The organism is Paenibacillus sp. Root52 (genome assembly GCF_001426865.1).
Classification (GTDB): Bacteria; Bacillota; Bacilli; order Paenibacillales; family Paenibacillaceae; genus Paenibacillus.
This window is the reverse complement of the sequence record NZ_LMFO01000012.1, coordinates 57672-114265: the sequence shown is the minus strand read 5'-3', so window position 1 is coordinate 114265 and position 56594 is coordinate 57672. Positions and strand designations below refer to the sequence as shown.

Sequence of the window (56594 nt, the reverse complement as noted above, 5' to 3'; positions counted from 1 at the left end):
TCCTGCTCCAGCAAATAGTTAATACAGTCACAGAATGAAATAACCGAGTCTACAGGCTCAGGTACTCTCCATTCGCACATATCTTGCTGTACCCACCGTACACTGCCTTCACGGTACAAACGATGCCCTTGGGGAGTAGCTTCCATCTTACTGCGAGCCACAGATAGCATATCCGCCGACAGGTCGATCCCCGTCACCTCGAATCCTGAGTTAACCAAAGGGATCGTAATCGAACCTGTTCCACAACCAAGTTCTGCTATACTTTTGGGCATCCCGTGACGCTCCCAGGCTGTTCTAGCGAACCTTATCCAGTCCGGATAAGGCATATCTTCCATTAATTCATCGTAAACATAGGCAAATTTACGGTAAGACATGTCAGGCACCGCACTTTCAATTCATTTTATTATATAGTTCAACAAAAATTATAATTTATAAAACAAACGAAAAAGCAGGGGCATCCGGAGTTCACCCAGCCTTGCCCTGCTTTTTTACATCAGACTCACAAGAGTCTTCATTTAGCTTAAGTTCAACGTTAATAGCGTTACTAGTTCTTGTCCGAATCTGGAGCAGTAGCTTGCGAAGCAGCGTCCGTCAAGTATGTCCAGTTTTCTTTCTGAGTGACTAGTCCATCCTTCATTAGCTTACCTAAAGCACGCTTGAAGGCGGATTTGCTGATGCCAAAACGCTGTTTAATAATATCCGGTGGCGTCGCATCCGAATAAGGCATACCACCTGTTGGACGCTCTTTCATAAACGCGAGCAGCTTGTCCGCATCCTCGTTACGACCTACCTCTTTGCGAAGAGACGTTGCTAGGTTCACACGTCCATCCTCACGAACCAGCGTTACCCGGCATTTCACTTTCTCGCCGAGACGCAACAAGTGGGTACGCTCGGAGGAATGGATCATGCCAATGGCACCAAAACCAAGCACACCACCTTCCACAAGCACAAAAGTACCCATTTGCAATGGCTTGTACACCGTCGCTTCGACCCATTCATTGAGCCATGATGTCGGTGCATGGAAAGCTAACGGTGCAAGTTCACGTTCTCCAGCCAATTTCGCACGAAGACGACCTTGCTTATCATGCTCCATGATAACAAAAACCTCGTCCCCAACCTGTGGACGCAGTTCTTCTAATTCAGGCAATTCACGGATAGGAAGCAGTAGTTGCCGACCCAGACCCATTTCTAGAAAACAACCGAGCCGTGGATGTATGTCAGCCACAACAAGTCGTGCCATTTCCCCAAGAGTAAGATAAGGCTTCTTCATCGTCGCAGCAAGGCGATCTTCCGTATCGAAGAAGATAAAGACTTCCAGCTTCTCATCGATTTTGATATCACGTGTCAGCTCTGTATAGTGAAGCAGTACATCTTCCGATCCAGTCGTCAAAAAGTAGCCAAACGGAGATACTTCACGTTCAACCCGCAAAGAGACAACAGTTCCTGCAATCAAACTCATACTGTTTCCACCACTTTAGCATCCGACCATAAACGTTCGATGTTGTAGTATTCACGCTCATCGCGGTGGAAGATATGAACAACCACGTCCCCTAGATCCATCAGAACCCAGCGTGCCGAATCCATACCCTCAATACCTTTAATCGTTACACCTGCGGCGTGAGCCTGTTTACGAATCTCTGTTGCAATAGATTGTACCTGTGTATCCGAGTTACCGTGGCAGATCACAAAATAGTCTGCTACCAGTGAAATTCCCACCAGATCCAGCGCTACAATGTTGGATGCCTTTTTATCGTCTGCGGCTGTAACCGCCATATTCATTAGTTCTTTCGATGATAATGTCATGAACCAACCTCCATAGTTTATAATTGTGTAATCAGATCATTACGTGCAAACATGGTTAAAGGGTAAATCACTCTCCGCTGTGATAACAGCAAGCTAATCGTTGAGTCAAAACCAGCAATTAACCCTTCCTCCAGACTGTGTTCAGCCTGTTCACGAATGCGATCCACACCCGGAAAATCTCTTCCCGGCTCAATATAATCCGCAAGACATACCACTTTATCTAGTAGACTCATGCCCACTCTCCCAGAGGTATGCCAACGAATAGCATTAATGATCTCCAGATCATCAATTCCGTAATCCCGCTGTGCTACAAAAGCACCAACCTCTGAGTGCCAGAGCTGCTTGTCATGCTGCAACAGGTCTTCGTTTAATCCATTGTCACGGATGACTGCTTCCAACTCTGATACAGGCCAGTACTTGGCAACATCGTGCAATATGGCGGCCAGATCCGCCTTTACGGGATCTGCACCATATTTTCCAGCCAAATATACGGCAGATTGCATCACGCCAAGTGTATGCTTCCAGCGTTTCTCCGGCATTTGACCCGAAACAGCTTGGATGAGTTCCTCACGGCTTAGTGCCATATAAACCGCTCCTTACAATATATTCATGAACTGCAACAGGAATCATGAAACGTACCGATTGTCCCTTCGCAAGACGTTTACGTATGGCAGTGGATGATATGTCGACGAGCGGCATCTCTGCCAGCAATACTTTGTCTTGCAGCTCATCGGGTAAGTCATCCAGATGAAGCTGAAAGCCAGGTCTTCCTACTCCGATAAAGGTCAAGCGTGCTGCAAGCTCCTCAATCTGTTCCCATTTGGGTAGATAGTTGACCATATCTGCACCAATGATAAAGTAAAAATCATGCTCTGGATAACGATTCCATAGCTCCTTCATCGTGTCGATCGTATAAGATACGCCACCAAGCTCCATTTCAATATCCAGCATCTCATATTGCTGTACATCTTGGATCGCCGCTTCCGTCATATCCAGACGTTGCTGCCCCGAAGCCCCGGCTCCACGCTTGTGTGGTGGAACATGGGAGGGCATGAACCAGATTTCATCCAGTGCATGGGAATCCCTCGCAGCTTCAGCGGCCAACAGATGTCCCATATGGATTGGATCGAATGTCCCACCCATGATACCAATCTTCATGATGTCACCGTCCTAAGGAAGTTCGATTTGTTTGTTGTCGCGTGATTCCTTATACAGGACAATCGTGCTACCAATCACTTGTACTAGCTCACTGCCAGTCTCACGAACAAGTTCTGCCGCGATTTCGTTTTTATCGTCTAGATTGTTGTTCAAAATTTGAACTTTCATCAACTCGCGTTTTTCGATCGCATCTTCAATGTGACGGAACAGATGATCGTTTGTGCCACCTTTACCGATCTGAAACACCGGGGTTAGATGATGTGCTTGTGAACGCAAAAAGCGTTTTTGTTTACCTGTTAACATGAATACTCCATACTCCTTATGCTCAGCGCAGACCTGTGACAGAAGATCTCTGTCAGGCTTGGCTGTTCAATTATATTTTAATGTCATTATTTATTATTCACTTAAATTTGCTTGTTACTTATCGAAGCTGTCTAGTACCGCTTGTCTCATTGTCTCCACAGGAGCCTGGATACCGAACCAATGTTCAAAAGCCACTGCGCCCTGATATACAAACATCCCCAGACCACCATGCACTGTACATCCACGTAGGCGTGATTCACGCAGCAGACGTGTCTCCAGTGGATTATAGATGAGATCACTTACGGCTGCGTCTACACGAATCAGTGTAGGATCCACCGGAACATCCTCCACATGGGGATGCATACCAGCAGCCGTTGTATTAATGACAATATCAGCGGAAGCAAGCACAACCGCCGCTTCCTCCATTCCACTGCCTGTAATCTCACCTAAACCATGTGCCCGCAGATCCGAAGCGAGTTCGACGGCTCGCTCAGCTGTACGATTCAATATGTGAATGCGTTCAGGCTTCTCTAGAGCCAGCGCATATATGACTCCTCTAGCAGCTCCTCCTGCACCTAGCACAGCGATCCGTTTGCCTGCAAGGTCAGGCACAGCTTCTTCCTTAAGTGACCGTACATAACCAATGCCATCCGTATTATAGCCTATCAGCTTTCCGTCCTTATTGACAATGGTATTCACTGCACCAATCAACCGTGCACTCTCATCGATCTCATCCAGATAAGACATAACATGCTCCTTGTGAGGAATGGTGACATTCACACCGCGATACCCCAGAGCAACAATGCCTCTAACCGCTGCCTGCAATTGTTCGGGATGAACATGGAGTGGCATATAGATTCCATTCACTTCTGCAGCCTTTAAAGCTGCATTATGCATAGCTGGAGACTTGGAATGAGCAATAGGATCACCCATAACGCCTAGCAACACTGGAAGTGAAGTCGTGGTTTTCTTTTGTTCAGACAATGCGTCCACCTCCGATCTGATGAAAATGTTACTGACCTGGTTAGATCAGAGAAGGACGAACGAGTACCCGGATACCTTTAGGTACATGAACAGCTACGAGAGCCCCATTGTCTCCGTTCACTTTAACCCAGCCTAGACCGGAGATAAAGATATCGGATTGACTTCCACGTTTGATACGGAATTCATGACGAGTCCATTCTGGCATCTCCGAAGCACCTTCGCGTGTTGGCGGGGTAAGCAATTCTCCTAGATGATCACGGTACAATTCATCCGCGCGTTCTAGCTTCGTCCGGTGAATATTCAACGCTGTGCTGATAAAACATGTGAAGGACTGGCGTTCACCCTCTACAAAGTCGAAACGAGCCATACCGCCAAAGAACAGCGCTTGACCTGCATTTAATTGATACACGGCAGGCTTAAGCGGCTTGTCCGGCATAATTGCAGCTAAGTCTTTGCGAGATACGATCTCACTGAAACGCCATGGATACACGATCCCTGGTGTATCAATAATGAACTTTCCATCTTCTAATGGAATGTTCACCATATCCAGTGTTGTTCCTGGATAACGGGATGTTGTCAGTTCTTGTTCCAGATCACTATAGTCACGAATCAGTCGGTTAATCAATGTAGATTTACCCACATTAGTACCCCCGACCACGTAAACGTCACGATCTTCACGATAAGTGCTTACCAATTCAAGGAGACGTTCGAAACCTTGATTTTGCTTAGCGCTAACGAGCAACACATCTACAGTGCGCAGTCCCTGCTCCTTAGCTTGTTTTTGCACCCAGTTGCGAACCTTATTCCAGTTTGTTACTTTAGGTAGCAAGTCCGTTTTGTTTACTACAAGTAATACCGGATTGTTACCGACAAAACGTTGTAGGCCAGAGATCACGCTACCGTCAAAGTCAAACAAATCAACGATATGGATGACAAGTGCATCCTTATCCCCGATCTGGCTCAGCAAAGCTAGGAACTCGTCTTGGTCAACGGTTACAGATGATGATTCATTATAATTTTTGATACGGAAACAACGCTGGCATATTACCGGTTCGCGATCCAGCGCCTTCTCAGGAATAAATCCGGGTTTATCCTGATCTTCTGTTTGCAGATGCACCCCGCATCCGCTGCATCTTACGGCAAGATTGCCGTTATGCGTGTCTGTCATTTCTTATTTTCCTCCTCAAGCCATAAGCCTTTCTTGCGTAAACTCGTTAGAGCAATCCGTTCCACGCGTCGATTGAATCGGGTCATGAATCCTTCATCACCGATGGAGATGGGTAGCACCAGCACGGTATGAAGCCCTAGCCGGTTACCTCCATATACATCGGTTAACATCTGATCACCTACCACAATCGTTTTATCTGGAGTTAACTCCATCATTTTCATTGCTCTACGAAACGGTGCATTCGATGGTTTGCGTGCACTGTGCACAAACTGGATATCCAGTGGCGTAGCAAACAAGGATACACGATTCAAATTGTTATTGGACACAATCATCAGTTTGAAGCCTGCCTTTTTCACACGTGCAAACCATTCAATCAGTTCTGGCGTTGCATCAGGGGCTTTAGCTCCAACAAGCGTATTGTCCAGATCAGTTATTATTCCACGATAGCCTTGAGCGTACAGCTCTTCCAGATTAATGTCAAAAACTGTGTCTACTCGCAGCTTGGGCATTAACATTTTAAACAAAGAAGTCACCTCAGTTTCATACGACACACTATATCACAAATCCGTCTTTCCTGAAAATGCATACAATGCTTGAAGCGCTGGAAAAAAGGAAAAACGGGACAGGCGATAATTACGCCCGTTCCGCTTTGAGTTCCTTCCGTAGCTTCAAGGCTGTCTCATACACTGCCTTCCAATCATCTGAAGTTACAGATGCTGGACTATAACGCGTACGCTCAAACCATGCTAACAGTTCATGCAGCGTGGCTGCAGATGCTGGTACAGACTGGCTCCAGCGGTTAACTGATTCACGCAGCGTTTCGTCCCCACTGCGGGTTAAGCCTTTACGTTTCACATAACGAATCCAGCGTTCCGTTTCAGCTACAACCTTCTGCTCTGGTGTAAGCGGCTCGCCTGTTCGTAGACGAAGCAACAAGAAACGAAGAGAGAAGCGGTTCCGCCAGAACATGTAGGCAACCCATGCGATCAGGATGGCTACAGCCATCCAAATGACGAATGTTGGTACACCAGATGTCGCTTGCTCAGATACAGGTGTCTGTTCTTCTTCTTGCACCGGCTCTTCTTCTGGCTGCTCTTCAGGCTCGTCAACCGGCTGCACATCAGGTGCCTCTGTTAACAAAGGCATATCAAAGCCAGGTGTCGCTTCAACTGGAATCCATCCATACTCACCAAAGTAAACTTCAGCCCAAGAGTGCGCATCCGCATTGGTTACTGTATAGGTGGTCTCAATCTCAGAGCCAGGTTGACGAGGTGCCTGCATGTCTGAGTTGAGAGACAATTGTCCTGGTGCATAACCTTTAACCCAGCGAGCCGGAATCCCTTCAGAACGCGCCATCATAACTAGAGCTGTGGAGAAGTAATCACAGTAACCTTCCATTACATCGAATAGGAATCCTTCGACAAAGTCACTGCTCACTTTCCGGGATAAATCCGGATTATTGGTGTATTCAAAATTGGTTTGTAAATAGTTTTGCAGTAATGCTACTTTTTCATACGGAGTATTTGCAGAAGCCGTAATTTCGTTTGCTAAGTCCGTGACTCGATCCGGGAAACGGGACGGTAACTGTAAATACATATCGTCGGCTGGATTACTTCCGTACAGATCGTCAAAAGATTTTGTACGAAGCTCATCCTCTATAACCACTGGCGCTTCAGATACGATTGTATACGTTTTGGGATACTGAGGTTGTTGTCGATTTGTCATCAGCAGCAACTCAGCCTGCTCTGGATTCCAGAGCATTCGATTAGACTCCGTCTGTCCATCAATGGAAGTGACCTCTGCAATGGAGTACGCTCCAAACATAATCGGATAAACCGTATCATTCAGCATCGTTACTTTTTGCGTCACTTGTTTCGTATTCCCACTACCTGCATCATCATTCTGCAACGTTTCGCCAGGCTGCACCTCTTCAGTTGAAGCCCGTCTACGGTCATCCCAGCCTGTTCCGGTGTACTCTTCACGAGTCTCACCACGCCAGTAACTACGCTCATTGGTCTGTACAGACATCACAGGTGTGTAGTCAAAGTTAAAACCGCCACCAAGTTGATTATCTTCACGACTATATCCAGACTCTGTTGAATTTGGAATATCGAGTGTTCCATTGCCGGCCTGACTGGTCGAAGTTCCGGTATAGTTACGCCATGCTGTATATGGATCTGTCAGAGTAGGCGGTACTTCCGGCATGTTCACACTTGCTACAATAACAAGAGAAAAAATGATGGCGATATTGGCAATGATTTTGTATGGATACCGAATGAGTCGCTTCCAGCCTTGTGGATAATAAACTTGAAAGTTGCGGAAGTGCTGACATACTAACCAACCCATACCTGCAAACATCACCCAAGCAACCTCAATCCATAGGGAAATCTGAGTGAAGGAATCCAGAATACCCATGGATACAATATTAATACCCAAGAATACTAGAATGCGCCGAGTTGTGTTTACTAAGCGTAACGCAGCTTCAAGCATGACCCAGGCACATAGGGAAAACCAGATATATGGATTAGAGTTATAGATAAATTGCTCCACCCGTTCCGTAAACGGACCATAAGGAATATACACAGAGTAATCAATTAAGGTTTTATGCAAAATATAAATAAGAACAATCGCTTTAATGATCGTGCGATAGATAAGCTTAAATGGCAAAATCACTTCAAGCACACTCATAGCTGCCAGCGTCCACAATACCAAAGAGGTCGTCTCGTTATACCACGATTCCTTAGTAAACGACAGCCACTGCATCGCAATCAGAAAGATCCATAGTAGCGATGCGGCTTGATACCACGATCTTTTGCCAGATGCTAGTTGTTTGCCTGTTGTATTCATGCGGAACCTCCCCCCATAACCGTTGGGAGCTCCTGAAGATGGGCAACCGTGAAGGATCTTGTACCTCTACCACGCAGCATAGCAGACCACTCTGCGCTCTGACGAGAGCCTTGGGGATCGATCACGACATGACAAGGTGTCATCCCCCGGGTATCCGCCCATCTTAACAATTCTAATGCCTTCTCATCCTTCTGAGGTGAAATCAAAACGAAATAAGCTCCTTGCGGCAACTGACGCCCAAGCTTCTCTACACCCGGAAGCAAGCGACGATCCTGCCCGTTGTATTGAATGTCCACCAGATGATGCATCATCTTCTGACGGTCAATGAGACTTTCGCTAGGTGCGAGGAATGTGTTCTTATCAGACAAGGTCATCAATCCCATTCCCATCCGCTCTCTTGAACCGTATTCCAATAAAGATGCTGCAGTGGACACCGCTAATTCAAATGTTTCACTCTGTTCATAGCTGGCTGCCAGTGCATCGATAACCAGAACGGTTTTGGGCACAGATTCGTGCTCGAACTCTTTCGATTTCCATGAACCGGTCTTCGCTGTGGCATTCCAATGAATGCGAGAGAGACGATCCCCGTATACATAGTCGCGAACACCATTAATCTGGGTTGTTTCTCGGCGTGAGCGTGTCTGTGCTGTCTGTGGTCCAGATAATCGTGATTTGCGATCATATAACTGCCAGTAGGGGATAAACACAGTTCGTGGTAACACTCGAAATTCGCCCTTGGCCTTAAACGTCCCGCGATGCTCAATCAATCCAAAAATATCTTCACTTGAACATTCCGTTTTGGAAAATACATATTTTCCACGTTCGAGCGGCGGTGTCTGAAACGACAGCTCACCAACGCCCCTCATATTGGGAATTAGGCTCTCACGGAACGACCATGATTCACCGTTGTGGCGATGTAGCATCTCGCGTACGACCACATAAGGAAGCGGCAGAAATCCGGGAATGTTCACTCGAAGCTGAACTTGAACCTGATCACCTGCATGCAGCAATTCTTCATGATCCTGACCTGATGACAATGCCCTAGCTCCCTTAGCGCGTCTTACACCACTAAAACCAGCAATGGCAAGGTACAGACAGAGCAGGGTAACCATCGATAATAACATGATGGATGTCTTACCACCTTGAAATAGAACATACGCAAGGCAGCACATCCACACCGCCGCGATGCTCCAAACGCGGGGGTGCCTTATCCCTCTTTTGACGGTACTCAAAAGCGGCTTCATAAACTATTGCCCCATAGAAACGGGCACACGTATCTGCTGAAGTACAGAGTTCAGAACGGCTTCAGAACTCATGCTATCCAGTCTCGCCTCAGGACGTAGCACAATCCGATGAGAGATGACATATGGCGCCATTGTCTTCACATCATCGGGAAGCACATAGTCCCGTTCCTGTAGGAAGGCGAAGGCTTTTACCGCTGACATAAAGGAAATGGCCGCCCGCGGGCTGGCACCGAGCAATACGGATGGATGGGAGCGTGTGGTACGAACAACATCCAGCAAATAATCCATCACTGGATCACCAATGAATACTTCCTTGATCTCCTGCTGGATAGCAGAGATCTGATCCATATGAGTCACCGACTCGAGTCGGTCAACCGGTTGACCCGACTGATGCTGCTTCAGCAGTGTTTTCTCGATATCCTTATCTGGATAACCAAGGCTTATTTTCAACATAAACCGGTCTAGTTGTGCCTCCGGCAATGTATATGTTCCTTCAAAATCAATCGGGTTCTGCGTAGCACAGAGCATAAACGGATGTGGCAAATCGTACGTATCTCCGTCTACGGTTACACTGCGTTCTTCCATAACCTCAAGCAACGCCGATTGAGTCTTCGTTGTAGCTCGGTTAATCTCGTCTGCCAGCAATATGTTCGTCATGACTGGACCTGGACGGAAGTAAAAGCGCTCATCACGTGGGTGGAACACGGATACACCCGTAATGTCACTCGGTAAAATATCTGGATTACATTGAATACGTCGGTATTCGCCGCGCATCGATTTTGATAAGGCTTTGATCAGTTGTGTCTTGCCTGTTCCCGGTACGTCTTCAATTAAAACGTGGCCGCCTGCAAGCAAAGCTGTGAGCAAAAGTTGAATTTCAAAGGATTTCCCCATTATGCAAGATTCTAGATTAGAACGGACTGCTGAAATGATTTGGATCGACTCTTTGCGCACAGGCATATGTCTAACCTCCTAAAAAAGCATACAGATTTCCTTTTATTGTACATGATCCATGGGCGCGAGTACACTCGAAGAGAATCACAATTTGTTTCCAGCCGTCCGATTCACCGCTATTCACGCATGAATACGACAAAAAGAGACCCGGATAAGAGTTATCCGAAGCCTCTTTGGAAATTCTTTTCATCTATCTGCCCACACTGCCCCTGTACCACTACAACGATCAGCCTTTTGGACGAACAACAAGTGCCGCAAGAAATGAGAAGATAATCGCTGCGGAAATCCCCGCTGCAGTTAGATCGAAGATACCAGTAATTACACCAAGCCAGCCTTCTTTCTCCAGTTCGGTTAATGCTCCATGGACTAAGGAATTACCAAAACTCGTAATGGGAATGGAAGCACCAGCACCTGCAAATTTCACCAGTGGATCATAGAGACCAAAGGCATCAGCCACAGCGCCTGCAACTACCAACGTACTCATCGTATGTGCTGGTGTCAGTTTGACCCCATCCATAAGAAGCTGTCCAATGACACAGATTAAGCCTCCAACGATAAATGCCCACAGAAATTGCATTTTTATCCCTCCTTCTCGATGGAAACGGCATGTGCAATACAAGGAATACTCTCGCCCTGCTGGTAAGACAGCGGTGACAATAAAGCTCCCGTTGCTACCACCAGAACACGTTTTAAATCGCCCTTTTGCATTCGGTTTAGAATATGCCCATAGGTTACAGATGCGGAGCAGCCACAGCCACTTCCCCCTGCCACAACCTGAGGCTGCTTCTTACGGTCGTAGATCATCAATCCACAGTCGTTAAACACCGTTTGTTCCATTGGAATGCCTTCTTTATGCAAAAGTTCTTTGGTGATCGGTAATCCGACCGAAGCAAGATCTCCCGTAACAATAAGATCGTAATAACCCGGCTCAAGCCCTGTGTCACGGAAATGGGAAACCAACGTATCCGCAGCCGCAGGTGCCATAGCTGCTCCCATGTTAAATGGATCTTTAATGCCCAAATCCATAACACGACCGATCGTTGCATGTGTAATGACAGGCCCTTCGCCTGTTCGCGATACAACTCCGCAGCCTGCTCCTGTGACGGTATACTGTGCATAAGGCGGCTTCTGTGACCCATACTCGGTCGGATAACGAAACTGCTTCTCTACGGTACAGTTGTGACTGACCGTTCCTGCAAGAACGTAGTCACCGCCCCCAGAATCCACAATGAGAGAAGCCAATGCCAGACTTTCCATCGAGGTGGAGCATGCACCAAACACACCGAGGAAGGGTGCTCCTAGCTTACGAGCCGAGAACGAACTACTGATGATCTGGTTCATGAGATCTCCACCAATGAAAAACTGAAGCTCTTCTTTGGTAATATTCGCATTGATCAACGCTAGTTGAGTCGCCTGCTCTAATAGCTTGCGCTCCCCCTTCTCCCATGTTTTCTCGCCAATCTCCAGATTGTCGTATACGTAGTCAAAATCAGAGGCGAGCGGTCCTTGTCCCTCGTCAGGCCCCACAACAGCAGCCCTGCCGACAATACGTGGACGATTTTCAAATTTCCAGGTTTGACGTCCTAATCGCTTCATAGATGTCCTCCCCCATATCCGAGAAAGGCGTACACGATCCCGATAATAAATGCTGCGACTACACCAAACACGATAACGGAGCCAGCCAGTTTAAACATATTTGCACCTACACCAAGCACCAACCCTTCCGCCCTATGCTCCAGTGCCGCAGAACACATGGAGTTGGCAAAACCTGTAACCGGAACTGCTGTACCTGCCCCTGCCCATTGTGCGATTTTATCGTATACGCCAAGACAAGTGAGCACGACCGAAATAAAGATCATCACCGCTACGGTGGGACTTGCTGCTTCCTTTGACGTCATATCAAATCCCGCCATGAAAGCTTCTTGAATAGCCTGTCCAATCAGGCAGATAAATCCACCAACAAAAAACGCTTTGATACAGTTGGCCACAAGAGGACGTGCGGGTTCATGCTTTTTGGCTACCTTTTTATATTCCTGTTCACTTATGGACAGTGATGGTGATTTTTTGCTGCCGGTTCCTTTCGTCTGAGCTGGCAATGTACAGAACCTCCTTCGAAATGGAATGAGAACGCGAATTCATTCCTGTATGCAATGGTTGGACGTGTGTAATCCTAGATACATTGTTTGTCAATGTTCAGAAGGTTATGTATCCGGCGAAATGCAGCATATGTTTCCAGTGTGTTAACGATTTGAATTTGCTGATATAAGCGCCGGATCATTTCTATTCATAGGGCTACAAACTATACTGCATTCTAATAAAGCTTTCCCTCTATGCCTTCCTTGAATGTATACAATCATGCTCTTACAAATAAAGCAGGATGATAACGAGTAAAATAAATAAGACGATGAAAAGAACTGCTTCATTACCTTCATCAGGTGGCTTCATCTAGTTGTATGCAACTCCTTCCTATTGCTCAAACGTATAGAACAAAAGATGTGGTTTCCCTGAGAGGTAAACCATTCCTATCTATGTATTCCTATTCAAACAGCTATTCGGTGGATCAGGGCTTGTGCGGATTTCATACAAATATGCAGTGAAAATCAGAACTCAATATGCCTGATATACGTGACGTAAACATGGACAATTACGTGCGCAAGGTTCATACTGGTTATGACCGGTGGTTAATAATTGATCCTGAAATGACAGGATTCCATGTCCAGCAGCCGTTCTGCTGAGACTTGAACTACATAAGAACAGAGGAGTTGTCCACATATGAATGAAAAAACAATGGATATGTTTCGCACACTGACTGAATTCCCTTCTGCTTCGGGCTTTGAACGTGAGCTTCGTGGTTGGATGAAAGAGCAGCTATCCGCTTACACGGATGAATTTGTTCAGGATCGCTTAGGTAGTCTGTTTGGTGTATTACGCGGGGATGAATCAGGCCCTAAAGTAATGGTTGCTGGGCATTTTGATGAAGTAGGCTTCATGACGACTGGCATTACAGAAACCGGTATGATTAAATTCCGTCCACTGGGTGGATGGTGGAGCCAGGCTGTGTTGTCACAACGACTTCAGATCATCACACCTAAGCGCCGAATTACTGGGGTTGTGGGCTCTACACCTACACATCTTTTGGATGAGTCCCAGCGCAGCAAGCCGGTGGATCTGAACACCATGTACCTGGATATTGGTGCAGATAACCGCGCTGAAGCGGAGTCATGGGGCATCCATCCGGGCATGCAAATTGTACCTATTTGTGAATTTACACCAATGGCGAATCCGAAGAAAATCATGGCTAAGGCGTGGGATAACCGTTATGGTGTTGGTCTCGCACTGGAACTCGTTGAGGCACTTCACAAAGAAAAATTGCCTAATATCCTATATTCCGGAGCAACCGTTCAAGAGGAATTGGGTCTTCGCGGCGCACGTACCGCTGCAAATCTCATTGAGCCTGATATCTTCTTCGCACTCGACTGTAGTGCAGCCAATGATATGACAGGAGACAAGCAATCCTTTGGACATATTGGACAAGGCGCATTGCTGCGTATTTTTGATCCAGGCATGTTCACCCACCGTGGTATGGTTGAGTATGTGCAGGATACAGCATCCTCCAACCAGATTAAGATGCAATACTTCATCTCACCAGGAGGAACAGATGCAGGACAGGTTCATCTGAGCGGTATTGGTGTCCCTTCCACCGTTATTGGAATCTGTGCTCGTTACATTCACACTTCCTCCTCCATCATCCATACAGATGACTATGATGCAGCGAAAGAATTGATTGTGAAGCTCGTCAAAGGTCTGGATCGCTCCACGATGAATACCATTATCAATAATGCTTAACATCTGAACGTACGCTTTATTTCAAGAGATGTCCTGACTATGTCGGGATGTCTCTTTTTTCGTTTTCACCAATAGTACGTGTTCAAAAAGGATAGATTAATAGGTCGAACATTATAGGAAATTACACATAAGATACAAGAACGGAAGAAGAATCAAACACCAAGCGGCGGGGGAGCTTCTATGGCAGTAAGAAAGAATGGAAAGTCGAATAAGAGCTCCAAAAAAGAGAATGCTGCCAACTCCCTTCTTGGCGGTAATCTTAAAGGAAGAAATCTGGAGCTTATTGTGGCAGCATTACTAGTGAGCGGGAAGCTCAGAGTGGATGCGGTTACGTTGTTTCGCGAAGCTACACTTGTCGTTGAATTGGTCGGGCAATATAAAACGCTACAACAGATCACACCATCGAATCAAGACAAACTTGTGCAGTTTCTGGATGAGATCGGTGGCGATATGACGTTAAATGATGTTATTCGGGCATTTCAACAAAGAATCAATTCCTAACACCAAGAAATGAGGTTGAGATCATGTCTGACTTCGATGGAAATGGATTCGCCGAGCTAATTATCATTGTCATTCTTGTTGTTTTATTCGTATATGGTTCCTCAGATATTGATAGCCTAACCGATGCCCCTTCCCAAGCCTGAATCGGCAGCAGCTCCACCCTAGCATGCAAGACAAAAATTATCTGTATCCCTACAAACGCCAGTCTGAGCTTCAATCTACAGACTGGCGTTATTGGGATCGTTAGAGAAACAGTGGTGAAAATGCAATCCAGGCAAGTATGAGAGTAAGTACAATGCACACATTCTCAACGACGGCTCCATGCTTGGTTCCGGTACTCATTAAATTCGCACGTATACGCGACTTAAGTGGCGGTAGTGGACGAATACCCCGATTCGTTAATGAATCAGCAAGTAGATGCATAGCATAGGCTGTACCCCCAGCGATCCAGATCTCCGGTTGCAGTTGCGCAGTCGTAGTATACAGCAGTCCTGCCCACACCGCAGTTCCATACACTGTATGCGTTAGTCCCCTGTGTGTCAGCGTTGTACATAACATCAGCAAACTCCCTGCAATCCAGTTCCAAGGTGCAAATACATGGCCGTAGAAAACCAGCCCCAAGCCAATCGCAAACATTAGCACTTTACGGAGTGATCTTGAAGGTAAAAATGACACCATACCAATCAAGATCGCAAGTAACAGATTCCAAGGTTGACTCTGAACATAGAAGTACACAAACACCGCCGTTGGTAACAAAATCGTCTGTAGCAGCCTAATGAGACTGTTTGGCAGAGCCTTCGAAACCAATAGCGAGTTGGGTTCATCGATGTCAGGCAACAGTGAACCGATCAGCGCCACCGTTACTGCAGGAGCTGTTACAGGCAGACCTGTGAATTGAAGAACAGAAAGCGATACCCCTGTTCCAATAATAAGGTGGGATCTTCCCATCATGATGCAAAAACTTCCTTTCGACGAAATAGGGAACATAACTGACCCACTTCTGATATTACACTGATTTCAAAATGAGAACAATAGTTCGTATATCCTTATTTATTTTCAAAATAAATTTTGAGTTCTGTGACCGGGACCACAGTTTTTATTTTGTGAGGAGTTTATCGTTATTTGTGAAATTTATCACATTAGATGATGCCAATCATCTGTATGATTAAAATATAAACCACTAAAAATGTTAGTAAATGCGTGTTCAAAAGCGCGAGCTTCTGAACAACCACTAATAATGTACAGTCTATCCAAGGAGGCTTATACACATGAACGGAAAAAAAGAAAAACTGGTCGTCATCGGTAACGGCATGGCAGGAATTAGTACGGTTGAGCAAATTTTAAAATTAAGCTCCCGCTTCGATATCACAGTTATTGGTACAGAACCCTACCCTAACTATAATCGCATTATGTTGTCCTATGTGCTGGAGGGCAGCAAAACGTTGGATGATATTGTACTCAATGACCTGCATTGGTATGAAGAATATGGTATTACGTTGCATATGGGCACAACAGTATCCAAAATCGATTCCGATACACGCGAAGTGGTGACTACAGACGGTTCGCGCGTCCCTTATGACAAAGTCATCATTGCTACAGGCTCCAATTCCTTTATTCTTCCTGTACCTGGACACGATAAACAGGGCGTTGTTGGATTCCGGGATATCGCTGACTGTAATACGATGCTAGATGCAGCGAAGAATTACAAAAAAGCAGCTGTCATTGGTGGCGGATTGCTAGGTCTAGAAGCAGCTAAAGGACTGGTTCAGCTCGGCATGGAGGTTACCGTTGTCCACTTAATGCAGGATCTCATGGAACGTCAACTAGATTCCACAGCTTCTGCCATGTTAAAGGCTGAACTTGAACGCCAAGGCATCCAATTCAAAATGGGTGCACAGACATCCGAATTGCTTGGCGGCGAACGTGTTGAAGGTATTCGTTTTGCAGATGAATCGGTACTGGATGTTGATTTTGTTGTTATGGCTGTCGGCATCAAACCGAATATCACTGTTGCTCGCGAGAGTGGAATGGAAGTCAATCGAGGCATCATTGTTGACGACTACATGCAAACTTCTCTTGAAAATGTGTATTCCGTCGGAGAATGTACAGAGCATCGCGGTGTGTGTTACGGCCTCGTCGCTCCATTATTCGAACAAGGCATGATTCTGGCTAAACATATATGCGGTGTTGAAACTGCACCTTATGAAGGTTCTGTAGTATCCACGAAATTGAAAATTTCGGGCGTAGATGTATTTTCGACAGGTGAGTTTATTGATGGACCTGAGCACACCGTTATCTCTCACAAAGACGAATGGAAACGCACGTACAAAAAAATTCTCCTTCGCGATAATGTAATGGTCGGCGCTGTATTGTTTGGTGACATCACGGATTCAGCGGAGCTGCAAAAACTGATTAAGCAACAAACGGAGATGACCGATGATCTGTATGCTTCTCTGATGGGCACAGGCTGCGGTGGACACAAGAAGGCAACATCGGTAGAAACGATGGCTGAGGACGAAATCGTATGTGGCTGTAATGGTGTTACCAAAGGTCATATTATGGACGCGATTACGAATCAAGGATTAACCAGCATCGATGAGATCAAAGCGAGCACGGGTGCAACACGTTCTTGCGGTGGCTGTAAACCAGTCGTAGAACAGATCTTGCAATATGTACTTGGTGATAATTTTACAACGGGTGCCAAACAGGGCATTTGCGGATGTACTTCCCTAAGCCGGGATGAGATCGTAGCGGAGATCAGACAAAAAGGTCTGCAAACGACGAAAGAAGTTATGAACGTATTGGGATGGACTCAGCCTGAGGGCTGCTCGAAATGCCGTCCTGCAATCAACTATTACCTGGGTATGATTGCACCGGATACACATGAGGATGAGAAGGAATCCCGCTTCGTCAACGAACGTATGAACGCCAATATTCAGAAAGACGGAACCTATACTGTTGTGCCACGGATGTATGGCGGGGTTACAACACCAGAAGACTTGAAACGTATCGCTGATGTATCGGTCAAATACGATGTAAAAGCCGTTAAAGTGACTGGAGGACAGCGTCTAGACTTAATTGGTGTCAAAAAAGAAGATTTACCTAAAGTATGGGCTGAGCTCGATATGCCTTCAGGTTATGCTTATGCCAAATCACTTCGTACCGTCAAAACTTGTGTAGGTTCACAGTTCTGCCGCTTCGGTACACAGGATTCGATGGCTATGGGTGCCCTAATAGAACGCAAATTCGAACGCTTAGACTTACCTGCTAAATTCAAATACGCCGTGAACGGCTGCCCACGTAACTGTGCAGAAGCATGTACGAAAGATATCGGTATTGTCGGTAACGACGGCGGTTGGGAAATATTCATCGGCGGTAACGGCGGGATCAAAGCTAGACTTGCGGACTCCCTCTGCAAAGTGAAAACGGACGAAGAATTGATCGAGCTGTGCGGCGCCATCATGCAACATTATCGTGAGACTGCCAACTACCTCGAACGGACTTCGGAATGGGTAGAACGTATGGGTCTGGAATCGATACGTGCAGTTGTGGTTGACGATATCCAAGAGCGCAAAGCGCTAATGGAACGAATTGAATTCGCACTTGGACATGTGGAAGAACCTTGGCAAAAAGCAATTCGAAATGAACAAGGTGAGAACAAACTATTTCACGGAATTGAAGTAACTGCCCGTCCGTAAAATCGGATGTAAGCTTTACTCTATATAAGTTCTACTAAACTTTTTACACGAGAACGGAGAGGACAGAAATAACGTGTAGAAGCGAAGCGTTCGCCTCAAAGCTTTCTGAAAGAAAGCTACTTCGGAAGCATACGCCATCTCCGGATTTCCCCTTTGAAGAAAGGAATCGAAAAAATCTGGGGATAACAGCGATCGGAAGGTTATTCTGTTATCGAAGTGGCAAGTGTAAACCAGCTTTAGTTGAACCTATATAATACAGATAAGGAGAGTTCAATATGACAACTAAACCAGCCGGCACCTATTACCCTGCCGGAACGATTGATGAATTTCTACCTCGCATTGGTAGAGTCGTTGAGATTCAAGGCAAACAGCTCGCTGTATTTCTTGCCTCGGATGGCACCATCTTCGCAGCAGATAATCGAAACCCGCATCCGAAAGGCGGACCACTTGCCGAAGGCATTGTGTCAGGTCATTACCTCTATGACCCACTGTACGATTGGAAAATCGATCTTAGCACAGGTCTAGTGCAAGCTCCCGACCAAGGACAGGTTCAGATGTACTCGGTCAAAGTGGAAAATGGAACGGTCTGGATTGCAGTATAGCTGCAGTCCAGGTAACACATGGGATTGATGCTTAAGTATGGGGGAAACCGACATGTACACACCTAATGTTGAAGGAATTATTGAAGCCGCGGTCAAAAAAAGAGATCAAATGAATTCAGGTCTAGCACGTTATATGGTATCAGCCTTGATGGCTGGTGCATATGTAGGCCTTGGCATTATTCTAATCTTCAGTATCGGCGCTCCGCTTCTGGCGGCGCAATCACCTTTTCAAATGATCCTGATGGGCATGTCCTTCGGGCTCGCGCTCACCCTTGTCATTTTTGCAGGATCGGAGCTGTTTACGGGTAACAATATGTTTTTTACCATGAGTACGTTAGCAGGTCGCACTACCGTGAAAGACACGATGAAGAACTGGGGACTTGTCTTTCTCGGCAATCTGATCGGCGCGGTCATTCTGAGTCTGCTCATTGTAGGCAGTGGTTTGTTCAAGACAGCTACACCAGAGCATCTGCTCTTTGCCGTTTCTGCTAAGAAGATGGCAGCCCCCGTTACTGAGCTATTCTTCCGCGGCATTCTCTGTAACTGGCTCGTCTGTCTAGCCATCTGGATGTCTTCACGCACAAAAGAGGACATTGCCAAGCTTGTATTGATCTGGTGGTGTCTGTACGCATTTATCGCCAGTGGATATGAGCATAGCGTTGCCAATATGACATTGCTCTCCTTATCTTGGTTACTGCCAAACCATCCGGATACCATCACGCTGGCAGGCTGGTTCGATAATATGATTCCAGTCACACTCGGTAACATTGTCGGAGGGGCTTTGTTTGTTGGGATGGCCTATTGGTTCGTATCACCTGTGAGAAAGAAAACCCGTCAATGACTCATGCTCTCATGCTATACACCATGCATTCTCTGGACTCTCAGAGGGCATGGTTTTTTACGTTCTATTTTTCTACGTTAAGTTTTTTATGTCATGACTTTATTTCCCTTGTGACCTTTTACCTTTCACAACCTCAGCGTTAATCCGCCGTTTACATATTAGTCGTATAGTCGAACCATGCCTTAACATATCTAACGACCAAAGGATGATCGCTTATATGGGAATACACACGTACTTCAGATCTCTGAATGATCTAGAACGCATTATCCGAACGCCAGGCAAATTCAAGTTTGAGGAACACAGCGTGTCCGCACATTCATGGAAAGTCGTGCAATACGCCAAAACGCTCGCCGATATTGAAGAACAGAACGGCGTAGCGATTGATTGGAAAAAGCTTTACGAGATCACCAGTAGCCATGATTACGGCGAGATTTTCATTGGAGATATCAAAACTCCAGTTAAGCATTATTCACTTGAGCTTCGTGCGATGTTGCAGCAAGTCGAGGAAGGTATGGTTGAGCATTTTATCAACGAGAACATTCCCGAAGAGTTCCAAGCCATATTCCGCCGTCAACTGCGTGAAGGTAAAGATCAATCTGTGGAAGGGCTTATTCTTGAAGTTGCCGACAAGATGGATCAGGTATATGAAGCCTTTGCAGAATTACAACGGGGAAATACGGAGAAAGAATTCATTGTAATGTATCGTTATGCCCTGATCAAAATCAAGAACATTGACCTTCATTGTGTTCACTACTTCCTCCATCACATCCTCCCCGATATTATTCAGGAAGGCATCCGTTCCCCGATTGATATTCGCAAAATAACTGAAGAAGCACTCGCCGAATAATCAGCTCAAGTCGCCATGGCTCTCATGATCCAGGGACAGAGCTTTTTTTCGTTCTGTACACTGTTGACGATATTCACTTGGATATACCCCTGTTTTATTTTTGAAAATACGGCTGAAATAATGAGAGTCCGCGTAGCCAACGGCTTTGCCTATTGATTGAATGTCCAGCTTCTGATGCGCAACCAGCATACGCTTCGCTTCGTTAATTCTCAGCCCTGTCATATATTTGAGCGGAGTTTCGCCCGTCACTTTTTTGAAACACTTACCTAAATAATCCACGCTAAAGTGCATCTGTCCCGCCATATCCTGAAGGCTGATCTCGTGCATGTAATGCTGCTTCACGTACAGTTTGACCGCCTCTGCGATATCCTCCGGCTTCCTCTGTTCGTCCACAGCCGCACTAACATGCGTGAGAGAATCAACTACATTCCCAAGCTTCAGTTCCATCGCGTCCAGCAGTCCACGAATCTGGTCTTCCGAGATCGGCTTGAGCAAATAATCCTCCACCTTATAGCTGATCGCCTGACGAGCATACTCAAATTCATGATGGCCGCTCAGGATTACAATTTTCACTTGTGGATAGGCAAAATACAGATGCTTCGCCAGCTCTAATCCATTCATCACGGGCATCTGAATATCGGTGACGACAAGATCAGGAACCGTCTGTTCGATCAGTTGCAGTGCCTCCTGCCCGTTCCTCGCCTCGCCAATCACCTCGAATCGTGTACCCAGCTCACTGAACTTCCGCGACACGTTACGGCGGATCAGTGCCTCATCCTCCACAATAATGGTTCTGTAGTTAACCGTCATTTCAGCCACGCTCCTTTCGAATAGAACCACCCACGGTAATTCTGACCCCGCCGTTAAGTCTATTCTCGATGTGCATCTGTGCCTTAGAGCCGTACCACAATTTCAGTCGTATCCAAATATTCCTCAGCCCCATGCCGTTAATCGCAAGATCAGGAATACGCTCCCATTCCTCTGAAGATGCAATATACGCTTGTATGGATGTCAATACCTCTGGCTCCATGCCCGGTCCGTTGTCTTCAACGATAATCTGCCAGGTTTCTTCCGCTTCGTTCAGCTCTCCTCCAACATACAGCTTCCATGGAGGCGAATCGCCTAGTCCATATTTGATGGTGTTCTCCAATAAGGGCTGGATCAGCAGCATAGGAATACGTAAATGGTGCATGGCCTCTGGAATATGAAACGTATAATGCAGATCCTCTTCGAACCGAATTTTCATACACTCTAAATACCGCTCGCAATAATTCATTTCCTCTGATAAGGTCACCCCTTCAGGGTTAGGTGCTGAGATGTAACGAAGCATCGCTGTAATATGTCCACAAAAAGCAACGATCTGGTCATTCATGCCCTCTTCGGCCATGATGCTGATATTCGTGATGTTATTGTATAAGAAGTGAGGATTCATCTGGGATTGCAATGCGAATAGACGTGTATCCGTTTCCTGCGATTTAAGAGCAAGCATGTCCTGAAAGGACTGCATAAGCTGTTGATTCAATCGAACAAATGTATCATTCAATTCATCCATCTCGCGTATAGAGCTTGGATGATCCAGCTTGAACAAATGACCCGAATCCTGGCCTGTGGCGAGGTCTTGTACACCGATCTTCTGAATGATCCGCTGTAGTCGATGCAGGGGTAACGTGACTCTTTTGGAGATCAGATACGATAACACTAAAATGAGCAATAACATGCCTAACGTAGCGCCTATAAATAGCGTAGCCATCCGGTTCAGGCTCACGAACAACGATTGCTTCGATTGTGTTACGATCACTGTCCAGCCCGTTTCGGCTGAGGTCATGTATGTCATCATCTGAGGAGAGTTGCTGTCCGTGTGGACGACCTCTTGCATTTCCCCCGATGGGTACTGCCCTGTGCGAATCATAGCCAGATCCTGTGAACTAATCATCATTGTTGCCTCAACATCCTCCGAGGAAGAGCGGGAGAAGGGGTATAGTAACGATCCTCGCTCATCGATTACATCAATATGCAGCTCTTCATTCCCAGCCTGTATTTCATGTAAATAGTTGAACATCGTCTGAGCATCCTGCAAAATTTCGACGACGCCTTGGCTAACGTAATTCCCGTTCTTGTACACACGTGTAAGTGAGACATATCGGCTATCCGACTCTCCTTCACCTGTAGGCATGGGCAGACTACCTCCATCTAACATCGTAATAACTCGCCAGCCATTGCGATTCCAGGTTTCGTTGTACCAAGGTCTCTGCGTTAAGTCGACATTCATCTGTCCGTTAAAAGCCCCCGCCCCTAGCATTTTGCCATTCACATCATAGATGTTAGCCTGCTTGGCTGTATTTGAGCTGCTAATGATGGCTAATATGACGTCGATCAGCGTGGTTGTATCTTTGTAGAATGCTGGATCTTCCGCAAGCCCCTGCTCGCTCCCTTCTGCAGGAGACAAGTAGTGACTAAAGTGCTCCTTAACCAGATTGGAATAAACGATATTCATTGAGAAATTGTTCATCTTGACTACTTCCTGATCCAGATTACTCACAAGAGATGCACCAAGCTGTTTCTGCTGTTCTTCGCTACGACTGCGAATATCATTGGCCAGAAAAACGTACAACAGCCCTGCCACAATGAGCGCAAACACAATAAAAACTGCCGAGTAATACATAAACAAGCTTTGCTGCAGCGTTCGAAAACGGTATCGAATCATCTTACACCTCAATCTACGGGTTCGAAAATGTCCACCCAACAGACCGCTTTTGTCTATTGAGCCCATTCCTCAATCAGCGTAATGTTGAACACATAAGAATACGCTTACATTACGTTGTACTGCAAGACATCATATCTTATTCTTCCAGGAGGTTCAATGATGAAAAAAAGATTTTTGGTATCACTAGCTAGCTTGTTACTCGTATCCGGATTGCTGCTAGCTGGCTGTAACTCAGCTAAAACATCGGAAGGTTCAGCTAAGGTAACCCTTACGTTTGGAACCAGCCAAAGTGGCATTCCACGTACGGGAATTATGCAAACGATGGCGAAGGAATATGAACAAGAAACGGGTGTAAAAATTGACTTTCAGGTGGTGCCTGACGCCCAGTGGCGAGATCTGATCAAAGTAAAACTCGCTTCTGGTGAAGCACCGGATATCTTCAATGTCGATGTAGACCCACTTAGCATGCCAGCTAATGTGCGACCAGAAGAGAATGCGATTGACCTGACCAATGAGGAATTTGCCGGACGAATGTCCGAAGAAATTCTGCCAACCGTAAGCCATAACGATAAAGTTTACGGCGTTTCCTTTGCTCCATCGAAAATCTGGTATGTGTACTATAACAAACGGATATTTAATGAGCTGGGCATCGAGCCCCCAACCACATACGCCGAGTTTAAAGCCATTAGCGAGAAAATTAAGGCTCAAGATATCATCCCATTTTACCAAGCACCAGCAAGCGGATGGTATCAGGTACTCCCCCTGTTCGAGACAGGGCCTAACTATGAACATACGACACCGGGAACTTATGAGAAGCTGAACAACAATGAGATGAAGGTCGCAGATCTGACGCAGTTAAAGACCGTTATTGAGCAATTAAAAGAATTCGCGGATCTCGGCTATTTCGGTAAGGACTTCTTGTCCAACACGGTCGAAGCTGGCATCGAAGCCTTCGGTCAAGAAAAAGCAGCAATGCTGCTGCGTGTGCCTGGTACTGAAAAAGAAGTCTCCGAAGCTTACCCTGAGATGGAAGACAATATGGGATTCTTCGTCATGCCTTGGGGTGATAACCAAACAATTGGTGTCAATCCAGGTGGTTCCGCAGCGATGTTTGGCAACAAAAACAGCAAGCATCCTGAAGAAGTGCTGAAATTCTTCCGCTGGATTACGGAGCATGACAACCTACAACGTGTATTTGACGGAGGCGAGGGTAATCTGACCATCTGCTGGCCGGAGATTGAACCTAAGCTGACACAAGATTATATCGATTATGAGAAAAGTCATGAAAAAGGAACGGTTATGCAAGCAGCCGTGAAGTATATCGATCCTCAATGGATGGATATCGGCAAAGATATCTCGGGTATGTTTGCCGGCGCTATGACTCCTGATCAAATTTTGCAAAATATTGATAAACGTCGGGCGGAACAAGCCAAAGTGTTAAAAGATGAGGCATGGCAGTAGTTGTGTCGTGTCACTACAGTGAAGCACGCGGCAGGAAGGACAGGTGTTACATGTTATGAATGCGAACAAAATTTATCCTTGGTACTTCTCATCCGGAGCGATTGTGCTTTACCTCCTATTCATCGTCGCTCCCGCCATGCTGGGTATATATTATTCCTTCACCGACTGGAACAGCTATAGCTCGGAGAAGAACTTTGTTGGACTGGAGCATTTTCGCACGATTCTGGCGGGTGATCCAACCTATCTGCTTTTTATCAAAAACACAGTGTTATTTACGTTAGTTACATCGATTGCGAAAACGGTATTAGGGCTATTTCTCGCCTTGCTACTCGTTAGTGGTGTAAAGGCAGCCAATCTTCATCGGATGATTATTTTCTCACCGCAGGTGCTGTCCTTCCTCATCATTGGTCTAGTATTCAAAAGCCTACTTGATCCAAACAATGGCTTTGTTAACGTTACGCTGCGGTCGCTCGGACTTGATTTTCTGGCGCAGAACTGGCTCGGCTCACTGACGTGGGCGATGCCGTCCATTATGGCTGTGGATACGTGGAAAGGCATGGGCTATATTATGGTGCTGTTTATTGCGGGATTGCTCGCCATTCCCCGTGATTATTACGAAGCGGCATCCATTGACGGCGCAGGTTTCTGGCAGAAGCTGTTCAAGATCACCCTACCGATGCTGATGCCTACCATCACCATTGCAACAGTATTAAATATTACGTATGGCTTACGGGTATTTGATGCTGTTTACGTACTCACCAACGGCGGCCCGGGTAATGCAACAGATGTCATTAATACAGCAGTGTATTCGTCTTTTGCCAAAGGGTATTGGGGACTCGGTAGTGCACTATCCACCATCTTGTTTGTCATTATGGCGATCATCTCCTTCTTCATTATTCGCTTGATGAACCGAAAGGTGGAATTCTAGATGCGCTTGAAGAAACGACTTGTTTCCCTATGTCTGAACGTGCTGGCATGGATCCTTAGCCTTATTGTATTGATTCCTTTTGCCGTCATCGTCCTGAACTCGTTCAAGTCTGATGCGGAAGCTAAGGTGTTGAAACTAACACTTCCAGAGACGTTTATTTTCGAAAATTATAAAATTGTATATGAGCAAGGGCATCTGGGTAGCTCCTTCTTCAACAGTCTGTTACATGCAGGAGCATCCTCCCTTTTACTCGTATTTGTCGTGGCCTTCTCAGCCTTCACACTATCTCGGAATCACTCCCGGTGGAGTAAGTTCCTATACTTCTTCCTCATTCTAGGCATTACATTGCCTCTGAACTATATTCCATTGATGGAAGTGATGAAGACACTAGGCATGATTAATTCACATGTGGGCATGATTCTACTCTACACTGCGATGGGCATTCCCATCTCCCTGTTCATTACGTTTGCGTTTGTATCGAATATTCCAAGAGAGTTAGACGAGGCTGCCATCATGGATGGATGCAACGGGATCAAGCTTTTCTTAAAAGTTATTGTCCCTCTGCTCACCTCCGTGCTGGTTACGGTATTTGTCTTGAATTTCCTCAGTGTATGGAATGAATTCACCGCTCCGCTCTACATGCTCAATACGGTCGAGATGTGGCCTATGACGCTGGCTGTATATAATTTCTTCGGACAGTTCAGTGCACAGTGGAATCTAGTTAGTGCGGATATTGTACTTACGTCACTGCCCGTGTTAATTGTGTTCCTCATTGGGCAAAAGTATATTGTAGGCGGGCTCACTTCCGGGGCTGTCAAAGGTTGATATGGCAGGATTTCATGAGAATACGCAAGATGCAAAATAGAGTTCAGCTAACATGAATGGAGCCCATGCTGCGGAGGACAACGAAAAATTCATTTGACTTCGGCGTACTTTGTAACTATTATGGTTACAACGGTGGTGATTAACAATGAAACAAATCAGCAGTCGTTTCTCCATTGCAGTTCATACATTATCTCTGATTGCCGTTGTACCTACAGAGTGCACCGGAGATTTTATAGCTAGAAGTGTCAATACCAATCCCGTCATCATTCGCCGGATCATGTCCACGCTGAAGAAAGCAGGCTTGATTGATGTTAGACCTGGCGTTGGTGGTGCGTATCTGCTCAAGCCGCCTGCGGAGATCACGTTGTTGGATATCTATCATGCGCTTGATGTCGTGGAGGATGGTCAGCTGTTTAACTTTCACAAACATCCGAATCCAGCCTGTTCGGTAGGCAGCATGATTGAGCATACATTGCGTCCCGAACTGGTAGAGGCTCAACTTGCCATGGAGGAACGGTTGAAGCGTGTAACGATTCAGCAGTTGATGGATCAAGTTCAACCAGATGAATAGCCCAGTACACTATGCTTCCCTTTCGATTTTTCGATTGGTTCGTTGAAGAGAACTGGCTATTCTGGTGAAAATTAAAAAAAGCTCAAGGTTGAGCTTTTTTTATCCCTTCGTTGTAATCACACCTGTTATAACGTATGTGGTTACATCAATACTTTTACATCAGGAAAGCTATATCAACACATTTACTTAGGCATTTCCCTATGATTTTAAAACATACCCATTGGAGGAATTAACAATGACAATTTTAGTTACTGGCGCAACAGGCCATCTCGGTTCACTCGTCGTAGAAGCTTTGCTACAATCCGTTCCGGCTTCGAATCTGGCAGTAAGTGTTCGTAATCCAGAAAAAGCAGAACATCTGCGCTCCCAAGGTGTAGACGTGCGTCATGGTGATTTTGATCAGCCGGAAACATTGGCACAAGCCTTTGCCGGTGTAGATCGTCTACTCTTGATCTCTGCTGATGCAGATAACGAAACGCGTATTCGTCAGCATAAGGCTGCCGTAAGTGCAGCGAAGCAAGCTGGGGTTGGCTTTATCGCCTACACGAGTGTTGTCAATGCAGGACAGAGTTCCCTTTCTCTCGCAGAAGTACACCGTGCAACAGAGAGTGCGATTCTAGAGACAGGCATCCCTTATTCCTTCCTACGCAATAACTGGTACTTGGAAAATGAAGCAGGCAGTATTCAAGCTGCGATTCAAGGCGCACCTTGGGTTCATGCTACGGATTCCAGCCAGGTAGGCTGGGCTACTCGTCGTGATTACGCACATGCTGCAGCTGCTGTGCTAACAGGTGAAGGTCATGAGAACACAGTCTATGAACTATCTGGTAAACTTCTAACTCAAGCTGAACTTGCTGCCATCGCTGGTGACGTACTGGGCAAGGACATTCCCGTTCAGAACGTAGACGGCGCTGCTTATGCTGAAATCATGAAGGGCGCAGGTCTACCAGACTTTATCGTATCCATGCTAGTGGATATGCAAGCTGCAATTAAAGATGGCGCACTTGCAGTAGAGAGCAACACACTCGAACAATTGCTTGGACGTCCAGCTCAGCCACTTCGCGAGGGCATTCAAGCGATTGTTGGTCAATAAGATCCGATGAGCCGTTGAGCTGATTAGTTTCAAAGACTTCGCTTCTGTTAAGGATATGTCATGATCGTACGAGAAAGGGACACGCCAACTGATTGTTGGACGTGTCCCTTTTCTGTACTAACGATTGATTTTAATGAGTATACACCGTAAGAGCAATCCCGATCATAGACCGGTGTTGTCTCTTTTGGTAGCTCTGTTTGCATCTCGTTTGTATCTTCTCTCATGCTCTTTCTTATGATCCACTCATGGCTGTTGAATGTACTGTACAGGAATGTAATCAGCCAGCCAAATATTTTCATTTCCATGGTAGAACTGTACCCCATCTTGGGCAGCTTTAGCAGCGTCGATTGTCAAAATAATAGGCTGGTCATCCCGCCTGCGTCCGACCTGAGTGGCAGTTTCCATATCTGCGGATAGATGCACGTATTGCCGTTGTCTCGGCTGTAAACCCTGCTCCATAATGGACTCTACTGCACGTAAGGGCGTACCATGATAGAGCGTCTCTGGGGGAGTTGCAGGTAATTTCGCAATCTTGTGCGGAGTCGAATGTCCATATAAGGCGCGAATCCGACCAGCTTGAATCTCATGTCGCTTTTTCTCCGAGACTGCGATCATCTTCTCTAGATCCGCTTCCGTCACATGCTTCCACTGCGGGCTCTCATGCAGCGCCACAAGCAATTGTGAGATCTCCACCCAGCCCTCTTCGTCTAACTCCAGCTCATATTCCCACGGAGCATGACGCAGCGCATAAGAGAGCTCTTTACTCAACTTCATCAGATCCATCGCAATCAACTCCTTAGTAGGTTAATAGGTTCAACAAAAGAGATTTACTCTTGTTCACTCCGATGAGAGAATAACCTTAATGGTCGCTGTTAACCTCCGTTTTTTTGCACTCCTTCTGCAAAGGAGAAAACGGGGCTAGCTTAGGCTTCCGATGTAAAATACCACCGTTAGGAGCGTACAGCCGTTAAAATCTCTTGTATATTCCGTGCAAGTCCCTCATTATCATCCTGTGTAAATTGGTAGTGTCCATCAATGCCACGATGAATAATCGTATTCATGACTGGATGAGCCTCACGATCTGAAGCCACTCGAATGAGGTCATCGGCAAAGTCTACTGCTTGTTGTTCACTATAAAGAAACGGCTTAATCAGCATTCGAATACTTAGGGCATGCGCCTGCGGCTCTCGAAGCTGATCCCGATGAGTGATGCCATATACAGCGCCGAATCCAAAAGCAGCAATAACTTGTCGTTCGAGTTCTGTCGTCTGCTCCAACGGCGTGCCAATCAGTTCGCAGATTCGATTCACCATCTCCTCTAGCTCATTTGCCGCAGCAGCCAAAATTACATCATTAATATCATCAGCGTTAATAAAATCAGTCATAGGGTAATTCTCCATTTCTGAACCAGTTTGGATCCATTCTATGAATCACTTGCCCCTATTGTAACGAGATAGGGCGCTCAGTTCAAATCTATCAATATGCTCAATAGATGCTATGAACTGGAATAAAAGGCCAAGGGCGAACAAGGTTCATTTCATATCTCGAGCAATTAACTATTTTTTATGAATGGTAGGGCTAGGAAGATTTTCGTAAGCATGAATGTTAATACCCGCCTGGTTCATGATCTCACGCAGCTTCGTCGCAAACTCTGAATAATAATAGTCTGTGTTCAGACTTCCCGCATAATCTCGCAGATCATACTCGGATAACTCTACTCTTAGATCAACTAGATCATCCACCAACACCTTCTTGATCGCTGCATCTGTTATGGATGGATCGATATGACATTCGTTGACTAGTGCCTGTAACGTTTGTTGCAGTGTCTGCTTGTCATACGTGGGATGCGTTAACAGGAAGCTCAGATCGTATAAGTCTTTGAACCGGGGTCTAACAATCGTCTGATGCAGCTTCCACGCAACTTGAACCGATAATGGAACAGTGTACGGAACGACAAAAGGCTCTCCCATAAGCGGTTGGTACGTGAGTGGGATCGGCGCAACCTCCATATCCAGATTAAATGAAATATCGAGAAATAACTCCTCTTCATAGGTATCTTCCTGTCTAGGTTCACTTGTGAAATAATAAGCTAGATCGGTATTAATCGTTGGAAAGTCATCCGCCATCGCGTAATCAATTCTGCGCCAAAAGGCGTTCTCGCGAAAACTTCTAAACATGACACCATCGTTCAGATCAAGCTCCGTGACCTGGATCATCCAGTCGGTAAAAAGTTTCTTGGCCTGCTGATCATCTTCGACTTTACCCATATACAAAAAGTCGATATCCTCCGCATCCCGAATATCTCGGTTGCTTAAATATTGTCTCGTTAACAAACTGCCTTTCAATACAAATGGCATACCTACATGAGATGCTCTTCGTAGCAGTGCCTCTAACGCAATAATTAATTTCTCTCCCCAGTTGAACTGGTGTAAATGCTTCACTTCAGGCATCTTAATTCCTTCTTTCCCTATATGTATGTGTGATTAAATCCAGCCACGATCCAGTTCTTCTCTGCTGTCATAGACACATAATTCGTACTGTTCCTTGATGAGCTCGATTCCGTTGTGTTGCAAGATATGATGTATCTGCTTCACTGTGTTGCAGAACTGTTCAGAGCTGTTATATTCTCGGACCGTTACAAATCGTATTTTGCCATTTGCATTAAGCGAGTTTCTTGAAATATGTCCACCGTTACCTTCGCATAGTTCTTTTAATTGATTCACATCATCTACGTTCACTTTACCGTGCCATTCGAAATAGGGGGTGGAGTTAGCTACCATCCGCTCATGAAAGTACGTCTCTTCCTTCGCTGGAACCTCTATCTTGGTTCGCACGACCGTAAAGCCGCTATGTTGGAAGCGTGCAGCCATCTGTTTAATGGTACCGTGTACTTCATCAAAATTCGTACTATGTATTACGCCTGTAATCATCGGTTGATGAATATAATCGCCATGATCTAACACAATCATCACTGGTTTAACCTGCTCTATCTGGCAACGTTCAATAAAACTCGCCTTTTCTTCAAGACTTAGATCATTCACTGTAATATGAAACTCAAATTCCATGTGCTCACTCCCTGTCGTTTCTTATGATGTTAGGATCGTTGCGAAGATGTTAGGTGTACTAATTCGCTCACAATTCTCTGGGAAACTTCCTAAATTATACATCGGTATTTCGCTAGATTTATTTCAGTTTTTTTCATTTCCTGACTAAAAAACATATTGAAGTCTCTTCAGAAGTAGCCACCAATCATCCACACCCGTAGCAATACTATTGTACTTGTCTCCAAACACATAGTTAAATAGGAAGCCATTCCAATCCCCTATGTTTTCTTCTCCTTTTATGTGCTCTTCTTCTTTCAGAACGTAAAGCAAACCCGATTTTCGGTTGATCACTAACGGCTCATACAATATTTGCCCAACCTCAAGCCACTCACGCACATCATTCACCCAATTGGTCAGACGATATTGCTTCTTGTCCAGTTCTTCATATGACCATAGATCAATCACACCACAGCGGGCACCATTACTCATTCCAAGAAAATCATAATATGGTCTCATGTGAGGACAATCTGAAGGTAGGGTGTATGCTAGACCTGAATGTAGTTGACCATACACTACACTATCATGATCCTGCATCAACACTGCTTTAACTTGATCTATAGTCCTTTTAAGTTGCGAATTCATAACCCAATCTCCTAATCTAAGTTAGTACTTATTTAAGATATGAAATTTGAATATTCACAAGATTATGCAAACAAATTTCAATTCTCATATCTTCGTGTTCGTTAATGGCTGTTAATGTTGTATCTTGAATACTTAACTGTTTAATAGGATTGGTTGCATCAAGAAAGATTCCCCACACCAAATTGTCGTCTGCATCTGTGCAAGCAATGTAGCCTTCATTTCCCATTTGCCCGTCCCCGCCATAGATCTTCCCACCTTGATAATTAATACTCGTCCATGGGTCAACCATAGTCCAGCAGTCAGCGTTATATTTCTCCACACTCTCAATCGTGGTATCACAGAGGGGAGAACAGTATATTCTGCGCTCATTGTTATTCGGATCGTAATACGTCTCAACATTTAACATGATGATGTTCCCATTGGAGAAAGCAATACAATTCAGTCCCGGCAACTCGCGTTGTTCGGCAGACCAATGTTTCATTATTAAGCTGTTCATAGCGTTATCCTCCTTATTCATTTAATTTTTATCTATGTGACAAAACATTCAATTGATCCAATTCGAATCTACATGCAAGATAGAGTCCAGTCTTTTTCACTCTCTTTAATATATGTAACATACCCATTTGCCGAAAATCGTGCATCAACCACCCTGGTTGCGTAAGCCTTACTACATCCTTGTTCTACAAGGATTTCATCCAGCAAAAATAACATAAATAGAGATTCAGACGCTCCATCATTCGATAAATATAATCCCAGTAATTCGTTGTATTGAGAACCGAAAACCAAACCTATGTATTCGATTTTGAAAGTCAGCTTTTCTTTGCATTCCAGTAGTCCTTCGTATGTAGCGTACAAATTAAAATCATCCACATCATCTATTCGATTCGCCGAAATTAACGGATTCATTCCCCTGATGTACATACCTATGACATTACCATCACTTTTTTCAAGGAAAATAACCTGGTCTAATCGTTCATGATCCTCTTCATCCTGTAGATAAATGATATTTGCAATTTCTTGTTGGCTAAAATAGTAGTCTACCTTTTTGGTAACAGAAGACATATATTTGTTCATGCAGAACCTCACGATCTATTGTGGAATAATCATCATGTATTATAATTATAAAACCGAAATAAGTTTTTATGATTTAACTAGTTTAGTAAATGTACAATGTACCTTTTGGCCATCTTCCGTTCCATCCGCATGGACAGTGCCCTGATCTAAGAACCAGTAACATTTGTCCAAAGAAACTTGGACAACCTTTAAACTCGCCAAACGCACGCTCAACACCAGCATTAAGCAATAACCAGGCTATTGTTCCTGCAAACTCATCTTTTATATTCTTCTCTTCAATAACATCGTTAAGTGTAGCAATAGCCGTTTTATACTGCTGTGACTCTCTTACGGCAACAACAACTGCATTAAAATCTCTAACACTATATCCTAATTTCCTCAGAATAAATTCCGCAAGACGATCTCTACTATTGGAGATTATCGCCTCCCATTCTTCCTTATCATCCAATTCTTCTGCTGTCTCCCAACCCTCCACTTGTTGTATTGAACAAAGTAACTCCATGGCTTCGATTTTTCCGCAATTTTTAAACCAACGGATATCCTCGAATTCATTCAACAACTCTTGACTAACAATAATCTCTTTCATTAAATATCAAACTCTCCTTCTTATCTTTCTATGATAATCTTTCCAGTACTCTTTAAGTACCATACTTATATGATGCGATAAGTTTGCAAATCAGTACATATAAACACTGTAAACTCAAGTATTATCTAGATGTATTCTGTACTTCCCTTCTTTCGATAAGGATTCAAACAAATACAACCCTACATCATCAGAGATTGAATCTCTATTAAAACCATAATTTTCATTTAGTATCAGTCATACAACTGAATTAAAAATTCAGAGAACGTATCACTAACTTTCTTGAATTCACTTAAATCTAGACTTTCATCATAAAGAAAGACTGGCGGATCATCACCCTCGTCTAAATTAAAGTACCAGAACATATATCCCTGATGCATCATAAATACAAACTGATTATCTGTTAGTTTCTTAGAATAATTATTTTCTCCCAAAAGTTCAACTGCCCATTCCTTTAGCTCTAATATATACCTCATGGAATAATCTGTACCTGCCAAAAACTCAACCCCGTTACCCGCTTTGTACATAAATTCCAAATAAGTTAAGGGGAGTTCTTTGGTTGGACTTAGATTCTTCAATGTTGAGATCTCATCGTCGTTGCAAGGTTTCATTGGAATCGATTGCGCTTCTAAGTTTGACAAGAAAATTCTGATATCATTACCTTCTAAAGAACTCATTCTAGATTCCTCCACATTTTAATAATCTATGATTTAAACTCTAGTAACTTTAATATTCGGAACTTCACCTGACATTGTCAACAAATCCTTGCAAATTCGATAAACACCTCAAAAAATATTGTCTTTAACTATGTAATTCTTCTATTCACCAACCAGAATAGGCAGGCTCCGTATTCTAACCAGAACCTGCCTGCCTTCTTTTATCAATCACTATTAGACATAATACTGTATATGTCGCTCTTTTTCAGGAATGTCCTCATCCCCTAATAAATCAATCTGCGTTAAAGCATCCTTGTGTTCAAGTTCAGCAATGAATAGCGCATAGAAATCACCTGTTGTCGGATAGGTGTATAGACCATATCCTTTTGGAGAGATCAACTTGTTAACTTCTCTGATCTTCTCCGAAAGATACTTGTAGTCGAACTCTCCCAACTCTTCCAGTTCATCCGGGGTTCCCAATTCAATGTCGTGATTGAACTCGTAATCTAAGATATAGTTTACGATCTCATGGCTCTCTTCTCCCTTGTAATCCAAAAACAAAAATCTTTTGGTTTCCAGACCATAGTTCAGCATACTGAAATACGCAAGCGACTCCTCTGGATCATTCAAGATACGTTCAACGTCTTCCGGATCTTTGAAAATCAAAGGCACCAAATCTTCCTCTTCCATATTGTATTCCTCCTCTCTTATTGAAATAGTTCTCCATGTTGATTAGGAATATATTCAGGGTAATTCTTACGATAGAATTCATCTACCATTTTGAGCAGTGGGTCTAATTCAGGATACGGTTCAGGGTCTTGTATATTCATTTTGGCTTCAGGTGTATTCATGAGAAAATCATCAAAGTGCTCCGGATTAGGTAGTCCTCGTTTTTTTCGTACATGAAGTAAGAAGAGAATTTCATAGGGGTAAAACGCGTAATCGAAATCGCCAAACTCCAGTGACTCTCCTAAATCTGAAGCCAAGGTAGAATGATGATCTGACATCTTAGCGATTAACTGTGTGATCTCATCCAGATCAGGTGTATTCCAACGATCCAACACTTCTCTATAGATACCAAGTTCCTCTGGAATCAAGTCACAACGCTTATCCCTATCCTCTAATGTTGATCTGGCAGCCAAATGAACATGATCACTAGTTCCTAAAATCGTTCTGTTAGTGTATTGTAGATACAACTCTAGCAAAAACCAAATATGTTGTTTCCAATCATTGGCCTCCATAATGTTCTCTCCAAAATAATCCTCTATAAAATTAAAGAATAATGTTTCCTCCTTCGCCCATCCATACATATTAAAGTGAATTAGCGCAATTATGTTGGACTCAAAAGAATAATTGATCAATTTCATTTTCGGATAACGATCTTTATAAATATGTCTACACATACATTGATATAAAGTAACTTGCTGCATTTGTATTAATCCAATAGAACTGTTATTACCGTTGATTAAGATTTCATTTTTCCATACAGATAGCCAATAGGAGGAGATTCTATACAGATTAATTAAAAGAATATGATCTTTTCCAATATCTTGACTTTCTACTATTGGAGTATTTTCACTTTCAGCTTCTTCATATTTCAACTGAACTTTATCTAAAGTTGATTTATCCGCGAAATTTTTAACATACCTTTTATAAGCTAATTGTAGTTTTTTTGAATTTAACATTCGTTTCTCCTTAAATATTATTTAAGTGCTTTACTCCAGTCTTTTACTTTCACAATATCTACTCCAAATCCAACTTTTGTTTTTGAAATATCTGTTTCTACTCTAACATACTCAAATTCCAAACCTGGATTTTCCTTTAACAATTTTTCGTATCTTTCATTAAAATCAGAGTATCTGGAATCTTTATTTTTCAACATATTTTCGAAGTAACCTTCCCCTCCTAACTTCTGATTTGTAGAGTATGAAAAGCTTCCCCATTCCGATGTCTTGGCCTCAATCATCGTTAATTTAGGGTGGGCCTTTTGATAAAAATGTCCCATCTACTCCATTTCGGCCAACTTGGAATAAATCTGAAATATCTTTGCCTAAATTGTTATCCTTAGCAATTTGTTTGGCTACTTCTTCTCCAAAGTCACCTTTATCATGATGATAATATTTTGAATTATCTATTTTACGCTCATACCCTTCTACATTGGTGATATCATATTTATTACTAATATCATCCGGTGTATCTAGCTTATTAGCCAGCTTACTTCGTTCTCGTTTCTTAATTTCCTGATCTAAAGCTTCAACTTCTTTTTTGATTTGTTTCTGGCTTTTTCCTTTTGATTTATTTTTCTTGCCACCACCACCTGTGCTACCCACAATCATCATGGCCGACAATAATATATTCGAATCCGCATAATTACCAAGCATATCTATTGCGGCAGAGAACATCGCATCCGACATCAAATCTGCCATCAGACCATGTGTGAAATCAGTTGCTTTCGTGAGCGCGTTCGCAAGCTTCGGCGACTTCATCATCAGAGCATCCAGCTTGCCTTTGAGCTTGTTCGCTAGATCTGCTGGACTGAAGTTACTGGCAAGTCCCTTCGCCTTGGTCATGACTTGCACTATCTTAGAGTACGTTTCTATTAACTATGTACAACAAACCCTAGTTTCTATCAATTATAAGAGGCAGGCTCCCGTATTCTAACCAGAGCCTGCCTAATTTTTTTCATTCGCAGTCGTGGGGTAAAGGTTTTATTAACCATAACCTTTGGAATTTTCAACTTGTTGACTTCTCTGATTTTCTTATGAAGGAAAAATCTAATTAAATGAAGCAACAACTAATTCATACCATTTTAAAGCTCTATACCAAAGATACTAACTTAAATTGGATTATCAGGAAATTCCTCAGTGTATCTAGCTATTAGGTTTTGTAAATCCACGTCTTGAGGATATTCTTTTAAATATTTATACTTCCAAATTATAAGTTGGTCACTAAAGCTGTAATTGGTATCAAACCAATTTGTATAGTCAAAGTGTACTTTTAAACTCCCGGATATATCCAAAATTAACGTAAAAGAATACCATAATTCTTGCCCTTCTTCTTGAAATAATTCTCTCAATTCTTCTGCTAATGACAGGAGTTTTCTTTTATTTAATTTGAATTCTCTTTCGTTTACTTGGTATTTAAAAGGAATCTCAAGACTATGTTCATACCTATCAGGCTCTGTTTCTGGTTGGTAGTAAAAGTAAGTTCCTCCACCATCGTCAGAAACCTGAGCATAAAAATAAAACTTTTTCCAACCCTCCGGTATCATTTCATTAACCGTCTCAGCGATCTGTCGATATAAATGATTCAGTGTTTCCTCCATTATTTGCCCCCGCTTTTATTTTTTATTGTTACTTCGATGCCTTTACCGAGTACCAGTGTCCCTTCTCACTAAGATATAAGGTGATAACTTTTATAAGCTCATTCCAACTTTACTATGAGTAGGAATGAGCTTTTGTTTGGAGTGAATTATCTGTTGATAGTAGTAGGACTTTACACGTGTTAAAAAAATATTGTACAGATAGCTATGAACCCATCATTAATTGCCTCAGTATAATTCTATAATTTAAAAGGACACTAGTACTCAAGATTCTGATACAAACAATCCGTTAATAAAATCAGTAAAACTCCTTGCGATTAATCGAATGTTCTCTGGTTCTAACTCAAGCTTTTTATTTAAGTAATCATCGTATCCTAAATCTATGTGATAGATATATCCATTTCCTTCATCAACAACGCCCATACATACTAAATTACTTCTTGGCGTCTCTCCAATTGGTAAAAAACCCTTTTTCAATACTCCTGCGCTTGTATATAACTCATATTTCCCTTCTAAGTTTTCTGTTGTTTCATTTGTCAAAGGGTAGAAAACCAAAATTGAAGATTCTACTTCTCCCTGTCGAGTATCATCGTTTGTAGTGAATCTTCTGCGTGAACCAGTTTTCCCACCATTATGAGATATTAAAAATTGCTTATAATCATCTGGTAAAGAAATACCATACTCTGCTTCAAACAATTCAATGTCTTTCGAATTCAACTCAGGAAATGGACTCTCAATAAATAACTTATTATTCTTCATGATTCATTACCTCTCTTTGTATGCAGGAACATTTATTTTTTACGTTTTTCTTTTGCTTCTAATTTTTCTCTTGCTAACCTCATTTTCTCCATAAAGTTACTACTCATATTAATGCCAATGATTTTAGAGTTAATATCCTCTACGATACTATCATTTTTCATCTCTAGGCTTCTAATAAAATCAATAAAAGATTCCGCGATTAAATAAACATTATCCCAATAATTATCAATGCTTGATACATCTTTCAAATCTTCGTCCAACATCACCTTTGCAACCAATTCATTTTCGTGATCCCAAAAGTAAATTCTTCCTCGATATTCGTCATCTTTAACTCCAATACATATTAGATTTCCTGCTGAATCATCAGCAATTGGAAAAATCGATGTTGGAATTCGTTCATAATATTGTTCAATTTTTTTTTCTAGTTTATTTGTTCCATCTGAAGTAACAAAAAATGAAGCTAACGACTCAAAGCCATCACCATGAGACCATGGCGTGTTTTCAATAGTTTTAAATTGAATTTCTTGCTCGAATTCAACTTCTTCGTAACTCAACAGAAAATGTTTATATAATTCTGGTAAAGATATCACATATTTTTTTTCAATATTCTCAACTTTTCCCTTATCAACTTTGTTGTCACCCATTGTCGACATACCTAGTTTAGTTAGTCGTGCCTCCATTTCATTAAATAACTCATCCATCATCGTCATCTTTTGGAGCTCCTCCTTTTTTTGTATCTTCTTTTATGTCTTTTTCTTTAGTGGTTTGATCTATAGCATCTGCTTTATTTCTCATATCAGACGCCGAACCTTTATGCGGAACATTTCCATGTATTTTTGAGAGAATCATTTGAATGACTGTCTCACTAAAGTGATCCGGTGTTAATTCTAATTCATCTTTTAACAGTTTTTTCGCTTGCGCTTTATTTTTAGCCATTCCCATCTCAACAAGCTTTTCGTAAACTAAATCAAAGTCTTTTTGGGTACCATTTAGTTCACCGGGTTTAAATTCAATTTCAAATTCCTTCCAAGGCGAGAAATCAGGCCTTCCATCTTTAAATACCACTGGTTCTCCATCAGTGACTGACTTGACATCAGGATGATCAGAATACCAACTGCCGTTCCCTGGCTCTCCTTCACATTTACCTCCAATTCTAGGAAGCCTTCCAGCAGGCTTCTTTCTAGGCTTCGATGGCTTACCTTTACTCGTGCCATCAGTACCATCATTATCCTTCTTGGAATCTGATGTTGACGATTTTTTTGTCTTATCTTTGTCCTTCGTCTTATCTTTGTCTTTCGGTTTATCCTTATCCTTATCCTTTCATGACTTTACCGAGTGCACCCGTGATCGCATCGCCAGCTTTATTGGCGAGATCACCGATTGCCTTCGCAACTTGACCTGCCTTATCTGCAATCTTTGTGGCTGCACCTACGACACTGTCGACCACTTTGCCCGCTTTTTTAACTAGCTTGGCGCCTTTGATGGCAAACTTGGCACCCGTTGCTGCCCAGCCTACGAACGGGATCGCCGCGGTAGCGGACAACGCCGCATTGGTATAGTCTCCTCGTGCTGCATAAATTTCACTACTTAATTTTAAAAAAATATTCTCCGATTAATAAAATAACCAGAGAATGTTGATGTGATGACTAACACCAATTGTCTTTATTAGACTTAAAATATCTAAATTCAAACTAAAAATTTTTTTAACTTTTAAAAAACTCAAGATATTTAGGATCCTCATCTTCAAAGCATCTGCCTTCAGACTTTTTAAATGCAAAATTAAAAAAATCTCTGGCTAGATCAAATTTTCCTAATTCAAAAGCTGCTTTTGCCGAAATAAATTCTTTTGTTCCTGTATCGAAACGCATGAAACCTGTAATAAATATTTTTTTTGACCATTCATATGCTTTATTGAAAACTTGCAAAAGAAATAATGTATCAATTATATCCTCTACCAAATGATAACTTTCACTATAGATTCCTTTTGGTTCTGGTATTAGCTCCCATGCCTCTTCAAGTAATACAATAGATTCTTTTTGCTTACCATTATGAAATTGTTCATTACTCTCATTAATTATTGATTCGAATTTTGCTTTAATAGTTGCTTCTAATTGAGCCATTGTCTACACTCCTTCGAATGAGTCTTTAATCAACTCATAGTATTTTTCATTTCTTCTGAGAAAATCACATACCCTTCTAACATATAAGTTTTTAAAAGATATTCCTTTGCTCTATTAGTTTCTCTACATTCTGCTAAACTCTCTCCATGGTCAAAATATGCATCACCTAATGTAGTATATATACATGTACTTGCTTCCCACACGTGCTTAGGAACAGGCACCAAATTCAAAACAGTTAAATATCTATGTACAGCTTGATTCAGTTCCTCTTCTTCTGCATGAACATCGCCTTCATTGCACAATGATATGATCTACTTCCTTAAATACTCTTTCCACTTGCTGTTCGGATTAAAAGTAACTCCCATGTTATCTTCAAAATTTGGAACAGCAATCACTTCAGCTTTATTTAAATATTCCATAACTTCTAACCATCGTTCTAACAGATGCTCTAAATCAGACTCCCAAGGATCGTCGACAAGATCAATTCTTATTCCTCCCCAACTTAATTCTTTAATATAGGCTGGGGTATTTATAATGACATTCTTACCAAACATCTCTAATATATCTCCACTTAAGAAAGTTCTCATTCCCAGACCTAGAGGTCCATTAGGAAGAAACTTTACTGGCACAGGATATGAACTTAAATTCATCCATTTATGAATTCTTTCCTTTTCGGTATGCCATGGAGTTACTGCTCTCCAAGATATGTGAGTTACTCCGTAACGTGGCTTTACTATTTCAGCAATTTGATCTGCTAACTCAAAAAAATCTCCCCAATACTTTCTATTCATAGATTTATCAAACGAAAAATTTAGAAAAGATCGTAAGTTAGCATGCAAATCAAAGTAACCTGAATATTTGGTCATTTTATCACGTCGAAGATGTACCTCTGCTATTTGCGGCATATCATAAGTCGCTTTTTGTATAATTTCATCACGATTATAAATTGCACGAGTGGTCTCACTATTCCCCCAAATAGTCGGAATAAAGTGTTCCTTGCATTCAAAAGTTCGCAATAAATGATCTAAAATCATTTTCTCTCTTAAATCGACGGTTGGATACATTAATATGTTGAACAAATTTGGTTTCACTATTATTCCTGCCACCTTATTATTTATTCTTTAGATTCAAAGTTTCTTCCAGTAACCCCATCTAATTAAATCAGGGTCAGATATCCATTGATGTGTTGTTTTACCAGTATTGGGATCACTATAGTAAACATCACTTTGTTGCCCTAATGGGCCGCTTGGTCTTGGTTTTGGAGGAACTCCTTTCAAATCAGGTAAATCACTAGAAACTGTTTCAATATGACGACCATTAACTTTATCTTCTATCATCTCACGTTGAGCACGCATTTGATCGTTATTATAAACAACTTGATCCTCTCAACCTGTTTTATGTTTATGATCGTGAACTAAATCGATTGCCCCTTCCTTATTTCGCCCTATACTATCTGGTCTGGTATCTACCCCTTCTGATGATTTGTACTCAATAACTAGTGCCTCATTGTTATTTTCTATTTTTCTTCCAAGTTGGTCTTCTAAAGCCTTTCTACCTTTAACTTCTTCTGCTGCTCCACGTTGACTACTGTTTTTTAAATTCTTATAAGCTGCATCCCATTTGTCTCGTGGCAATGGTTTCTTACCAAGATTTTTTTGTTTCTGTATATGACGCTCATATCTTGCATCAACGGCTGCATTTTTGTCACCACGCGCTTCTGCTGCATCAATTTTATTACGAAAGTGTTTCTCTTGCTCAGTTGTCAATCCATTTTTATTTAATTTATCAGGCCCATTTCTTGAAGAATCTCCATCTTTTGTATCTTTCTTACCCCCAGAAGATTTGGAATTTACTGAATCCCCCGAACCTTTATTATTGGAAGTAATCCCTTGGTTCTGATTCTTCTTAGACTTGCCACATAGCATACTCATTAGAATCAAGGCTTTAGTCATTGTATCCGAATCGACGTATTGGCTTAGTTGCTCCAAGCCATAGTTCATCGCTTCACTCATGAGCAGATTTTGCATGAAGCCTTTGGCCATGCCGCCCGCCATTTTCGCGACTTTTAAGTTTTTGTTCCCTACTACAGAGCCACAGAATTGAAATAGGTCTATTCCTATAAGGAGTAGACCTACTTTAATTTATTTCTTAACATCATATATAAAGATTACATTGAGTTAAGTGTACTTTCTCGAATTACATTTTTATTCATTATATTAAAGTAATAATTTTATTTCTAATGCTCTCATTAAAAATCGCTCCATAAATATTTGCACCTTTCCAATTAACCCCATCAAGCTTAGCGTCAGTAAAGTCAGCCTCTTCAAAATCTCCATTACTTAAATCTGCCCCCGTAAGATCAGCCCCTATGAATACTACACTTTTGGCATCAGTACGCTTTAAAATAGCATTGATAAATGATGCGTTATCAAATGAAGTTCCAACTAAAGTGCTATCAGATAAATCAACTCCATCAAAGCAAGCTTCTGAACAAAAACTAATAGCTAATTTAGCCTTATTCATACGAGCATTCTGGAATTGTGTTTTGTAAAAAAAGCAATCGGCTATATCTGCTTCTTGCAAGTTAGAGTCTTGAAAACACGCTTCATCAAAATTGCAATCTCTAAAAGATGCATTACTAAGTAAAGCTGCATTAAAATTTGTTTTTTGACCACTTAATCGATCAGCTATTAATCCTGATAGATCTAAGAAAGATAAATCAAGCCCCTTAATGTCCAAATTATCTACTTTCTCATTATGTTTAATTGCTTTTTGAATTATAGTCAGTACCTGCTCCCTTACACTCATATCTTTTTAATCCCTCCTCTGGTTCTCCTATAAATTCATTTCTTTCGATTTTTCCAGACTATACTTGGACTAAATGTAATACCTCTAAGCTGCTCATCATATTCCGGTATAGCCAATATCGATTTTTGTTCAAGATACCCCATTACTTCCTTGAAATTATAAAGAACTTGAGAAATATCGGTTTTTCAAGGATCCTCATGTAAATCAATACGTATGCCGCCCCATAAAGTTTTAGATACAATTGCTGGTGTATTCTGCATAAAATATTCCCCGAATAAATCCTTAACTTCGCCACTAAAGTATGTCCTCATGGCAACTCCAGCTGGCCCACTTTGTACAAAGTCTACCGGAGTAGGCTGGGCACAATAATCCATTAACAAGAAAGTTTTTTTATATTCAATGTCCACTTCTTCTGGTATTGGCCAGAAAACATGTGCTATCCCGTAGCTTGGCTTAATAATTTCTGCAAGTTTATCTGATAAATCAAATATATGCGACCACTGAGAAGGAACTATCTTACTATCAAATTTAAAATTCAAAAAAGATCTTGGACTCAATTCTGTTGAGAATCTACCCTCAAACTTGTTGGACTTATTTCTTCGTAGATATATCTCGGAAAGCATCTGATCCGAAGAAGCTTCATTGATAAGAGTACCTCGATCATACTGATATTTGGACTTTTCACTGTTTCCCCATAGAGTTGGCTTAAAATACTCACTAGATTCAAAAACATCTAATACTCTGTTAAGAGTCTCGCCTTTAATAGCTACAGTAGGAAACATTCTAATTAGGAAAAATTCCGCTTTTAATTCATTTTTCAGATTAAACTCCTCCTTAAAGATAAATTGAGAATCTGTACTCCTCCAAAGAAACGTTTCTCTTAGCTATGTATGTATACCCCTCTTTTATTTTCCAACCTAATAGACAAACCTTGTTCAAACATCAACTTTCCAATTATCAATCCGAGATACAGATATACTATCAATTCAATGAACAATAAACTTTCAAAAAGCTCATGCGTGCTCATACTTCAAGCAAACTGTGAAGCTAATAAAGGTTGTTGCGTTACATGCTGTAAATCCTTCTAAAAAAACTAACGTTATATGCTTTCGCTATAAAGAATCTATTTATAATAACTTACTTACTCAGTAGGCGGTTGAAGCATTTAAGATGTTACCGTCTGTAAGTCTGTGTAACGTTCGACATATAGTATTGAATATTAAAGAACCACAACAAGGACGAAAGATCCATGTTGTGGAGTGCTAATAGTGTCTTTCATGAATTTACACATAAAACTTTAGCTTATTACTGCAATAAACCTTAACTCTTAAAGAACTTAAGATATTTAGCATTCTTTGGACTTCCAAAACATCTACCTTCGGATTTGTCATTGGCAATTCTAAAAAATTCTTTTGCTGTCTCTAAATCTCCTAATTCAAAAGCAACTTTTCCTGAAATGAATTCCTTACCGCCGGAATCTATACGATCAAATCCGGTAAGAAATATTTTATCTGCCCATTCTTTTGCTTTTTTAAAGTCGTTTTTTATAAAACAAGTATCAATAATATCCTTTACCAAATGATAGCTTTCTTCAGAGTAAAGACCTTTTGGTGAAGGGATTAAGTCCCATGCCTCTTCTAACAAAAAAATGGATTCATCGTAGTTAGCATTCTTGAATTTTTCATTACTTTCATTAATAATAATTTCAAATTTCTCCTTGATTTGCGGTAGTAAAGTAGCCATTTATCTTCCTCCTAAATCATATCTAAAATTGATCCAATATATTTATCATCTTCGTTAAAAAAAATTTTGTATCCTTCTAACATGTAGGCTCTTAACAAATACTCCTTAGCTTTCTCGAGCTCCCCACACTCAAACAAACTCTCTCCAAGTCTCAGTAAGATAAATGGATTTGTACTTCCATCCGGACAGTTCAAAGCATTATATAAATTGTTCTTCGCCATCTCATAGTTGCCAGAATAAAAATAAGTATCTCCTAATGTTGTGTAAATCCACGTGCTCGTTTCCCAATCAGTCTTTGGTAACGGAACTAAATCAAGTGCAGTTGAATAGCTTTCAATCGCTTTAGAAGTTTGCCCGTTTTCAACATGCTTATCGCCTTCTTTACATAAATGCACAATTAAGTCATATACTTTTTCGTTTATATCCACTATTCATACCTCCTAAGTAAAAAAGTGTATACACCCCTGTAACACTACACTAAAGTAATTTCTCTACCTCTACTTTCACACTTTCGTCAAACGTTGCATTCTCAATAACTGCCCCCTTCCACTGAACACCCTTTAGGATTGCTCCTTCAAAGTTTGCATTTGTGAAATTACCCCAAGATAAGTTTGCTTCACTAAAATTAGCACCACGAAAATCCGTATTAATAGCAGTAACTTTGGTTAGATTGGCTTGTATGAAATCTGAACTCGTAAATCTCCCTCGTTTAAGATTGCTCCCGTTAAATCGCTCTCATCAAAAACAGCTTCATCGGCTTGACCACCTGTAAGATCAGCAAGCTTAAATGTAGACAATGTAAACGAAGTACCTGTAAGATTCCCCTCTGTCAAATCTACTTCGTCAAAACATACTTTAAAACATGAACTTATTTTTATTTGAGCATTGCATAAGTTGGATTTCATAAAGTTCACTTCACTAAAAAAACAGTCTGCGATATCTGCGTCTTCTAAACTAACTTGTTCCAAATTACTTTCCTTCCAGTCAAAATCTCTTAACGAGATTCCATTTAAGTTTGAAGCACGAAGATTCGTCTTCACTGCCATGATCCGATCAGCTTTTAAATATGAAAAGTCTGAGAATGATAGATCTATTTCTGCAATTTCTAAACCATCTAAGATTTCTTCATTCATAATAGCAGTTTGGATCTCCTTCTTTATTTCATCCAAAGAATTACTCATCGTGGTATCCCGCCTATCAATTATTTTTCAAGAAAACATCCCATTTTTCAGAAGGTCTAAAATCAACCCAATCACGATCTTCGCTGAAAACAGGGGTTGCCACCACATTGGATGAATTTAGGTAATCAATCACCTTCATCCAATTTTCCAATAATTCACCTAGTTCCGCTTCCCACGGTTTATCTATTAGATCCAGCCGAATACCTCCCCAATCCATTTCTTTAACTAGACACGGTGCTTTCATCAGAAAGTCCCTACCAAACATATCAAGTACAAATCCGTCAAAATACGTCTGCATCCCAGGCCCTAAGAGCCCGTTGGGGAAAAACTTTACCGGCACTGGTTCTTCTATCATATATATCCAATTATGGACTTTTTCCATTTCATTAGACCATGTAAGATTGGACTGCCAGAATAAATGGGCCACCCCAAAGGTAGGTCGACATATTCTAACTAATTCAACAAAAAAACCACAGTATAGGCAGATAGCTCATATTGTGGTTGTTCATTGAATTGTTATAATTTGTAACAGTGTCACACTTACAAAAGTATGTCTGAATTTAAGCGAATCATGGTATACCAATTTATCGAAAATCACACTGAATTAAACTCATAAATGTTTACTTTTAATTTCTTCAAACCATTCATCAGCAAAGTCATCAGCTGTTTTTAATTCATCATTTGTATGCACTAAATCATATTTGTATTCAGCCTGAAACTTGCCATTCGTAGCATCATATATTAATTTCATCTCTGTTGGCATCTCCACTTCATATTCATTGCACAATTTTTCAATATTTTCAATATTTTCATTTATAATTCTTAACACCATAAACTGTCGTTCTGTAGTCACATCATAACTTTTGTCCGCATCTTCCAATGCATCATTTACCTTATGACACTCTACATACTTGTTATTAATCATATAAAAGAAACTACTCGATATCATACCTTCTTCACATGAAGCGTAGATATAAACTTTATCTGTTCGATCTTCAACATACTCCATACATATATCAATCATATCTGCCTGAAATTCACTAAACCGTTCTTCAAATTCTTTCATACTCACACACTCCCTTAGTAATTTTTAAATTCTGCACTTCCTGGCTTACCATCAATAGTGTATTTCACTATAAATTTATCTGGCCTCAGATTATTTCCTAAATAAACTATCTCAACATCAACGGTTACCTTCTTAGGCGGTTTCTCCTTTAGAGCGTCAGCCCATTTATTTTCAAGTTTCTTAAATTTTTTCTGATTGACATCTGACAATTGTGACACCAAATTATCAACTTTTGGTGAACCTCCAAATCTATCACCTGCTAAGTGCCCTGCTTCGTCTTGTCCTTTTATTTTACCTGGTGTATTTCTGCTGTGAGATAACCTTTCAGTTCTCTTAGTTAATTGTAAACTATCTGTTTCAAATTTAGTAATTCTACCTTTACCATCCGTTTCATAAAAGTAATCATACTCACCTGTTTTATACCTAATATTAGGCTTCAACCTATTTTTCCTTCCATTTGTATATTGTTCATTTTCACCAACCATTGTTTTATCTTTACTTGTTGAGTTTTCTTTCCCCGTCCCATCAGTAGCATCTTTATCCTTCTTAGAGTCTGATGACGACGAATCCTTCGGATTATCTCCCGTTTTCCCTTTAGATTTGTCCGTTTCCTGATCCTTCGGTTTAGGTTTGTTTGGTTCATCCTTGGTTTTGTCTTTCGACTTATCCTTATCCTTGTTACCTGAATCCTTATCTTTCTTGCTCTTATCCTTATCACCAGAACCTTTATTATTGGAAGTAATCCCTTGGTTCTGATTCTTCTTGGACTTGCCACTTAGCATACTCATTAGAATCATGGCTTTAGTCATCGTATCCGAATCGACGTATTGGCTTAGTTGCTCCAAGCCATAGTTCATCGCTTCACTCATGAGTAGATTCTGCATGAAGCCTTTGGCCATGCCACCCGCCATTTTTAGTCCGTTCCCAAGCATTGGCGACTTCATCATCAGAGCATCCAGCTTGCCTTTGAGTTTGTTCGCTAGATCTGCTGGACTGAAGTTACTGGCAAGTCCCTTCGCCTTGGTCATGACTTTACCGAGTGCACCCGAGATCGCATCGCCAGCTTTATTGGCGAGATCACCGATGGCCTTCGCAACTTGACCCGCCTTATCCGCAATCTTTGTGGCTGCACCTACGACACTGTCGACCACTTTGCCCGCTTTTTTGACTAGCTTAGCGCCTTTGATGGCAAACTTGGCACCCGTTGCTGCCCAGCCTACGAACGGGATCGCCGCGGCAGCGGACAACGCCGCGTTGGTATAGTCTCCTTGAGCCGCATAGATGGCTGCATTGGCAAGGTCTGCGACCTCACCGACCACCGGAATCAGACCGACAACATCCAGTACGGTCTGAGTCACATCCAGCACTTTTCCCCAGAAGCCCTTCTTCTCCTCTTCGGGTTCCTCTTCCACTTGTACCTCAGACACAAATGGCGCTTCTGGTACTGGCTCAAGATCCTCCACGGTTACAGGCATTTTGATTAGGCCATCGAGCAGCACTTCACTGCCCTTCAGGTCGGTCATGCCATCCAGAATCATACTGCTGTCTCCGCACTGTAGGAAAATAGTTTCCTGTGCCTCAATCCCTATCTTCTTCTCGCTCTCAAGCGTAATCTCCTGCCCACCGGCTGCTACAATTCCGCTATTACTCTGAATGGTGACCCCGCCGCCGTCCAGTGTAATGAATAGACTGCCTTCTGTCGCAATGAGAGACATTTCCGAATCCGTCATTTTCATTTCTTTGCCATAATTCGTTCCCCAGCTCTTCGTTGCTGGATCTGCGGTCTTGGGAGAAGGCTGACTGCCCCGACGCACAGAGCCCATCGCGAATGCGTCACTCTCTTGACCACTAGCAAAATACACTTGAACAGCTGAGCCGGATTCTGGCATGCTGTAGAATCCACCGCCATCTCCGGCATATACAGCCGAATAAGGCATCCAGCTTGCTTCCGCTTCCGATTGGGAGGCATCCACATCCAGATGGACTTTTACCGTGTCTTTGGTAACACCAATAATTTTGCCTTCTAGTGCTGCTCCGGCAATGTCATCGTTCCTGATTTCATTTTGCCGAATTCCACTTTCTGGACTAAGCGTAACCGTATGTCGAAGCAACCCTCCTACCGTTTGGCTTACACAAGCGGCTACTTTCAGCTCCTCCTCGTGGAAGAGCACAGTATCTCCAAGCGCCAACCAGCGATGGGTATCTATCATATAACTCGTGAAGTCTTTCTCCGTTACCCCCGTAGCACCTACCGACCAAGCTTCTTTCAACGCCTTCATATCTCGCCTTAGCGTATACGCTTGATCTGGCAGTTCCGTATACCGACCATCTGGCACGCCAATATACAGTTTAGGAGAGTCAGCTGATATTTCCGGAATGATCGCTGCGCCGAACCGTGACGCGAGTCGGCGTAAGAAAGCCCAATCCGTCTCTCGATATTGCAGCGTCAAAGCTCCTAGTTTCGAGCTTCCACTCACATAATCTATGACATCTGATTTCGGATAAACCTTCAATACCTGCCGAATGACGTCTTCACAGTCCTGATCCTTGTTCTGGAACGAACGAATACGAGGTTCAATGTCTAGCAGATATGAGTAAGACACTGCCTCTAGCTCCAATATGTATATCCCTTGTACTCGGCGGATGCTGACATCCAGTACAAGTCCTTGGAACAGCTTGCGAACTTCCTGCCCCTGTTCTCCGATCTCCACCAACGACACGGTCTCATCTTTGGCGAGCCGGTTCAGATCTTGATCCTGATGCTCTTCTGGAATAATGCCTTGCAAATACAAGCGAGCATGTTCTCCTGCACTCCGCTCGATCCGCAAATGTTGTATGTTCTGCAACGTGTATGGAGATATACATCGGATATTCCCCATACCCACTGCCGCTTCCACTACACTCATCGTCTCACTTCTTTCCTAGCAATGTCAGCACACGGAAAAAAGGTCTCAGCTATAGCTCTAAGATGTTCATTACCTGATGTTACCGCCAAACCCGGTTGTGCCGCCTATGGAAGACCCTCCAAGCTCTTGACCATCATCTTCAATCTGGATGTAGCCTCCGTGGAGACACATATTCATGCAGGTACTTAACAGTGCAGGTTCATTCTCAATGAGCACATCTGTTTTGCCCTCCATCCAAGGAGTAGAGATGGAAGGAATACAGGGTGCCTTCTGGACACCTTCAATATCGAATTCACCTGTCTGAACGACAGGATTCAATTGGCTGGTACAGTTACCAAACGGCATGATGTGAATCATCGGTGTTGCATCAGCCACGTTCAGTTGTGCTTTCTCCTTTAGATGCACGCCATGGCTGTAAGGTATTTTCAATCGATTCAACTGTGTACCACAAGAACAACTTAAGATCGCTCCGGCCACAACATACGTTGGGCCTCCAGCCCCTTCATCCACCACATCCGGTCTCGTCGCTCCAATCGCTTCAGCCATTGATTTTCCTCCTCCGCTGGGTTTCACCCAGATGATTTTATAGACTCAGTAAACGGTTCTCCCCTTCAACCTGATTCACACGTTGCAACCGCAAACCAGTAAATTCCCTCCGTAATATTGCTTCAGCCAGAGCAAGATTCACCAACATCACTGTTTCTTGCAATCGTTCATCCGCCACATAAATAATGGGCCAAGATGTGCTGCTTAATTGATCCGCATCAACTTGAAGCACATTTAACTTGCCACTATTGTCAAAGGTACTGCTTCGAGATAGAGCGTTCAGACGTGGAGGCACCATGAACCAATACGGATGCAATTGCTGTCTTTCCATGTCCATCAATCCAACCAAACGAAACATGAGACGCGGGGCAAAGGTATGTAACAGGCGTTTAAGCTCATCCGACCACAATGGATATGGGCGTTCAATCAGATCTACAGCTACAGGCCTTCGATTCGGACGGATGGTAAACTGTAAATTCGATTGTTCGAGTTCATTTAATTGCTTGCCTCTCATCCACTCAGGCTGAATAATACCTTTGACTCCCATGGGCTCAATCGCTCCTGTTACACGTGTATCCTGCATGACTTGGAACCAATCGTGCCTCATACGAGCTTTCCTCCTCGCCCTGAACTCTTCTCCAATAATTGCGCTAACTGTTCATCCATTGTGCCAGCCATATGATCTATTCCTTCTCGTATCCGTACTACCGGGCGATCCAGAATGCGGCAAGAAGTTCCAAAATCCATTTGCGCTCTGTCCAAACAGGAACCTGTGAAATCCACTTTAGATACATCTGTCCCTCGAAAATCCGTATCAGCCAAATTGCATACGCCAAACACGGTGTTTTCAAACGATGCTTTTCTAAAATCAGCTCCTTGAAGATCTGCCAGTATAAAGTCAGCTTCTCTTAGATCCGCCCCTGCAAAGGAAACTGGGTTGAAACCAGGTGCATCCCAGATCTCTGGATTAGGCATCCCCTGCCTTGCTTCAATTCCATGAAATAGAGCGCCAACCATCCTGCAGTTTCGGAACCGAGCGCCGTACATCTGGCTGCCATTCCAGCGAGTGTCCGTTAAGTCACATTGTTCCCACACCGTGTTTACCAGATTGCTATTTTCGAATTGACTCCCGCCAAACGCAACATCGCGAAACGCTGAGAAACGGAAATCCATTCCACTGTAGTCTCCTCCGGCCAGATCCAGATGTTCTAAGGCTGCATAGCCATAGACTTCTTCTGTTCTTTCAGCAAGCCACTTTCGAATCTCGGCTTCATCCGCAGGTTCAGCATCTGTTTTGTATACCGACTCACTGACATCCAAATATTCACCTACACGTACTTCAATAGCAGGACACTTCTCTAGATTAATAAATGTTTCGTATTGCACTGCCTCCGGCATCGCTTGGTGGATCAGATGAGTTACATAAGCATGTCCATGCTCTGCTTCTCGTAATAACAAGCGTTCCAGTTCTGGTTGTGCAATGGAGCCTGTATAGGAAGATCCCGGTCGCTCCAATTCCTCCTTCCAGCAAGCCAGCATAATATCCAGGTAGCCAAACGCCCATGAAGCATCGTAAGCTCCCTCAATAGGAGAAGGATCGAATAACCACGTTTCGTCCGCAGCTTCGGTCATGTAGAGAGCCTTCCCTTCTAGCAATTGTGTTCGAAGTAGGGAATACGTGAAGTGTCCCACCGCTCCATGTTCACCGATGTTCTGCATGCCCAGTACCAACTGACACTGCTTGGCAAAATGCCGAATAAATTCTTCTTTCAGTCGTTCGCGATTCTGCTGATAGACCTGCTCCCATTGCAGCATCACACGATTCCGCAGAGGTATTACGATCTCTTGCTTGAACTGCTCAAGCGCAGTAGTCACGAGCATCCCCTCTTCCTTGGATGTTATTAATTCGTTGTCAGATGAATATTGTAAACATTTTTCACTTTATACTCTTTGTTACTAGCGTTTTAATTGGTTTTCAATTCAGTTCCTACTAGAGAGGTCGTACCATCCATTTTGATATTACTCTCTTTGCAGGTTAGACTTATTTCTTCCTTCGCAGAGAACACAATGCTTTTCTCAGCATTCATCATAATATCTTCCTTAGCAGAGATCGTGATCTGCTGACTACTAATAATTTCAATCCCCCCGCCTTCACTGAGACGAATAAAGATCTCCCCATCCTTGCCAGTAACAATCACCTCTTCCGGTGTCATCTTCAATTCCTTCCCTGCTGCCGTACGGAAGTATTTATGATCTGGGTTGCTCAGCTTGTTGCTCTCACCCTCATCCGAGTTCTGACGTACCGAGCTTGTAGCTACCCCTTCCTCTTCCTTGTTACCAGGGAAATACACCCGCACATGATCGCCTTTCTCCGGCATAACGTACCAACCACTGTTTCCTTCTGCGGTATACACAGATTGGTAAGGAAAAGCATGTGCCTCACCCTCATTCTGAGCTTGATCGATTTGCAGATGTATCTTCAATTTATCTTTGCTAATACCGATAACGACACCTTGCAAGGAAACCCCAATAATCTTATCGTTATAAAATGTATTTTGTCTGAGACCCCGGTGAGTACTCAGTGTATAACGGTGCTTTAATAGTCCATTTTTCATTTCCGTAAAAGCTTCATATACGTACAGCAGCTTGCCTTTAAATTCAATGGCATTTCCCAGATCAAGTACACGGTTCGTCTCAACCTCGTAATACACATAGTCCTCCTCACCCACCTCAACCTTCGTGTTCTGAGAAGTGTATCGGAACTTATCCATCCGTTTGCGAACTCTGTAGTTAAAATCCTGCAGCTTGCCTTTAGATGAAGTATCGAACAAACCAAAATAAAATTTGGGTGTATCAAATACGGAAGCAGGCATAAGTCCTGTTCGCAGTCGAGATGCAATTCGCTTCAGAAATTGCCAATCCGTCTCCTCATACTGAAGAGTAAACTTTCCGATCGCTGCTCCGTCCGTCGCCGCATCCATAATATCGATATTAGAGTAACCAGCCGCAATCTGATCCAATAGCTGGGGATATGTCATACCGTGGTTTTGAAAAGAACGACTTTTCTTACGGATATCGAGTTCATGGGTATGGGAGATGCCCTCGACTTCAAGTAAGTAGACGCCGCCCTGCACCATAACGCTAACATTAAGGATTAGACCGCTGAACAATATAGATGTACTGCCTTCATCATCGACTTGGCTAATCTCCACAAGTGTATCGGAACCACTTAACCGTACATAAGAATCCTTTTTCTCTTCATCTACAATTCCCGTGAACCTCACACGAGCGTGCTCATTCATCTGTTTAGTAATCGTTAACTCACGAAGACTAATTACCTCAAATGGACTCACTCTCACATTTTTGTAAGATAAGGCTTCAATGCTCATTCTCCAGCATCCCTTTCGTCATGGACTTCAAATCGAACCGAATTCATGATTGCTGAAGCCACACGCTGCCAGTCATCCAGTTCATGGTCTGTACAATTGAAAGTACAGATTAGTGCCCGATCCTCCAAAGAAGTAAATAACATCAAATGATATAAGTTTGCGTTTACGACCGGAGTCAAAAATTCACAAGTCGCAGCTTCACGTCCTCCGACCATGCGATCTCCATCCCCGTACCACTTGGTGAGCTTCTGCGTTCGCCGCAATATCTGAATCATGCTCTGTTTAAATAACGGTAGATCCTCTGCAGGTAATGGATTCATCGTATGGTTCACTGCGATATTAATCGTGCCCTGGGCATTGGTGTAGATTGTGCTTGGTCTATGTTGTGAAGGGTACTTCATATTCATCATTTGTTCAGACATCGGTTTGAACGTTCGAGGCAGCATCATCCACAGCTTGCCTTCCAGCAGTTCTGTTTCTTGAAAAGAATACGGGTTGCCGCCAATTTGTAGAAAAGCTGCCTTCAAATCCGGCTCAGGGTCTTCTGGGATATGCCCATAATCACCATCTTCAACCGAATTCATTTTCATGCCGTTCATCATTGCAACAATCTTCTCATCCCAATGCTTCATTGTTACATCCTCCCTTGCTGTTCCAAATTCAATCCACAATCATCCGATGTGGCCCGCCCACCGGCATACCCGAGCGACCTGATCCGCGGCCAGCATTCGCCAATATGCGGTCTAGATATCGATGGATCTGTGCGTTGTCATACTCCCGGTACTCGAGTCCCAACCGATTCGCAATGTGATGCAGGATGACGGTTCGTGCAATTGTGCCTTCGTTCAGACACATCATGGCAAAGATCAGATCCTGGGGATCGGAGGTTCCTGTGCGAAGCAATCTCTCTGCATAATCTTTCATAACGAGAGGGGATAATGTGCTAACACCTTCCGCAGCATATGCGACATGAATAACATGAAGCGTGTTGAACTCTGTTGCTAGATCGGCAAAGGTCTGATAATCCCGCCTGAGTCTGGCGCCTTCCTTTAGCTTGAACCGTGCGAGCTCCATTTCACTGGAATCACAGGTAGCCTCCTCATCCAGCCGAAGTTCTGCATGACTGGCTGTCATGTCACTTAGCTTCTCATCCTCGGTAAATCGAAGTTTCAGCACATTCACCCTACCCGTAGCCTGATATTCCAGTTCAGCAGACTCGGTTAACATATACAATCTTCCCTTGTGCAGCACCATTCCCGGAGTAACCACCAGCTTGTCCGGATGTACCTCCACCTCTGCGCCTGCAAGGATACCATCCGCGTAACTACGGTAGTACAATTCCATGTAGTCTCGGGGATAGTCCCGTAGTTCCTCCAGCATTGATGTCTTTAGAATTCTGCCTTTATGAAAATGGGGATAGGAATACGTGAACATGAACGTTTCCCCTCCTTTCTGCTGACGATGTTCATTTCATTCCGTCAAAAAAATCCAGTTCGGACAAGTCCGTCTCGAATGGGAGCAGCTTCTGCGAACCAAGATACAATCGTTCATTTCTACGAGCTACAGGAAGTACGTGGAAGCCCCAATGACGATCATCCGGGTAAACAAAAAACTTCGTCTCTCCGTTCACGATGGAGTCCGTATCATCTTGCGGAATTTTGTCTCCATATTGCGCACGGATATCTTCGTACAGAACCTCTTTATATGCATCCTGACGATTGGAATACACAAATTTCTGTCTCAGTTGACCATCGTTTCCGCTCAGATATAATTCCACTTCTGCTGTCTCGAACGGGCGAGATATGCTTCCAGGGATTCCGTCACTGCGATCCAGACTACTGATCAACACTTTTTCACGTCCGTTGTGGGTGTATGCGCTCACGGTATACGGGATAACAGCCGCATCATGTGTAATCTCTGCCTGAACCGCACCTGTTTTGCGGGCACTTAGATAACGAATCGCACCTCGGAGACAGGCAAGTTTGAGATCAGGTACACGTCCTTCCGCAGGTTTTTGCCGAAACTCAATGCTTCTGCCTGGAACAAACTCCTTCAAGGCTTCCCGAAATACATCAATGCGGCAGGATTGACCTGTCAGCTTGATAATGGAGTATTGACTCATCTTTCCTTGCCGATAGAAGTCATCCAGAAACTTCCGCACTACCTCATAGATATCTGCTTTAATCAGTTGAGTAATCTCTTTGATGTTGAACACAACATCAGGGAACTCGTACTCGTCCTTCAGTTCCCCACCACGTTCCACAGACAGAAACCATCGTTCCATGGTCGTGATCTGTAGATCACTATCTCGATCATCTTCCATCTCGGAATGGAATCGATTACGTAGGATACCTGTTTTGCGGAAAAATTGCTGTTT

67 protein-coding genes and 1 pseudogene (2 of these 68 cut by a window edge) are annotated in these 56594 nt (G+C 43.0%); 11 read left to right on the top strand and 57 right to left on the bottom strand.

All coding sequences use genetic code 11. The annotated features are described in order from the left end of the window. From ASD24_RS12040 to spoVAC, 15 genes are all read right to left on the bottom strand, one after another. A protein-coding gene (locus ASD24_RS12040; protein WP_056695930.1) for a class I SAM-dependent DNA methyltransferase crosses the window boundary here: on the bottom strand, positions 1-374 show its start. The gene continues 397 nt to the left of window position 1, outside the view; only the first 374 of its 771 coding nucleotides appear in the window; its start codon is at positions 372-374; its stop codon lies off the left edge, out of view. Positions 375-544: 170 nt separating this feature from the next. After that, a complete protein-coding gene (locus ASD24_RS12035) occupies positions 545-1459 on the bottom strand; it encodes a CvfB family protein (protein WP_056695928.1) in 915 nt (304 codons plus the stop codon). Then, positions 1456-1803: a ribosome silencing factor gene (gene rsfS, locus ASD24_RS12030; protein ID WP_056695926.1), complete on the bottom strand. Its 348-nt coding sequence runs from the start codon at positions 1801-1803 to the stop codon at positions 1456-1458. The genes ASD24_RS12035 and rsfS overlap by 4 nt, the downstream gene beginning before the upstream one ends. 17 nt (positions 1804-1820) lie before the next feature. Then, a complete protein-coding gene (gene yqeK / locus ASD24_RS12025) occupies positions 1821-2387 on the bottom strand; it encodes a bis(5'-nucleosyl)-tetraphosphatase (symmetrical) YqeK (RefSeq protein WP_056695924.1) in 567 nt (188 codons plus the stop codon). Continuing rightward, positions 2371-2961, bottom strand: a complete 591-nt coding sequence (locus tag ASD24_RS12020; protein ID WP_056695922.1) for a nicotinate-nucleotide adenylyltransferase — start codon at positions 2959-2961, stop codon at positions 2371-2373. The genes yqeK and ASD24_RS12020 overlap by 17 nt, the downstream gene beginning before the upstream one ends. A 12-nt stretch (positions 2962-2973) precedes the next feature. Beyond that, on the bottom strand, positions 2974-3264 hold the full coding sequence (gene yhbY / locus ASD24_RS12015) for a ribosome assembly RNA-binding protein YhbY (protein WP_056695918.1): 291 nt from the start codon (positions 3262-3264) through the stop codon (positions 2974-2976). A gap of 114 nt (positions 3265-3378) precedes the next feature. Continuing rightward, on the bottom strand, positions 3379-4248 hold the full coding sequence (gene aroE / locus ASD24_RS12010) for a shikimate dehydrogenase (RefSeq protein WP_082560381.1): 870 nt from the start codon (positions 4246-4248) through the stop codon (positions 3379-3381). 40 nt (positions 4249-4288) lie between these two features. Next, complete coding sequence (gene yqeH, locus ASD24_RS12005; protein WP_056695914.1) at positions 4289-5416, bottom strand: ribosome biogenesis GTPase YqeH; 1128 nt, start codon at positions 5414-5416, stop codon at positions 4289-4291. Further along, a complete protein-coding gene (locus ASD24_RS12000; protein WP_056695911.1) occupies positions 5413-5940 on the bottom strand; it encodes a YqeG family HAD IIIA-type phosphatase in 528 nt (175 codons plus the stop codon). The genes yqeH and ASD24_RS12000 overlap by 4 nt, the downstream gene beginning before the upstream one ends. A gap of 109 nt (positions 5941-6049) precedes the next feature. Further along, complete coding sequence (locus tag ASD24_RS11995; protein WP_056695909.1) at positions 6050-8263, bottom strand: DUF4129 domain-containing transglutaminase family protein; 2214 nt, start codon at positions 8261-8263, stop codon at positions 6050-6052. Beyond that, complete coding sequence (locus ASD24_RS11990) at positions 8260-9507, bottom strand: DUF58 domain-containing protein (RefSeq protein ID WP_082560380.1); 1248 nt, start codon at positions 9505-9507, stop codon at positions 8260-8262. Before ASD24_RS11990 ends, ASD24_RS11995 begins: the two co-directional genes overlap by 4 nt. Positions 9508-9510: 3 nt before the next feature. Beyond that, positions 9511-10467 (bottom strand): AAA family ATPase, encoded by a 957-nt coding sequence (locus tag ASD24_RS11985; RefSeq protein WP_056695906.1) that lies wholly within the window; start codon positions 10465-10467, stop codon positions 9511-9513. A gap of 220 nt (positions 10468-10687) precedes the next feature. Beyond that, positions 10688-11038 (bottom strand): stage V sporulation protein AE, encoded by a 351-nt coding sequence (gene spoVAE, locus ASD24_RS11980; protein WP_056695903.1) that lies wholly within the window; start codon positions 11036-11038, stop codon positions 10688-10690. 2 nt (positions 11039-11040) lie between these two features. Further along, on the bottom strand, positions 11041-12057 hold the full coding sequence (gene spoVAD, locus ASD24_RS11975; RefSeq protein ID WP_056695901.1) for a stage V sporulation protein AD: 1017 nt from the start codon (positions 12055-12057) through the stop codon (positions 11041-11043). Further along, positions 12054-12557 (bottom strand): stage V sporulation protein AC, encoded by a 504-nt coding sequence (gene spoVAC, locus ASD24_RS11970; protein ID WP_056695899.1) that lies wholly within the window; start codon positions 12555-12557, stop codon positions 12054-12056. The genes spoVAD and spoVAC overlap by 4 nt, the downstream gene beginning before the upstream one ends. 676 nt (positions 12558-13233) lie before the next feature. On the opposite strand from spoVAC, the gene ASD24_RS11965 reads away from it, so the two are divergent. Both ASD24_RS11965 and ASD24_RS11960 read left to right on the top strand, forming a co-directional pair. Beyond that, positions 13234-14307, top strand: a complete 1074-nt coding sequence (locus tag ASD24_RS11965; RefSeq protein WP_056695895.1) for a M42 family metallopeptidase — start codon at positions 13234-13236, stop codon at positions 14305-14307. Positions 14308-14487: 180 nt separating this feature from the next. Then, the gene (locus ASD24_RS11960) at positions 14488-14808 is read left to right on the top strand and encodes a hypothetical protein (RefSeq protein ID WP_056695891.1); all 321 of its coding nucleotides are present in this window, start codon (positions 14488-14490) and stop codon (positions 14806-14808) included. A 243-nt stretch (positions 14809-15051) separates the two neighbouring features. Here ASD24_RS11960 and ASD24_RS11955 read toward each other — a convergent pair whose 3' ends face one another. Then, entirely contained in the window at positions 15052-15759 is a 708-nt protein-coding gene (locus ASD24_RS11955; RefSeq protein ID WP_056695887.1) for a metal-dependent hydrolase, read from the bottom strand. 317 nt (positions 15760-16076) lie between these two features. Here ASD24_RS11955 and nirB point away from each other — a divergent pair, with 317 nt between their 5' ends. The 4 genes from nirB to ASD24_RS11935 all read left to right on the top strand — a co-directional run bounded on the left by nirB (position 16077) and on the right by ASD24_RS11935 (position 20796). After that, entirely contained in the window at positions 16077-18506 is a 2430-nt protein-coding gene (nirB, locus tag ASD24_RS11950) for a nitrite reductase large subunit NirB (protein WP_056695883.1), read from the top strand. Between the two features lie 275 nt (positions 18507-18781). Further along, positions 18782-19108, top strand: a complete 327-nt coding sequence (nirD, locus tag ASD24_RS11945; protein ID WP_056695881.1) for a nitrite reductase small subunit NirD — start codon at positions 18782-18784, stop codon at positions 19106-19108. Positions 19109-19160: 52 nt separating this feature from the next. Beyond that, positions 19161-19949: a formate/nitrite transporter family protein gene (locus ASD24_RS11940; protein ID WP_056695878.1), complete on the top strand. Its 789-nt coding sequence runs from the start codon at positions 19161-19163 to the stop codon at positions 19947-19949. Between the two features lie 217 nt (positions 19950-20166). After that, positions 20167-20796 carry a YfbR-like 5'-deoxynucleotidase gene (locus ASD24_RS11935; protein ID WP_056695875.1) on the top strand — a complete coding sequence of 210 codons (630 nt, stop codon included), beginning with the start codon at positions 20167-20169 and terminating at the stop codon, positions 20794-20796. Here ASD24_RS11935 and ASD24_RS11930 read toward each other — a convergent pair whose 3' ends face one another. Both ASD24_RS11930 and ASD24_RS11925 read right to left on the bottom strand, forming a co-directional pair. Then, positions 20797-21606 carry a response regulator transcription factor gene (locus ASD24_RS11930; protein ID WP_056695872.1) on the bottom strand — a complete coding sequence of 270 codons (810 nt, stop codon included), beginning with the start codon at positions 21604-21606 and terminating at the stop codon, positions 20797-20799. 1 nt (position 21607) lies between these two features. Further along, positions 21608-23500, bottom strand: coding sequence for a cache domain-containing sensor histidine kinase (locus ASD24_RS11925; protein ID WP_235540538.1), 1893 nt, complete (start codon positions 23498-23500; stop codon positions 21608-21610). A 159-nt stretch (positions 23501-23659) separates the two neighbouring features. Between ASD24_RS11925 and ASD24_RS11920 the strand changes: the two genes are divergently transcribed. From ASD24_RS11920 to ASD24_RS11900, 5 genes are all read left to right on the top strand, one after another. Further along, positions 23660-24961 carry an ABC transporter substrate-binding protein gene (locus ASD24_RS11920; RefSeq protein ID WP_056695868.1) on the top strand — a complete coding sequence of 434 codons (1302 nt, stop codon included), beginning with the start codon at positions 23660-23662 and terminating at the stop codon, positions 24959-24961. Positions 24962-25016: 55 nt separating this feature from the next. Then, the gene (locus ASD24_RS11915; RefSeq protein WP_056695866.1) at positions 25017-25889 is read left to right on the top strand and encodes a carbohydrate ABC transporter permease; all 873 of its coding nucleotides are present in this window, start codon (positions 25017-25019) and stop codon (positions 25887-25889) included. Further along, complete coding sequence (locus tag ASD24_RS11910; RefSeq protein WP_056695864.1) at positions 25890-26714, top strand: carbohydrate ABC transporter permease; 825 nt, start codon at positions 25890-25892, stop codon at positions 26712-26714. A 145-nt stretch (positions 26715-26859) separates the two neighbouring features. Beyond that, on the top strand, positions 26860-27285 hold the full coding sequence (locus ASD24_RS11905) for an Rrf2 family transcriptional regulator (protein WP_056695862.1): 426 nt from the start codon (positions 26860-26862) through the stop codon (positions 27283-27285). A gap of 235 nt (positions 27286-27520) precedes the next feature. Next, complete coding sequence (locus ASD24_RS11900) at positions 27521-28378, top strand: SDR family oxidoreductase (protein WP_056695858.1); 858 nt, start codon at positions 27521-27523, stop codon at positions 28376-28378. A gap of 243 nt (positions 28379-28621) precedes the next feature. Here the strand turns inward: ASD24_RS11900 and ASD24_RS11895 are convergent, their stop codons facing one another. From ASD24_RS11895 to ASD24_RS11715, 39 genes and pseudogenes are all read right to left on the bottom strand, one after another. After that, positions 28622-29161 carry an RNA 2'-phosphotransferase gene (locus ASD24_RS11895; RefSeq protein ID WP_056695855.1) on the bottom strand — a complete coding sequence of 180 codons (540 nt, stop codon included), beginning with the start codon at positions 29159-29161 and terminating at the stop codon, positions 28622-28624. 167 nt (positions 29162-29328) lie between these two features. Further along, a complete protein-coding gene (gene imm48, locus ASD24_RS11890; RefSeq protein ID WP_056695853.1) occupies positions 29329-29763 on the bottom strand; it encodes an Imm48 family immunity protein in 435 nt (144 codons plus the stop codon). Between the two features lie 171 nt (positions 29764-29934). Then, positions 29935-30828, bottom strand: coding sequence for a nucleotidyl transferase AbiEii/AbiGii toxin family protein (locus ASD24_RS11885; protein WP_056695850.1), 894 nt, complete (start codon positions 30826-30828; stop codon positions 29935-29937). 33 nt (positions 30829-30861) lie between these two features. Further along, on the bottom strand, positions 30862-31443 hold the full coding sequence (locus ASD24_RS11880; protein ID WP_056695847.1) for a hypothetical protein: 582 nt from the start codon (positions 31441-31443) through the stop codon (positions 30862-30864). Between the two features lie 144 nt (positions 31444-31587). Next, positions 31588-32064, bottom strand: a complete 477-nt coding sequence (locus ASD24_RS11875; protein ID WP_056695846.1) for a hypothetical protein — start codon at positions 32062-32064, stop codon at positions 31588-31590. 28 nt (positions 32065-32092) lie between these two features. Next, positions 32093-32560, bottom strand: coding sequence for a hypothetical protein (locus ASD24_RS29940; RefSeq protein WP_082560379.1), 468 nt, complete (start codon positions 32558-32560; stop codon positions 32093-32095). Positions 32561-32628: 68 nt separating this feature from the next. Further along, positions 32629-33138: a hypothetical protein gene (locus ASD24_RS11865; protein WP_056695843.1), complete on the bottom strand. Its 510-nt coding sequence runs from the start codon at positions 33136-33138 to the stop codon at positions 32629-32631. A gap of 82 nt (positions 33139-33220) precedes the next feature. Further along, positions 33221-33724, bottom strand: a complete 504-nt coding sequence (locus ASD24_RS11860; protein ID WP_056695841.1) for a hypothetical protein — start codon at positions 33722-33724, stop codon at positions 33221-33223. Between the two features lie 230 nt (positions 33725-33954). Beyond that, entirely contained in the window at positions 33955-34398 is a 444-nt protein-coding gene (locus ASD24_RS11855) for an SMI1/KNR4 family protein (RefSeq protein ID WP_056695838.1), read from the bottom strand. 213 nt (positions 34399-34611) lie between these two features. Next, entirely contained in the window at positions 34612-35067 is a 456-nt protein-coding gene (locus ASD24_RS11850; RefSeq protein WP_056695835.1) for a DUF6630 family protein, read from the bottom strand. A 17-nt stretch (positions 35068-35084) separates the two neighbouring features. Beyond that, positions 35085-36062: a hypothetical protein gene (locus ASD24_RS11845; protein ID WP_056695832.1), complete on the bottom strand. Its 978-nt coding sequence runs from the start codon at positions 36060-36062 to the stop codon at positions 35085-35087. Between the two features lie 17 nt (positions 36063-36079). Continuing rightward, positions 36080-36343, bottom strand: a complete 264-nt coding sequence (locus tag ASD24_RS31025; RefSeq protein WP_235540536.1) for a hypothetical protein — start codon at positions 36341-36343, stop codon at positions 36080-36082. A 7-nt stretch (positions 36344-36350) separates the two neighbouring features. Further along, the gene (locus ASD24_RS31020; RefSeq protein ID WP_056695829.1) at positions 36351-36947 is read right to left on the bottom strand and encodes a hypothetical protein; all 597 of its coding nucleotides are present in this window, start codon (positions 36945-36947) and stop codon (positions 36351-36353) included. Positions 36948-37213: 266 nt separating this feature from the next. Next, on the bottom strand, positions 37214-37702 hold the full coding sequence (locus ASD24_RS11830) for an antitoxin YezG family protein (RefSeq protein WP_056695827.1): 489 nt from the start codon (positions 37700-37702) through the stop codon (positions 37214-37216). A 261-nt stretch (positions 37703-37963) separates the two neighbouring features. After that, on the bottom strand, positions 37964-38458 hold the full coding sequence (locus tag ASD24_RS11825) for an SMI1/KNR4 family protein (RefSeq protein WP_056695824.1): 495 nt from the start codon (positions 38456-38458) through the stop codon (positions 37964-37966). Positions 38459-38490: 32 nt separating this feature from the next. Further along, a complete protein-coding gene (locus ASD24_RS11820) occupies positions 38491-39168 on the bottom strand; it encodes an SMI1/KNR4 family protein (RefSeq protein ID WP_056695822.1) in 678 nt (225 codons plus the stop codon). Then, the gene (locus tag ASD24_RS11815; protein WP_056695818.1) at positions 39152-39523 is read right to left on the bottom strand and encodes a hypothetical protein; all 372 of its coding nucleotides are present in this window, start codon (positions 39521-39523) and stop codon (positions 39152-39154) included. The genes ASD24_RS11820 and ASD24_RS11815 overlap by 17 nt, the downstream gene beginning before the upstream one ends. A 247-nt stretch (positions 39524-39770) precedes the next feature. Next, entirely contained in the window at positions 39771-40001 is a 231-nt protein-coding gene (locus ASD24_RS11810; RefSeq protein ID WP_056695813.1) for a hypothetical protein, read from the bottom strand. A gap of 160 nt (positions 40002-40161) precedes the next feature. Next, entirely contained in the window at positions 40162-40578 is a 417-nt protein-coding gene (locus tag ASD24_RS11805) for a hypothetical protein (RefSeq protein ID WP_056695812.1), read from the bottom strand. 29 nt (positions 40579-40607) lie between these two features. Next, on the bottom strand, positions 40608-40880 hold the full coding sequence (locus ASD24_RS11800) for a hypothetical protein (protein ID WP_056695810.1): 273 nt from the start codon (positions 40878-40880) through the stop codon (positions 40608-40610). Positions 40881-40889: 9 nt separating this feature from the next. Beyond that, positions 40890-41669 carry a hypothetical protein gene (locus ASD24_RS11795; RefSeq protein ID WP_200956150.1) on the bottom strand — a complete coding sequence of 260 codons (780 nt, stop codon included), beginning with the start codon at positions 41667-41669 and terminating at the stop codon, positions 40890-40892. A 36-nt stretch (positions 41670-41705) separates the two neighbouring features. Continuing rightward, the gene (locus ASD24_RS31015; RefSeq protein WP_235540534.1) at positions 41706-41933 is read right to left on the bottom strand and encodes a hypothetical protein; all 228 of its coding nucleotides are present in this window, start codon (positions 41931-41933) and stop codon (positions 41706-41708) included. Positions 41934-41963: 30 nt separating this feature from the next. Then, positions 41964-42632 (bottom strand): hypothetical protein, encoded by a 669-nt coding sequence (locus ASD24_RS31010; protein ID WP_056695809.1) that lies wholly within the window; start codon positions 42630-42632, stop codon positions 41964-41966. A gap of 157 nt (positions 42633-42789) precedes the next feature. After that, positions 42790-43386, bottom strand: coding sequence for a pentapeptide repeat-containing protein (locus tag ASD24_RS11785; RefSeq protein WP_056695808.1), 597 nt, complete (start codon positions 43384-43386; stop codon positions 42790-42792). Between the two features lie 185 nt (positions 43387-43571). After that, positions 43572-44168, bottom strand: a complete 597-nt coding sequence (locus tag ASD24_RS11780) for a hypothetical protein (RefSeq protein ID WP_056695806.1) — start codon at positions 44166-44168, stop codon at positions 43572-43574. 538 nt (positions 44169-44706) lie between these two features. Beyond that, a complete protein-coding gene (locus tag ASD24_RS11775) occupies positions 44707-45129 on the bottom strand; it encodes a hypothetical protein (RefSeq protein WP_056695802.1) in 423 nt (140 codons plus the stop codon). A gap of 11 nt (positions 45130-45140) precedes the next feature. After that, positions 45141-45557 carry a tetratricopeptide repeat protein gene (locus ASD24_RS11770; RefSeq protein WP_056695800.1) on the bottom strand — a complete coding sequence of 139 codons (417 nt, stop codon included), beginning with the start codon at positions 45555-45557 and terminating at the stop codon, positions 45141-45143. Positions 45558-45606: 49 nt separating this feature from the next. Next, positions 45607-45813, bottom strand: a pseudogene (locus ASD24_RS31505) (pentapeptide repeat-containing protein); the annotation flags it as partial. Next, a complete protein-coding gene (locus ASD24_RS11765; protein WP_442952590.1) occupies positions 45795-46175 on the bottom strand; it encodes a pentapeptide repeat-containing protein in 381 nt (126 codons plus the stop codon). The gene ASD24_RS11765 and the pseudogene ASD24_RS31505, both read right to left, overlap by 19 nt. A 151-nt stretch (positions 46176-46326) precedes the next feature. Further along, positions 46327-46692 (bottom strand): hypothetical protein, encoded by a 366-nt coding sequence (locus ASD24_RS11760; RefSeq protein WP_162248948.1) that lies wholly within the window; start codon positions 46690-46692, stop codon positions 46327-46329. A gap of 228 nt (positions 46693-46920) precedes the next feature. Next, entirely contained in the window at positions 46921-47376 is a 456-nt protein-coding gene (locus ASD24_RS11755) for an immunity protein YezG family protein (protein WP_056695791.1), read from the bottom strand. A gap of 14 nt (positions 47377-47390) precedes the next feature. Beyond that, on the bottom strand, positions 47391-50282 hold the full coding sequence (locus ASD24_RS11750; protein ID WP_056695788.1) for a DNA/RNA non-specific endonuclease: 2892 nt from the start codon (positions 50280-50282) through the stop codon (positions 47391-47393). Between the two features lie 69 nt (positions 50283-50351). Continuing rightward, positions 50352-50828: a DUF4280 domain-containing protein gene (locus ASD24_RS11745; protein WP_056695786.1), complete on the bottom strand. Its 477-nt coding sequence runs from the start codon at positions 50826-50828 to the stop codon at positions 50352-50354. Positions 50829-50865: 37 nt separating this feature from the next. After that, a complete protein-coding gene (locus tag ASD24_RS11740) occupies positions 50866-51435 on the bottom strand; it encodes a hypothetical protein (protein WP_056695784.1) in 570 nt (189 codons plus the stop codon). After that, complete coding sequence (locus tag ASD24_RS11735; RefSeq protein ID WP_162248947.1) at positions 51432-52703, bottom strand: pentapeptide repeat-containing protein; 1272 nt, start codon at positions 52701-52703, stop codon at positions 51432-51434. The genes ASD24_RS11740 and ASD24_RS11735 overlap by 4 nt, the downstream gene beginning before the upstream one ends. An 89-nt stretch (positions 52704-52792) precedes the next feature. Further along, positions 52793-54217, bottom strand: coding sequence for a contractile injection system protein, VgrG/Pvc8 family (locus ASD24_RS11730; RefSeq protein WP_056695777.1), 1425 nt, complete (start codon positions 54215-54217; stop codon positions 52793-52795). Further along, positions 54214-54849 (bottom strand): hypothetical protein, encoded by a 636-nt coding sequence (locus tag ASD24_RS11725; protein WP_056695775.1) that lies wholly within the window; start codon positions 54847-54849, stop codon positions 54214-54216. Before ASD24_RS11725 ends, ASD24_RS11730 begins: the two co-directional genes overlap by 4 nt. A gap of 28 nt (positions 54850-54877) precedes the next feature. Beyond that, on the bottom strand, positions 54878-55651 hold the full coding sequence (locus ASD24_RS11720; RefSeq protein ID WP_056695773.1) for a hypothetical protein: 774 nt from the start codon (positions 55649-55651) through the stop codon (positions 54878-54880). A 31-nt stretch (positions 55652-55682) separates the two neighbouring features. Then, a protein-coding gene (locus ASD24_RS11715) for a hypothetical protein (RefSeq protein WP_056695771.1) crosses the window boundary here: on the bottom strand, positions 55683-56594 show its final stretch. The gene runs 1740 nt beyond the window's last position; only the last 912 of its 2652 coding nucleotides appear in the window; the start codon falls outside the window, past its right edge — the gene reads right to left on this strand; it ends in the stop codon at positions 55683-55685.

Excerpts from the sequence above, each read along its gene's own strand:
- ASD24_RS31015 (WP_235540534.1), bottom strand. The coding sequence starts at position 41,933 with ATGCGTGCTCAACGTGAGATGATAGAAGATAAAGTTAATGGTCGTCAT.
- ASD24_RS11900 (WP_056695858.1), top strand. The coding sequence starts at position 27,521 with ATGACAATTTTAGTTACTGGCGCAACAGGCCATCTCGGTTCACTCGTC.
- ASD24_RS11960 (WP_056695891.1), top strand. The coding sequence starts at position 14,488 with ATGGCAGTAAGAAAGAATGGAAAGTCGAATAAGAGCTCCAAAAAAGAG.
- spoVAD (WP_056695901.1), bottom strand. The coding sequence starts at position 12,057 with ATGAAGCGATTAGGACGTCAAACCTGGAAATTTGAAAATCGTCCACGT.
- ASD24_RS11930 (WP_056695872.1), bottom strand. The coding sequence starts at position 21,606 with ATGACGGTTAACTACAGAACCATTATTGTGGAGGATGAGGCACTGATC.
- ASD24_RS11720 (WP_056695773.1), bottom strand. The coding sequence starts at position 55,651 with ATGTTCACGTATTCCTATCCCCATTTTCATAAAGGCAGAATTCTAAAG.
- yqeK (WP_056695924.1), bottom strand. The coding sequence starts at position 2,387 with ATGGCACTAAGCCGTGAGGAACTCATCCAAGCTGTTTCGGGTCAAATG.
- ASD24_RS11825 (WP_056695824.1), bottom strand. The coding sequence starts at position 38,458 with ATGAAGAATAATAAGTTATTTATTGAGAGTCCATTTCCTGAGTTGAAT.
- ASD24_RS12020 (WP_056695922.1), bottom strand. The coding sequence starts at position 2,961 with ATGAAGATTGGTATCATGGGTGGGACATTCGATCCAATCCATATGGGA.
- ASD24_RS11880 (WP_056695847.1), bottom strand. The coding sequence starts at position 31,443 with ATGGAATTTGAGTTTCATATTACAGTGAATGATCTAAGTCTTGAAGAA.
- ASD24_RS11750 (WP_056695788.1), bottom strand. The coding sequence starts at position 50,282 with ATGAGTGTAGTGGAAGCGGCAGTGGGTATGGGGAATATCCGATGTATA.
- ASD24_RS11955 (WP_056695887.1), bottom strand. The coding sequence starts at position 15,759 with ATGATGGGAAGATCCCACCTTATTATTGGAACAGGGGTATCGCTTTCT.
- nirD (WP_056695881.1), top strand. The coding sequence starts at position 18,782 with ATGACAACTAAACCAGCCGGCACCTATTACCCTGCCGGAACGATTGAT.
- rsfS (WP_056695926.1), bottom strand. The coding sequence starts at position 1,803 with ATGACATTATCATCGAAAGAACTAATGAATATGGCGGTTACAGCCGCA.
- ASD24_RS11990 (WP_082560380.1), bottom strand. The coding sequence starts at position 9,507 with ATGAAGCCGCTTTTGAGTACCGTCAAAAGAGGGATAAGGCACCCCCGC.
- ASD24_RS11765 (WP_442952590.1), bottom strand. The coding sequence starts at position 46,175 with ATGGCAGTGAAGACGAATCTTCGTGCTTCAAACTTAAATGGAATCTCG.
- ASD24_RS11775 (WP_056695802.1), bottom strand. The coding sequence starts at position 45,129 with ATGGCTACTTTACTACCGCAAATCAAGGAGAAATTTGAAATTATTATT.
- ASD24_RS11780 (WP_056695806.1), bottom strand. The coding sequence starts at position 44,168 with ATGTTTCCTACTGTAGCTATTAAAGGCGAGACTCTTAACAGAGTATTA.
- ASD24_RS11805 (WP_056695812.1), bottom strand. The coding sequence starts at position 40,578 with ATGGCTCAATTAGAAGCAACTATTAAAGCAAAATTCGAATCAATAATT.
- spoVAE (WP_056695903.1), bottom strand. The coding sequence starts at position 11,038 with ATGCAATTTCTGTGGGCATTTATCGTTGGAGGCTTAATCTGTGTCATT.
- ASD24_RS11925 (WP_235540538.1), bottom strand. The coding sequence starts at position 23,500 with ATGATTCGATACCGTTTTCGAACGCTGCAGCAAAGCTTGTTTATGTAT.
- ASD24_RS11875 (WP_056695846.1), bottom strand. The coding sequence starts at position 32,064 with ATGAATTCGCAACTTAAAAGGACTATAGATCAAGTTAAAGCAGTGTTG.
- ASD24_RS11820 (WP_056695822.1), bottom strand. The coding sequence starts at position 39,168 with ATGACGATGATGGATGAGTTATTTAATGAAATGGAGGCACGACTAACT.
- ASD24_RS31010 (WP_056695809.1), bottom strand. The coding sequence starts at position 42,632 with ATGGCGGGCGGCATGGCCAAAGGCTTCATGCAAAATCTGCTCATGAGT.
- ASD24_RS11910 (WP_056695864.1), top strand. The coding sequence starts at position 25,890 with ATGCGCTTGAAGAAACGACTTGTTTCCCTATGTCTGAACGTGCTGGCA.
- ASD24_RS31025 (WP_235540536.1), bottom strand. The coding sequence starts at position 36,343 with ATGATTGAGGCCAAGACATCGGAATGGGGAAGCTTTTCATACTCTACA.
- nirB (WP_056695883.1), top strand. The coding sequence starts at position 16,077 with ATGAACGGAAAAAAAGAAAAACTGGTCGTCATCGGTAACGGCATGGCA.
- ASD24_RS11860 (WP_056695841.1), bottom strand. The coding sequence starts at position 33,724 with ATGAAAGAGATTATTGTTAGTCAAGAGTTGTTGAATGAATTCGAGGAT.
- ASD24_RS11745 (WP_056695786.1), bottom strand. The coding sequence starts at position 50,828 with ATGGCTGAAGCGATTGGAGCGACGAGACCGGATGTGGTGGATGAAGGG.
- ASD24_RS11755 (WP_056695791.1), bottom strand. The coding sequence starts at position 47,376 with ATGAAAGAATTTGAAGAACGGTTTAGTGAATTTCAGGCAGATATGATT.
- ASD24_RS31020 (WP_056695829.1), bottom strand. The coding sequence starts at position 36,947 with ATGACCAAGGCGAAGGGACTTGCCAGTAACTTCAGTCCAGCAGATCTA.
- ASD24_RS11915 (WP_056695866.1), top strand. The coding sequence starts at position 25,017 with ATGAATGCGAACAAAATTTATCCTTGGTACTTCTCATCCGGAGCGATT.
- ASD24_RS11965 (WP_056695895.1), top strand. The coding sequence starts at position 13,234 with ATGAATGAAAAAACAATGGATATGTTTCGCACACTGACTGAATTCCCT.
- ASD24_RS29940 (WP_082560379.1), bottom strand. The coding sequence starts at position 32,560 with ATGAACAGCTTAATAATGAAACATTGGTCTGCCGAACAACGCGAGTTG.
- ASD24_RS12035 (WP_056695928.1), bottom strand. The coding sequence starts at position 1,459 with ATGAGTTTGATTGCAGGAACTGTTGTCTCTTTGCGGGTTGAACGTGAA.
- ASD24_RS11855 (WP_056695838.1), bottom strand. The coding sequence starts at position 34,398 with ATGAGTTCTTTAGAAGGTAATGATATCAGAATTTTCTTGTCAAACTTA.
- ASD24_RS11935 (WP_056695875.1), top strand. The coding sequence starts at position 20,167 with ATGGGAATACACACGTACTTCAGATCTCTGAATGATCTAGAACGCATT.
- ASD24_RS11730 (WP_056695777.1), bottom strand. The coding sequence starts at position 54,217 with ATGAGCATTGAAGCCTTATCTTACAAAAATGTGAGAGTGAGTCCATTT.
- ASD24_RS11850 (WP_056695835.1), bottom strand. The coding sequence starts at position 35,067 with ATGGAAGAGGAAGATTTGGTGCCTTTGATTTTCAAAGATCCGGAAGAC.
- ASD24_RS11740 (WP_056695784.1), bottom strand. The coding sequence starts at position 51,435 with ATGAGGCACGATTGGTTCCAAGTCATGCAGGATACACGTGTAACAGGA.
- ASD24_RS11845 (WP_056695832.1), bottom strand. The coding sequence starts at position 36,062 with ATGTTAAATTCAAAAAAACTACAATTAGCTTATAAAAGGTATGTTAAA.
- ASD24_RS11940 (WP_056695878.1), top strand. The coding sequence starts at position 19,161 with ATGTACACACCTAATGTTGAAGGAATTATTGAAGCCGCGGTCAAAAAA.
- yhbY (WP_056695918.1), bottom strand. The coding sequence starts at position 3,264 with ATGTTAACAGGTAAACAAAAACGCTTTTTGCGTTCACAAGCACATCAT.
- ASD24_RS11920 (WP_056695868.1), top strand. The coding sequence starts at position 23,660 with ATGAAAAAAAGATTTTTGGTATCACTAGCTAGCTTGTTACTCGTATCC.
- ASD24_RS11785 (WP_056695808.1), bottom strand. The coding sequence starts at position 43,386 with ATGAGTGTAAGGGAGCAGGTACTGACTATAATTCAAAAAGCAATTAAA.
- ASD24_RS11865 (WP_056695843.1), bottom strand. The coding sequence starts at position 33,138 with ATGAACAAATATATGTCTTCTGTTACCAAAAAGGTAGACTACTATTTT.
- ASD24_RS11995 (WP_056695909.1), bottom strand. The coding sequence starts at position 8,263 with ATGAATACAACAGGCAAACAACTAGCATCTGGCAAAAGATCGTGGTAT.
- ASD24_RS11895 (WP_056695855.1), bottom strand. The coding sequence starts at position 29,161 with ATGGATCTGATGAAGTTGAGTAAAGAGCTCTCTTATGCGCTGCGTCAT.
- ASD24_RS11985 (WP_056695906.1), bottom strand. The coding sequence starts at position 10,467 with ATGCCTGTGCGCAAAGAGTCGATCCAAATCATTTCAGCAGTCCGTTCT.
- ASD24_RS11725 (WP_056695775.1), bottom strand. The coding sequence starts at position 54,849 with ATGAAGCATTGGGATGAGAAGATTGTTGCAATGATGAACGGCATGAAA.
- ASD24_RS11760 (WP_162248948.1), bottom strand. The coding sequence starts at position 46,692 with ATGGAAAAAGTCCATAATTGGATATATATGATAGAAGAACCAGTGCCG.
- ASD24_RS11885 (WP_056695850.1), bottom strand. The coding sequence starts at position 30,828 with ATGCCTGAAGTGAAGCATTTACACCAGTTCAACTGGGGAGAGAAATTA.
- yqeH (WP_056695914.1), bottom strand. The coding sequence starts at position 5,416 with ATGACAGACACGCATAACGGCAATCTTGCCGTAAGATGCAGCGGATGC.
- imm48 (WP_056695853.1), bottom strand. The coding sequence starts at position 29,763 with ATGACTGATTTTATTAACGCTGATGATATTAATGATGTAATTTTGGCT.
- ASD24_RS11905 (WP_056695862.1), top strand. The coding sequence starts at position 26,860 with ATGAAACAAATCAGCAGTCGTTTCTCCATTGCAGTTCATACATTATCT.
- ASD24_RS11830 (WP_056695827.1), bottom strand. The coding sequence starts at position 37,702 with ATGGAGGAAACACTGAATCATTTATATCGACAGATCGCTGAGACGGTT.